At 58.4% G+C, this 57211-nt stretch carries 59 protein-coding genes, 2 pseudogenes and 1 riboswitch (1 of these 62 cut by a window edge); of the genes and pseudogenes, 5 read left to right on the forward strand and 56 right to left on the reverse strand.

Annotation, left to right across the window (positions count from 1 at the left end; genetic code table 11):
- The 55 genes and pseudogenes from BUB44_RS03195 to BUB44_RS03460 form a co-directional block, all read right to left on the reverse strand.
- Window positions 1-199, reverse strand: a pseudogene (locus tag BUB44_RS03195) (IS110 family transposase); the annotation flags it as partial.
- Between the two features lie 560 nt (window positions 200-759).
- Window positions 760-2325, reverse strand: coding sequence for a S8 family peptidase (locus BUB44_RS03200; RefSeq protein WP_131821573.1), 1566 nt, complete (start codon window positions 2323-2325; stop codon window positions 760-762).
- A 355-nt stretch (window positions 2326-2680) separates the two neighbouring features.
- Window positions 2681-3679, reverse strand: coding sequence for an AAA family ATPase (locus BUB44_RS03205; protein WP_073163170.1), 999 nt, complete (start codon window positions 3677-3679; stop codon window positions 2681-2683).
- Window positions 3680-3692: 13 nt separating this feature from the next.
- Entirely contained in the window at window positions 3693-3998 is a 306-nt protein-coding gene (locus BUB44_RS16090; RefSeq protein WP_207545615.1) for a DUF1848 family protein, read from the reverse strand.
- Between the two features lie 158 nt (window positions 3999-4156).
- A complete protein-coding gene (locus BUB44_RS03215; RefSeq protein WP_073163173.1) occupies window positions 4157-5308 on the reverse strand; it encodes a hypothetical protein in 1152 nt (383 codons plus the stop codon).
- A gap of 139 nt (window positions 5309-5447) precedes the next feature.
- Window positions 5448-6629 carry a glycosyltransferase family 4 protein gene (locus BUB44_RS03220; RefSeq protein WP_083543061.1) on the reverse strand — a complete coding sequence of 394 codons (1182 nt, stop codon included), beginning with the start codon at window positions 6627-6629 and terminating at the stop codon, window positions 5448-5450.
- Window positions 6630-6650: 21 nt separating this feature from the next.
- Window positions 6651-10004, reverse strand: a complete 3354-nt coding sequence (locus BUB44_RS03225) for a VPA1262 family protein (protein WP_073163174.1) — start codon at window positions 10002-10004, stop codon at window positions 6651-6653.
- Window positions 10005-10032: 28 nt separating this feature from the next.
- Window positions 10033-11181 carry a glycosyltransferase gene (locus BUB44_RS03230; RefSeq protein WP_278247928.1) on the reverse strand — a complete coding sequence of 383 codons (1149 nt, stop codon included), beginning with the start codon at window positions 11179-11181 and terminating at the stop codon, window positions 10033-10035.
- Window positions 11169-12611 carry an O-antigen polymerase gene (locus tag BUB44_RS03235; RefSeq protein WP_073163178.1) on the reverse strand — a complete coding sequence of 481 codons (1443 nt, stop codon included), beginning with the start codon at window positions 12609-12611 and terminating at the stop codon, window positions 11169-11171. Before BUB44_RS03235 ends, BUB44_RS03230 begins: the two co-directional genes overlap by 13 nt.
- On the reverse strand, window positions 12608-13726 hold the full coding sequence (locus BUB44_RS03240) for a glycosyltransferase (protein ID WP_073163180.1): 1119 nt from the start codon (window positions 13724-13726) through the stop codon (window positions 12608-12610). Before BUB44_RS03240 ends, BUB44_RS03235 begins: the two co-directional genes overlap by 4 nt.
- Window positions 13719-14177 carry an acyl-CoA synthetase family protein gene (locus BUB44_RS14945; protein ID WP_083543063.1) on the reverse strand — a complete coding sequence of 153 codons (459 nt, stop codon included), beginning with the start codon at window positions 14175-14177 and terminating at the stop codon, window positions 13719-13721. The genes BUB44_RS03240 and BUB44_RS14945 overlap by 8 nt, the downstream gene beginning before the upstream one ends.
- Entirely contained in the window at window positions 14177-15112 is a 936-nt protein-coding gene (locus tag BUB44_RS14950; protein WP_083543064.1) for a phenylacetate--CoA ligase family protein, read from the reverse strand. Before BUB44_RS14950 ends, BUB44_RS14945 begins: the two co-directional genes overlap by 1 nt.
- 197 nt (window positions 15113-15309) lie before the next feature.
- Window positions 15310-16272 carry an NAD-dependent epimerase/dehydratase family protein gene (locus tag BUB44_RS03250; protein WP_073163181.1) on the reverse strand — a complete coding sequence of 321 codons (963 nt, stop codon included), beginning with the start codon at window positions 16270-16272 and terminating at the stop codon, window positions 15310-15312.
- Window positions 16269-17651, reverse strand: coding sequence for a UDP-glucose dehydrogenase family protein (locus tag BUB44_RS03255; RefSeq protein WP_083543065.1), 1383 nt, complete (start codon window positions 17649-17651; stop codon window positions 16269-16271). The genes BUB44_RS03250 and BUB44_RS03255 overlap by 4 nt, the downstream gene beginning before the upstream one ends.
- A gap of 114 nt (window positions 17652-17765) precedes the next feature.
- Window positions 17766-18638 (reverse strand): Wzz/FepE/Etk N-terminal domain-containing protein, encoded by an 873-nt coding sequence (locus tag BUB44_RS03260; RefSeq protein ID WP_083543066.1) that lies wholly within the window; start codon window positions 18636-18638, stop codon window positions 17766-17768.
- A 4-nt stretch (window positions 18639-18642) separates the two neighbouring features.
- A complete protein-coding gene (locus BUB44_RS03265) occupies window positions 18643-19419 on the reverse strand; it encodes a tetratricopeptide repeat protein (protein ID WP_165610998.1) in 777 nt (258 codons plus the stop codon).
- A gap of 155 nt (window positions 19420-19574) precedes the next feature.
- Complete coding sequence (locus tag BUB44_RS03270; protein ID WP_073163185.1) at window positions 19575-19763, reverse strand: pepsin/retropepsin-like aspartic protease family protein; 189 nt, start codon at window positions 19761-19763, stop codon at window positions 19575-19577.
- On the reverse strand, window positions 19750-20010 hold the full coding sequence (locus BUB44_RS03275) for a DUF5678 domain-containing protein (RefSeq protein WP_073163187.1): 261 nt from the start codon (window positions 20008-20010) through the stop codon (window positions 19750-19752). Before BUB44_RS03275 ends, BUB44_RS03270 begins: the two co-directional genes overlap by 14 nt.
- Window positions 20007-21578 (reverse strand): O-antigen ligase family protein, encoded by a 1572-nt coding sequence (locus BUB44_RS03280; protein ID WP_073163189.1) that lies wholly within the window; start codon window positions 21576-21578, stop codon window positions 20007-20009. Before BUB44_RS03280 ends, BUB44_RS03275 begins: the two co-directional genes overlap by 4 nt.
- 148 nt (window positions 21579-21726) lie before the next feature.
- On the reverse strand, window positions 21727-22968 hold the full coding sequence (gene fliY / locus BUB44_RS03285; protein WP_073163190.1) for a flagellar motor switch phosphatase FliY: 1242 nt from the start codon (window positions 22966-22968) through the stop codon (window positions 21727-21729).
- Window positions 22961-23953, reverse strand: a complete 993-nt coding sequence (fliM, locus tag BUB44_RS03290; protein ID WP_073163192.1) for a flagellar motor switch protein FliM — start codon at window positions 23951-23953, stop codon at window positions 22961-22963. The genes fliY and fliM overlap by 8 nt, the downstream gene beginning before the upstream one ends.
- Window positions 23954-23972: 19 nt before the next feature.
- Window positions 23973-24347, reverse strand: coding sequence for a response regulator (locus BUB44_RS03295; RefSeq protein WP_073163193.1), 375 nt, complete (start codon window positions 24345-24347; stop codon window positions 23973-23975).
- A 37-nt stretch (window positions 24348-24384) separates the two neighbouring features.
- On the reverse strand, window positions 24385-24996 hold the full coding sequence (locus BUB44_RS03300) for a chemotaxis protein CheC (RefSeq protein ID WP_073163195.1): 612 nt from the start codon (window positions 24994-24996) through the stop codon (window positions 24385-24387).
- On the reverse strand, window positions 24993-25781 hold the full coding sequence (locus tag BUB44_RS03305) for a CheR family methyltransferase (RefSeq protein WP_073163196.1): 789 nt from the start codon (window positions 25779-25781) through the stop codon (window positions 24993-24995). Before BUB44_RS03305 ends, BUB44_RS03300 begins: the two co-directional genes overlap by 4 nt.
- A 1-nt stretch (window position 25782) precedes the next feature.
- Entirely contained in the window at window positions 25783-26289 is a 507-nt protein-coding gene (locus BUB44_RS03310) for a chemotaxis protein CheD (protein WP_027357065.1), read from the reverse strand.
- Between the two features lie 62 nt (window positions 26290-26351).
- A complete protein-coding gene (gene flgG / locus BUB44_RS03315; protein ID WP_073163198.1) occupies window positions 26352-27152 on the reverse strand; it encodes a flagellar basal-body rod protein FlgG in 801 nt (266 codons plus the stop codon).
- Between the two features lie 59 nt (window positions 27153-27211).
- Entirely contained in the window at window positions 27212-27979 is a 768-nt protein-coding gene (locus BUB44_RS03320; protein ID WP_073163199.1) for a flagellar hook-basal body protein, read from the reverse strand.
- A gap of 108 nt (window positions 27980-28087) precedes the next feature.
- On the reverse strand, window positions 28088-28849 hold the full coding sequence (locus tag BUB44_RS03325; RefSeq protein WP_073163201.1) for a FliA/WhiG family RNA polymerase sigma factor: 762 nt from the start codon (window positions 28847-28849) through the stop codon (window positions 28088-28090).
- Between the two features lie 4 nt (window positions 28850-28853).
- Window positions 28854-29501, reverse strand: coding sequence for a flagellar brake protein (locus BUB44_RS03330; RefSeq protein WP_073163202.1), 648 nt, complete (start codon window positions 29499-29501; stop codon window positions 28854-28856).
- A 22-nt stretch (window positions 29502-29523) separates the two neighbouring features.
- A complete protein-coding gene (locus tag BUB44_RS03335) occupies window positions 29524-30441 on the reverse strand; it encodes a MinD/ParA family protein (protein WP_083543068.1) in 918 nt (305 codons plus the stop codon).
- Window positions 30416-31708, reverse strand: coding sequence for a flagellar biosynthesis GTPase FlhF (gene flhF, locus BUB44_RS03340; RefSeq protein ID WP_073163204.1), 1293 nt, complete (start codon window positions 31706-31708; stop codon window positions 30416-30418). Before flhF ends, BUB44_RS03335 begins: the two co-directional genes overlap by 26 nt.
- A complete protein-coding gene (gene flhA / locus BUB44_RS03345; RefSeq protein ID WP_073163206.1) occupies window positions 31705-33780 on the reverse strand; it encodes a flagellar biosynthesis protein FlhA in 2076 nt (691 codons plus the stop codon). Before flhA ends, flhF begins: the two co-directional genes overlap by 4 nt.
- 316 nt (window positions 33781-34096) lie before the next feature.
- Window positions 34097-35167: a flagellar biosynthesis protein FlhB gene (flhB, locus tag BUB44_RS03350; RefSeq protein WP_073163207.1), complete on the reverse strand. Its 1071-nt coding sequence runs from the start codon at window positions 35165-35167 to the stop codon at window positions 34097-34099.
- A 69-nt stretch (window positions 35168-35236) separates the two neighbouring features.
- Window positions 35237-36007 carry a flagellar biosynthetic protein FliR gene (gene fliR / locus BUB44_RS03355; protein WP_073163208.1) on the reverse strand — a complete coding sequence of 257 codons (771 nt, stop codon included), beginning with the start codon at window positions 36005-36007 and terminating at the stop codon, window positions 35237-35239.
- Between the two features lie 15 nt (window positions 36008-36022).
- Window positions 36023-36292, reverse strand: a complete 270-nt coding sequence (gene fliQ / locus BUB44_RS03360) for a flagellar biosynthesis protein FliQ (protein ID WP_027357075.1) — start codon at window positions 36290-36292, stop codon at window positions 36023-36025.
- 88 nt (window positions 36293-36380) lie between these two features.
- On the reverse strand, window positions 36381-37178 hold the full coding sequence (gene fliP / locus BUB44_RS03365) for a flagellar type III secretion system pore protein FliP (protein ID WP_073163211.1): 798 nt from the start codon (window positions 37176-37178) through the stop codon (window positions 36381-36383).
- Window positions 37156-37605: a flagellar biosynthetic protein FliO gene (gene fliO, locus BUB44_RS03370; RefSeq protein WP_073163213.1), complete on the reverse strand. Its 450-nt coding sequence runs from the start codon at window positions 37603-37605 to the stop codon at window positions 37156-37158. The genes fliP and fliO overlap by 23 nt, the downstream gene beginning before the upstream one ends.
- Window positions 37602-37982, reverse strand: coding sequence for a flagellar motor switch protein FliN (gene fliN / locus BUB44_RS03375; protein ID WP_073163214.1), 381 nt, complete (start codon window positions 37980-37982; stop codon window positions 37602-37604). The genes fliO and fliN overlap by 4 nt, the downstream gene beginning before the upstream one ends.
- Before the next feature lie 54 nt (window positions 37983-38036).
- Window positions 38037-38519 (reverse strand): flagellar basal body-associated FliL family protein, encoded by a 483-nt coding sequence (locus tag BUB44_RS03380; RefSeq protein ID WP_073163216.1) that lies wholly within the window; start codon window positions 38517-38519, stop codon window positions 38037-38039.
- A gap of 220 nt (window positions 38520-38739) precedes the next feature.
- Window positions 38740-39618, reverse strand: coding sequence for a flagellar hook-basal body protein (locus BUB44_RS03385; RefSeq protein ID WP_073163218.1), 879 nt, complete (start codon window positions 39616-39618; stop codon window positions 38740-38742).
- Window positions 39619-39725: 107 nt separating this feature from the next.
- On the reverse strand, window positions 39726-40550 hold the full coding sequence (locus BUB44_RS03390) for a flagellar hook-basal body protein (protein ID WP_073163220.1): 825 nt from the start codon (window positions 40548-40550) through the stop codon (window positions 39726-39728).
- 124 nt (window positions 40551-40674) lie between these two features.
- Entirely contained in the window at window positions 40675-41067 is a 393-nt protein-coding gene (locus tag BUB44_RS03395; RefSeq protein WP_073163222.1) for a TIGR02530 family flagellar biosynthesis protein, read from the reverse strand.
- Window positions 41068-41472 carry a flagellar hook assembly protein FlgD gene (locus tag BUB44_RS03400; protein ID WP_073163223.1) on the reverse strand — a complete coding sequence of 135 codons (405 nt, stop codon included), beginning with the start codon at window positions 41470-41472 and terminating at the stop codon, window positions 41068-41070.
- 14 nt (window positions 41473-41486) lie between these two features.
- Window positions 41487-42998, reverse strand: a complete 1512-nt coding sequence (locus BUB44_RS03405; protein WP_073163225.1) for a flagellar hook-length control protein FliK — start codon at window positions 42996-42998, stop codon at window positions 41487-41489.
- Between the two features lie 77 nt (window positions 42999-43075).
- Window positions 43076-43519, reverse strand: a complete 444-nt coding sequence (locus tag BUB44_RS03410) for a flagellar export protein FliJ (protein WP_073163226.1) — start codon at window positions 43517-43519, stop codon at window positions 43076-43078.
- Between the two features lie 100 nt (window positions 43520-43619).
- Window positions 43620-44942: a flagellar protein export ATPase FliI gene (gene fliI / locus BUB44_RS03415; protein ID WP_073163228.1), complete on the reverse strand. Its 1323-nt coding sequence runs from the start codon at window positions 44940-44942 to the stop codon at window positions 43620-43622.
- Window positions 44942-45820 (reverse strand): FliH/SctL family protein, encoded by an 879-nt coding sequence (locus BUB44_RS15205; protein WP_073163230.1) that lies wholly within the window; start codon window positions 45818-45820, stop codon window positions 44942-44944. Before BUB44_RS15205 ends, fliI begins: the two co-directional genes overlap by 1 nt.
- Window positions 45804-46817: a flagellar motor switch protein FliG gene (gene fliG / locus BUB44_RS03425; protein WP_073163231.1), complete on the reverse strand. Its 1014-nt coding sequence runs from the start codon at window positions 46815-46817 to the stop codon at window positions 45804-45806. Before fliG ends, BUB44_RS15205 begins: the two co-directional genes overlap by 17 nt.
- 10 nt (window positions 46818-46827) lie before the next feature.
- Window positions 46828-48348, reverse strand: coding sequence for a flagellar basal-body MS-ring/collar protein FliF (gene fliF, locus BUB44_RS03430; RefSeq protein ID WP_073163365.1), 1521 nt, complete (start codon window positions 48346-48348; stop codon window positions 46828-46830).
- 15 nt (window positions 48349-48363) lie between these two features.
- Window positions 48364-48663: a flagellar hook-basal body complex protein FliE gene (fliE, locus tag BUB44_RS03435; protein WP_073163233.1), complete on the reverse strand. Its 300-nt coding sequence runs from the start codon at window positions 48661-48663 to the stop codon at window positions 48364-48366.
- Window positions 48664-48718: 55 nt separating this feature from the next.
- Entirely contained in the window at window positions 48719-49165 is a 447-nt protein-coding gene (flgC, locus tag BUB44_RS03440) for a flagellar basal body rod protein FlgC (RefSeq protein ID WP_073163235.1), read from the reverse strand.
- A gap of 6 nt (window positions 49166-49171) precedes the next feature.
- The gene (flgB, locus tag BUB44_RS03445; protein ID WP_073163236.1) at window positions 49172-49573 is read right to left on the reverse strand and encodes a flagellar basal body rod protein FlgB; all 402 of its coding nucleotides are present in this window, start codon (window positions 49571-49573) and stop codon (window positions 49172-49174) included.
- Between the two features lie 222 nt (window positions 49574-49795).
- Window positions 49796-49884, reverse strand: a riboswitch (cyclic di-GMP riboswitch).
- A 261-nt stretch (window positions 49885-50145) separates the two neighbouring features.
- Window positions 50146-51381, reverse strand: a complete 1236-nt coding sequence (gene pseC, locus BUB44_RS03450) for a UDP-4-amino-4,6-dideoxy-N-acetyl-beta-L-altrosamine transaminase (RefSeq protein WP_073163238.1) — start codon at window positions 51379-51381, stop codon at window positions 50146-50148.
- A 114-nt stretch (window positions 51382-51495) separates the two neighbouring features.
- Window positions 51496-51915 (reverse strand): HEPN domain-containing protein, encoded by a 420-nt coding sequence (locus tag BUB44_RS03455; RefSeq protein ID WP_027357090.1) that lies wholly within the window; start codon window positions 51913-51915, stop codon window positions 51496-51498.
- The gene (locus tag BUB44_RS03460) at window positions 51912-52397 is read right to left on the reverse strand and encodes a nucleotidyltransferase family protein (protein ID WP_073163240.1); all 486 of its coding nucleotides are present in this window, start codon (window positions 52395-52397) and stop codon (window positions 51912-51914) included. Before BUB44_RS03460 ends, BUB44_RS03455 begins: the two co-directional genes overlap by 4 nt.
- A 260-nt stretch (window positions 52398-52657) precedes the next feature.
- Between BUB44_RS03460 and flgM the strand changes: the two genes are divergently transcribed.
- Entirely contained in the window at window positions 52658-52960 is a 303-nt protein-coding gene (gene flgM, locus BUB44_RS03470; protein ID WP_073163244.1) for a flagellar biosynthesis anti-sigma factor FlgM, read from the forward strand.
- 217 nt (window positions 52961-53177) lie between these two features.
- Here flgM and BUB44_RS03475 read toward each other — a convergent pair whose 3' ends face one another.
- Window positions 53178-53549 carry a flagellar protein FlaG gene (locus BUB44_RS03475; RefSeq protein ID WP_051618146.1) on the reverse strand — a complete coding sequence of 124 codons (372 nt, stop codon included), beginning with the start codon at window positions 53547-53549 and terminating at the stop codon, window positions 53178-53180.
- Window positions 53550-53717: 168 nt separating this feature from the next.
- Between BUB44_RS03475 and flgN the strand changes: the two genes are divergently transcribed.
- The 4 genes and pseudogenes from flgN to BUB44_RS03495 form a co-directional block, all read left to right on the forward strand.
- Window positions 53718-54221 carry a flagellar export chaperone FlgN gene (gene flgN / locus BUB44_RS03480; RefSeq protein WP_073163246.1) on the forward strand — a complete coding sequence of 168 codons (504 nt, stop codon included), beginning with the start codon at window positions 53718-53720 and terminating at the stop codon, window positions 54219-54221.
- A gap of 79 nt (window positions 54222-54300) precedes the next feature.
- Complete coding sequence (flgK, locus tag BUB44_RS03485) at window positions 54301-55854, forward strand: flagellar hook-associated protein FlgK (RefSeq protein ID WP_073163247.1); 1554 nt, start codon at window positions 54301-54303, stop codon at window positions 55852-55854.
- A gap of 98 nt (window positions 55855-55952) precedes the next feature.
- Window positions 55953-56912: a flagellar hook-associated protein FlgL gene (gene flgL, locus BUB44_RS03490; RefSeq protein WP_073163249.1), complete on the forward strand. Its 960-nt coding sequence runs from the start codon at window positions 55953-55955 to the stop codon at window positions 56910-56912.
- Between the two features lie 284 nt (window positions 56913-57196).
- Window positions 57197-57211: pseudogene (locus BUB44_RS03495) on the forward strand (Uma2 family endonuclease) (it continues 443 nt past the right edge of the window).

Raw genomic sequence — 57211 nt, forward strand, 5'->3', positions numbered from 1 at the left:
GTTTAAACTGGATCGTCCTGATTTGCTGGACTAGATCACCAATGCCGGATATGGTATTCTGGAATGGGAACGGCTTGTGCAGTCCCTCCCCCCGGAAATTGATCATTTGGGCGTAGTGGGTATGCTTGGCCACGTCTACACCCACAATTAAGGTTTCAGGTGTGATCATGGCAAGCTTCTGGGAAAGGGGATTGTACATCGCTGATCCCTCCTGGTATTGGTGGTTTTGGGTTTTGGCATTTACACCATACCAGGATTTTTTCTTTCCCTCAAGCCCCACTACTCCTGTTTACAGGAATGCTTAGTAAACCCAAACTTCCTGCTTTATTAAGCCAACTCTCTAAACCCTCACCCTTGCACGCAACATTTGCCGCACTTGTGAATAATATCTAACCTGTTGATTTGAGCAATCTTCAATAACAACCACCAGAGCATACGGTTCACGGTCAAAAATATCTTTGGCCCATGGTTCTACTGTTCTCGTGACCACGACAAAAATCTTATTTTCTCCCCACCTTGAATCAACCTGGGACAAATCCCAGGTGGCCGCCTGGACAGTTCCATTATTTCGAAACCTTGCCTTGGGGATAAAATCCCCCGCTTCCGGGATTGACTTTTCCCGTTCTTCTCGTGGAGTATACCGGAAAACGCGTACAACATTGTCCAAACTATTGTTTTTAACGACCCTAAAATTTATTGCACTTGCCTTATAGTTAATCCTGGTCCTGCGAACGAGCGGGGTGTGCGCCAGAGCAACTGTTATCCGCCGCAGCCTTCTCTCTGGCGGCCAAAGAAATCCTCCGGCAGAGGAATTTCATAGAAATGGTGGCTTTCCCCCTCTATTTCTTCTTGATTAATTAACGTTACTTTATTCTCAAAAGAATATACAACTTTTTCCCAGTCCGGCTTTCCGTAGCCAACAACGTTAAATATTTTCTCTAGATCGCCATTAAAAAGCTTTATTGTTGCTTCCGGGCACCTGGAATGAGCTACAATCAATGCCCGCAAAAGGTTGGGACCGGCATCAGGATATCGCCGCAGCAACAATCCGGCCAGGTACGCTATTTTAGGAGCTGCAAAACTGGTTCCCCGATCAACTTTAAACAAATTACCGGTAGCAAAATTATGCGCGGTACTTATTTCACCAAGCCCATCAGTTGGTCCGGCAACGTGATTACTAAGCCTGAGGTCTACCGAGAAATTCCCGCCATACTCCACCACCTCAGGTTTAATCGCTTTCCGGGGACCAGGTCCCGTTCGTGTGAAAGGCGACGGTTGATCACGACGGGCGATCGGTTGGTATCCCACATCATGAGGATGTCTTTGCCCCATACGTGGTTGCTCATATCTGGCTAAACTGCCCACGGTTAAAACATTTAAGGCCGGTGCGGGGTCAATTATCCGTGCTTCGGGAGAAAAAAGATAATCTGGGTATTCTGACCGCCAATCGACCGGAATAACGTCAGTACCCTCAAAATTTCCGGCTGAAACCACGAAAAGTACCTGGTATTCCCTGGCCAGGCTATCCAGTACCGTTGCCAGCCCCCGAACGTGACCGTCCAGGTATATTTTGCGTAAATCCCCAAAAGATAGGTTAAATATCCGGCAATTATAGTGTTCAACAAAATATTTAACTGCTGCAATAATGTGGTTCTCGACAAAGCCAGTATCATTCCGGTTAGCAGCATCTATAATCCGGCCACTAAAAATACGAAACTCTGGTATAAAGCGCCCCTCATTAAGGCACTTCTCAATATCTCCATACAAGGCAAGACCACAAACCATTGTACCATGACCGGACTCGTCTTGCGGCCCCAAACCAGGGAAGAAACTCTGAGCATCACCAATGGCCGATGCCAGCAAAGGATGCCCCGTTGCCACACCGCTGTCGAGGACGACAACACCAGGAGCACCATCCGGCGGGGAAGGAATTTCCGGCAAATCTCTTAAAGACATATGCACCAAGCTTACAGACAATTGATAACGGGGTGGAAGGTCCACAAGACGAACATCACGATGCAACAGGATTGCCTGAAGTGACTCCCTGGTAACTTTTAACCTGTACATGACGATATTTTCCTGGTTAACGCGGTCTATTTTCACTATGTTTTTCTTAGTACACCAGTTTTCGAAATAATTGAGCATTTGTTCCCGCCGCGGCCCCCTCTCCAGAGGCCAAAGTTCTACATCTACAATAAACGGCTCCTCTTCCGGGATACCCTCCTGGCGCAGTGCCGGTCCCTGGCGATCTTCGGGCGTCCAGCCTTCAATCCCTTTTACGGCAAAAATTATATCTTTTCTGGTGGGTACCTCGCCACGCGACATTTGTGCCAGCCTTCTTCTGAACTCATCCAGACCTTCTTGAGAAGCAAAAAGAACTACCAGTTCGCTCCCTTCCTGGCTGACTACCCGAAGGCCTTCAATGCTTTCCAGGTCGTCAGGTTGAATTCCAACCGCTTTAATTTTTAACAGGAGATTGGGGTCAAATCCCGGTTCTTGCTTATCTGCCGTTATGACAACCCTTTCCAGTTGCCGGGAAAGTTCCTGCGCATGAGCCCGCGGATCTGACGGGACGGTTACGTTACTTCTCCCCGGTCGAACGCGCCGGGGATTAACCGGCACCAGGCGTTGCAATCTCAAGTGGTTATATCGCTCCAACACAAACACCTCTTCACGGATCTTATAACCTCAATACAATATTCTGCCTTTCCTCCTCACGCTTGCGCGCTTCTTCTACCAGCTCCAGGGTGAGAAACTCCCTTCCTTTGAGAACCATTGTTTTAATAGCCCGGATCAGAATGCGCTCGATGTCGGCATGCGAAAAGCCCTTAAAATGATTGAGAAACGAACGGTCTTCCAGCGGCAGATCGTACCGGACACCCCTCAGTTTAACAATCAGCAACTGCCGAATCTGTTCTAAGTTAGGCCGCTCAAAAAACAGTACCTCATCAAATCTACGCCACAAAGCTTTGTCCAAAAGCCGCTCGTGGTTGGTAGCAGCAATTAAAATACTTTTTCCCCGGAAACCATCCATCATCTGCAAAAAAGAATTGACAACCCGCTTGAGTTCTCCATGTTCACCAAGATCATCCCTGGTCTTTCCAATCGCGTCAAATTCATCAAACAAAGCAACAAAGCAGCTTGCTTCCAAAAAATCAAATACTTTCCGAAGGTTGGCCGACGTTTCCCCCAGAAAGGAAGAAACTACCGCATCAAAACGGACAACCGCCAGTTCCAAACCCAATTCGGCGGCCAAAACTTCTGCCGCTAAAGTTTTCCCGCATCCCGGCGGCCCGCAAAACAAAAGGCGGGAAATGGGTTTTAGACCGTAACTGGCCAGCACTTCGGCACGGCTATTTTCAAGTAACACTTCTTCCAATATAGATTTGTTAACGTCAGAAAGAACTATGTCCTGCAGATACCGCACCGGCTCACGAACTGCAAGGAGCGGCAATCCCCTTTCCCGGTCTCTGGGAATATCATACAATACTCTCGGAAAACTTTTTCTACCCGGGTCCGAATGTTCTCCATAAAGAATACGCTCCAGATCATTAGCCAAAAGATGATGATTTTTTAAGCGCTCTTCCCGGATAACTTCTTCAGCCACCCGGCGAAACTCCTCCCCGCCGTCCCGGGCGCCAATTTTAATCAACTGCCTCAGCAGCCTGCCGCTGGTCATTTTACTTCACCCACTAGGTTATTTTTTCTCTATAAACAGTTCTATTAACATAATATTTTAATTCCATTCGTATTTTAATTCCATTCGGTCTTTCAAAGCCGTTATCTACCATAGAACCCCAATTCAAATAACCGCGAATTAATTGCCCGGATAGACGTTCGTTTCCCGGCCGTAGCGAGACCCGGACGGCCCGGCGGCTAAAGGGATTGCAGCTCACCGCCCACCCCTGGCGGACCTGTTGCCTGAACCTTTCCCCGTAAAAGGCGGGAATGTCGGTGCGCCGGCTGACCGAAACGATCCGGGGCTTATTGAACAGCACATTTTTTCTTCCATCAGGCAGCAATAACCCCTTGCGCTCGCCAGGCTTCAGAAAACATTTTTATCAAAAGTTGTCAGCAAAGCCTCGCTACAGGTGAATACCGCGAGTATTTTTCAACAAAAACCAACCAAAGATGCAGATTTATGATCGTGATATAATCATGCCGATAACCGGGGAGCCTCTAAGGTTATTTTCTTTACCCCAATCTGTTCAAATGCACGGTGCACGGCTATCGGCTTCCCCAATATTGCAATTAGCGTATGGAAAATACAAACCAATCCAGACGGAGCCCAGGGTTCGTGATCGCGAACGAATGACACAATTTTATCCAATTCCATCTTCGCCGCGTCCACTTTTACTGCCTCCCATTTATCTTTTACGCCTGAAGCACGGATGGCTAGCAGCTCATCCAACGTGAGTTGAATCCGGATAAATCCCAGCAGACCAAATTGGTAAAATTGAGTATCCAGGCCAAAGCTAAGAAACTTGGGCTTTTCCTTATAATCGCGCCCCAACGATATACCCAATTCCTCATAAAGGCCCCGGGCCGCTGCTTTAAAGAAATCAGGCGCCCCCGTTTCGTCATTGTCGAATGGACGTTGTAACCCCTCATTTACCGGCACATTCCAATACCCCGGCCGGGAAAAAGTACCTGGTGAACGTTGCGCGAAAACCATGTATTCATCACGGGTAATCACGGCAAGATTAATCCCGAAACTATGGGCAAGGAAACTTACCGGCTTCGACCAGGGGTCCAGATCTTTCAAATACTTGCTGCGCAATGTTACACCGGGCAAAGCATCATTTAACGGCCGATCTAAAACAGGAGAAGTGGCCAGAAAATTATAATAGTCGCTGGGACCGAAAATAAACTTTAATCTGCTCCGTTCATCACCGGGTTCGCGGTCAATAACAAAAGAATGAAGGTAATAACGGCTCCCATTCCACGCAGCGCGCAGGTGCGATGCGCTGGCCTGTCGTTGCTCCTCTTCAACGATCTTTCTCAGCTTCTCTACTTCCTCCGGTAATTCTACCCGCTCTTTCACATACCGGCATTCAAGATCACCAGGATCATATGCTTCCCCGTGCCCACCATCAATAACTATCCATGGCAACTTTTGTTTGCCCAGCATGAATTCTTCCCCAAAAACTGTCCGCTTCCGGACGAAAATCCGTGCCAAACGTTTAATCTTTCTCCAGGTAGACCTGAAAAAAGCTTTAATAGCTTCTTCAAAAACAAATGTTAAGATCGTTCCTATTAACGCACCTACAATATGCGGACGCAATAAAGCCCATATTTCCCCGAACATAGGCTAATCCCCTTTAGCCCGGCTTGCTACTCATCTATGCCAACATACACCAAATACAAAAAGAAAATGTCACTTGCTTTATAAGCATTCGTTGATCAGCTATCAGGGGGCACTTAACGAAGTTAATATCCGAATCCTCCTACTCCAGGTAGCGGTCATAGATAGCGGCCATCTCCGTCAGAACTTTCTCCAAGGAGTAGTCCTGGATCTTCTCCCGCCCGGCCGCACCCATGGAGGCCCGCTGTTCGGGATTGGAAACAAGCTTTTCTATGGCCGCAGCCAGACCATCCACATCGCCAAGCTCCACCAGCAACCCCGTTTTTCCGTGTTCCACCAGATCGCGGTTGCCACGCACATTGGTGGCCACCACCGGTTTGCCGGCGGCCATGGCCTCCATGATGCTTTTAGGTAGGCCTTCACGCTTGGAAACCAGGGTGACAATATCCGTTTCCCTGAGAATCTGGGGCACGTTCCTGCGGTAGCCCAAGAAATGAACCCTGGGTATCCGCTCTTGCTCCACCCTTTGTTGCAGGACAACCATTTTTTCCCCACTGCCTACCAACAATAAGTGACCATGACCGTACCTCCTTATAAACGCCCGCCAAGCGTCAAGGAGAAAGGCGTGGTTCTTATTTTCATTCAATTCCGCCACGCAGGTTATTACCACGTCGTCAGGGTCTATGCCCAGCGCAGCACGCACGCTCCCCTTCTCTGCAACCGGGGTAGAGAACTTGCTCAGATCCACCCCAACGCCGTGGACGTAAAAAAGGTTCTTTCCCGCCTCAAAACCTAGCCTTCGGGCGTTATCAAAGTCCTCACCATTCATCACAATCAGCCCGTCCGTCCAAGGGGCGGCCAGGCGCTCGGCATTATAATAAATAAGCCAGTTGCGACGCGGGGCGCCTTTATAAAAATGAAAGCCATGGGCCGTGTATAAAACGGGCCCCTGGTAAGTGGTCTTGGCTAAATACCGTCCCAGGAAAGCGGCCACCGGGGTATGGACGTGGATGAGGTCGAAGCGATGCTCCTTTAACAAAGCTCGCAGCTGGCGGTAGGCCAATACGTTAGCGGAGCCGTAAGGGGAACGGGTAAAGGGAACCTCCCAACAGGTCACCCCCTCTGCCTCTACATCCTCCTTGTGCCCTTCGGCGGAAGAAGCCGCCGCGTAAACCTCATAGCCCTTCTCCTGCAACAGCTTCATAAAAGGGATGTGAAAGGCAGCCAGGTGAGTATAGACAGAAGCGATAAACAATACTTTGCCGTTTCCCTGGCAGGGGTAGTTGTCCCTCTCCTTTTCTATTTGTGGCTTACAAGCCGCCATTCACCCCATACCCCTTTCGCTTCAGACACCTTCCGAACGAATCCTTAACACTTTTGACCGCATAGAACTTAATATCTCCCTATCCTGATCAGGTGCCTTGTCAGCCAGGCTCCCTAATGCATCAGCGATCCAGTCCAGCTTGTGCCTTGCCTTCTCGCTCAACCAGAGTGCCAGAACCGGGGATTCCAGAACTTCGAAAACTTCCTTTTTCCGCTTTTCAAATAACTTATAGGTACTGAGATACATGACAAGCTTTCGGGGTAGGTGCACCCGCCGGTCCTCAACCAAGCACAAACACTTCTCACACAAATTATCAGCGCCAGCCTGGTCTGCCAGCCAACCCATCAGATACAATACCTCATCCAACAGAATTTCGTCCTGCGCCAGTTGCCAGACATGGGGGACAAGGTACTGCTCGAAACGGTTGACTATCTCGTTCAAGACCCATGTTTTCTCCTCGGCATCCCCCTGCCCGGAAACCTTATCCACAAGATAGGTCAGCCCTAAGAACAGCGACCATAACAACCGCAGGCTATCGGCATACCAATGACTATAGTCGGCGAACCGGTACAAAGGGTCGCGGTACTTCTTCCAAGGAAACCCATTTAGAAACTGCTTCACGTACCAGTCAGTCCAGCCCGTTCCGTACAGCTTACAGGTTACGTCGACCATGTTTTCTGTTTCCGGTTGGTCAAGGGAGTAGTTAAAATACAACTTTTCTCCTTTAAGTTTCTCAACCCATCTCTCCAAAACCTGCCGCCGCATAGAACCGGCCAGCCCGGGCCTTGTTGCGTCAAGTAAATCCGACAACAGGGCTGCCACTCCTTGTTTCAGGCCAGTCAAAAAGGGCAGTATTTCGTCGTCAGAGAGCACCGCCTGGTCAAGGAGCGTGGGTACCTCCGGAAGAAGGTTTTGCTGCTCCTCTATTCCTTGCATGGAAAGGTGTGTCAGGAATACTTTGACTTTCCACTCACCAGCAGCAGGTACGGCTTGCCACGCTTCCTGGGTACTCGCTGCCACAGGTCGGAAATTTAACAGATGAAACAGAATAAACCTGGTGGCCACCTTACTTTGGAAGTAGTCATTAGAAATCTCTTCCCAATGTAAAACGTGGAACAGGTGGGGCAGCAATACCCAATTGCGGTCCAGCTCCTCACAGTAGCGGTGCGGGTCAGCCTTTTGTAAATATTCGGCGTAAAACACCTTTTCCCGCAATAGGTGGTCAAATTCCCAGGGGTTCTGCCCCAAGCCCCAGCACTGTCTGTAGCTTTCCGGTTCCTCAGAGAAGTTTTCGTATACCGTTTTAAGCTGCGCCCATTGCAGCTCTTTTGCGTTGATACTATTCGAGATTTCTCTTCTCAAATTTTCAAGGAATCTCTGTAAATAGGCGACCGCACGCTCACTTCTTACTATAACATCTTCTGCCGTAAAACCGGCCCCACAGTAAATCCAGTGCGCCAGACAACTAAACAATGCGTCAACCTTGTCACCGTCCGGGTTTTCTGCCGCAAATAACTGCTTGGTATAATCCCTTATTTGGGAGAAAACCTCCTCACGCTTGTCCTCTCTGACCCGCCAGCTTGCCGCTTCGCCGCTGGTTTCAAGGTACCCCAGCTCAATTATTTGCCGCAGAGCGTCCCGCGCATCTGCACCTGATACAGGGAAAAAGCACAGGATATCTTCCCACCCGGGAAACGCTCGAAGATTGCCGGGAAGCGCCTCTGGCTTCTCCTCCTGGCTTTGCCTTTTAACCCCCTCGGCATCCCATAATACCACACTGCGTGCTTCCTCCCTGCCGGGAACATTTCCCGCGCGCAGCCCCTCTACATATTCTTCAACTTTTTCTAAGACATCCGCCGGCAGCTCCACCATCACGGCTGGATATCTTCGGGATTGGGAGTTGAAGGAGTTACCCAGTATCCACCCCTCTATCCCACCCTTAGTCTCAAGCAGCAAAAACCGGTCATGGAACTGCTGTTCAGTGGCCTGTTCATTCTGCACATTAATTACTTTAAGGTTAGGGGGCAGTAAGCTTATATTCTGCCGCAGGACCTGCCGCATGCCTTCAGGGCTAACCGCTTTTTCACTATCACTGACCTGCTTGTCTACTAGACTGGTAATTACTTCCACCGGAAGGGAAAGGTTTTGCAGCCTGGGCAGGATGCGCGCAGCGGCACCTGTATCGAAGTAAGGATCGACGAATGTTGCCTTTTTAACCTCGGGGCGACTAAGTAAGGACTGCAAGTACTCAAAGAACATTACCTCCCCATCCTGCGAACCCACAAAAAAGCGGCTTCGTGACGATTGAGGAAATAACGCGGCCAGTGTGCTTCGAAAAAGCTCACCTTCCGCCACCCAGGGATCAAAAGGGTATCCCCCGGTATTAATCACCTGCCTGAAGGTAGTTGTAACGCTTTCCGCACGGTCGCGGTATTTTTGCGGCAGCTTTTCCGACCACGGGTCTTTAATATATCTTACGCCTGTGAGCAGTTTTAGGTCGAAATGCAAGGATCGGATTAAATATGAGTGAGAATAATGGAGTAACTTTCCCTGACCTGACCATACCTTCACTGCCAGGGAAGTTATCGGTTCTGCGCCTTCGCAGGTAACAACATCTCCGGCACGCTGGAGCTGTTTTAGTTCGTCCGCCAGCAAAGTTTGCGCATGGCTGCGCCCGTTATAAAGAGAAACATTCACCCACAGCGGCAGGCTTTTCTCCAACGTTTCGTCAGCCCATATTTTAACGCCACGCGATACCGGTTGTTGCTGCCACCACTTATCGGGGTGCGTTCGCATGTCCTTGATTAACTCTACATGCAGGCCAAAAGGCTCCAGCAGGCAACCGGCATCAAGATTGTCGTAAATTTCCAGATTGCCAAAACGGTCACTATCCTCACTTAATAGCTTGACGCCAGTACTCCCGGCAACCCAGTCTTCCAGCTTGCGCAAGGCATCTTTAACTTTGTCCCTCTCCATATTTCCGGGAGGAAAAAGGCGCTCCAAATAAGAGGTTTTTCCCAGAGCATAGTAAATCCTGCCCCGGGCAGTGCGGTAGGTCAGAGACTTTAACCCCGTAACATGCTCCTGGCGCCCCGCCAAATAGATGGCCGGGCGCAATTCCCACCTGGGGACAACTATTTGCTGGTCTTTAACCTCAATCTTCCCTGTAGAAAGCGTTTTTTCAATAAACTGGCCCAGGAATTCACCGTTGAGAATGCACCATAAACACAGCAATTCCCAGGACCTGGTGTCATTTATCTTCCGCTGGTACCAGGCAATAGGTTCGTCCTCCCCCACGTCAATAGCAAAACCGTAAACCAAAGCGTGAAAGTTATCAGATTTGCGGTGGAAAACATAAAGGTTAAGGGCATACATTGTTATTCACCCTCACCGGGTAACGTATTTACTTTTCGGCTACTTTCCCAAGGCCCTTTTTACCCAGCAATTCCATGTAAAGCGCCTCCCACTGGTCGACGACTCGGTCCAGGGAGTAATTTTCTTCTATGTACCTGCGCCCAAACTCGCCCATCCGCTGCCTTTCTTCCAGAGACAGGTCCATCAAGTGCAGCATGGCCCGAGCCAGGGCTTCGAGGTCTTCGGGGGGAACAAGGAAGCCGCTCTGTTCGTCCAAAACAACTTCCCGGTTCCCGCCCACGTCGGTAGCCACTATAGGAAGCCCCGTAGCTGCTGCCTCCAGAAGTACCATGGGCATCCCCTCCCAGGCTGATGACATGACGTAGGCGTCCGCGGCGTTCATAAGTTCAGGTACGTCCTTACGCACCCCGAGGAAATGCACCTTTTCTCTAAGGCCAAGCTGATTTGCAAGCTGCTCAGCCTCCTCCCTTAGCGAGCCCTGCCCAGCGATAAGCAGCACCGTGTCTCCGCGCTCCCGCAGGACCCTGGCAAAGGCCCGTAACATGTTGGGGTAATCCTTTGCCCCTTCAATGCGCCCTACCGCAAGCCACGCGAACGCGCTGCCAAGCCCTAACTCGTGCCGGAGACGCGCACCAGCCTCTGGATTAGGGCGGAAGTGGTCCGTGTCTACCCCGTTGGGGATGAAGCGTATCTTGTGTCGAGGTACGGCCCCTACCCGCACATAGCGCTCGAGGCCCGCTTGGCTCACCTGGGTCGTAAGGTCGCAGAAAAAATCGGTGAGCCGGTAAGCCCATTCCCGGTGACGACCACCTTCGTTAATGTTGTGCGCAGTGCATACCAGTACCGGAACTCTGGCCAGAGGCCGGGCTAGGCGTGCGAGAAGGTTGGCATGAACCATATGGCTGTGAACTACCTGCGGCCGATCACGTCGGAGAATACTCGCGAGCCGGAATAGCGCCCGTGGGTCCGGCACGCCGCGGCGCATGTTAAGGGTGGCCAGCGGAATGCCCGCCGCCTCCAATTCCTCCGCAAAAGCCTGGGGCGGGAGCATGGAGACAACCCGTACCCCCCAACCCCGTGCCCTGAGGCGGGTCGCTAGGCGCACCAACTGGGTTTCCGCGCCGCCGTAGGCGAGGCCGGTCGTGAGAAATAAGAGTCTTCCATTCAAATACAACACCCTTTCGCCGGGCGATAATACTTAATCATCGAGTTAATCACGATATATGAACCAACGCCTACTAAAGCTAATAACGACGGCCAAAATAAAGGCATCTCAAGACTGCTCCGGTGAAATGTTATTGCCTCTGGCAGCAAGGTCAGATAGAGGATGGTAAATGCCAGAGACCTCGAACGCGACCTCATCTTTTCCAGCCAACCCATAGCCAGTGCTATTAAGAAATAAACAACAGGAACTCCGAGTGTACCAAAGTTGACGTATGCTTCCAGGATACTGGAATAGGCAGTTCCAGCAATTGTACCGCGTTGTGCCCAGTCCGAGAAGAAAGTATCTCTAAACTCGTAGACGATTGACTGAGGTTTATCCGGCCAAATAAAGCGAGGAATTGGAATTGTCAGGCCTATTAGGTATGTTTCCCCCCACCTAAGCTCAGCCATGCCGGACAAAACATAGGTATTGAAGTTACCAAATGGGGCACCAAACTCATTGTTTGCTGGATTAAGGCTCGTAGCCCAGAACTCAGGTTTGGACATACGCATCGTCAATGCACTCAATTCTCCCGTTGCTAATGCATGTCCGATCTGGGCCCTGCTACCATACATAAATCCCATAATCAAGTAAAGTGTCAAAGCAATGGCGAACCACTTAGAGTTTATTCTTTTAATAGGCGAAAAGAAGGAATAGCTAATAATAAGAACAACTAGCAACGATAAGAGTGAACCTCTCCTGCCTAGCACCAGCAATATTAGAATCTCAGGTGAAGCTAATGCTAACCATAAGACGATGAGGTGGAGACGGCGCATTCTTACTGTTGCTGTTACGTTTTTAGCGGATAAACAAAGCCCAAGAAATGTGGTAGCAAGTAACGTAATCTCGACCGAAGGGAGTGTCCCGGTCTGGTCGGAAACAGCGCTTTGGTATGCAGCCTTACCAGCAAGTAAAACACCAATTCCCCCGACACGAAATAAATTCACTATTTCCATGAGAGAAGCAATTCCAGCGAATGCACACGCTATTACAAGCAAAGCCCTTTCATTCCAGCGAGGCATTTGATTTTCTACGTTAATCCTGGTGATTTTCACGCTAGCCGAAACTACCAGGCCAACCGACATCGCTATAATCGCTAGTGAATAGTGGAAGAGAAAGTTATCAACCAAATAGGGAGTTGGAAAAACATTAGGAAGACCTTCTCCATAATAAGCTGCGATAGGACCAGTTAGTCCATAGAGAGCCGAGAAAGTAAGGAAGATCACGGTAAAGTTAGTATAATAACCGGTTAGTCTACGCCCCAAGAAAATGAGCAGAATACTTGCGATGGTGGAAAATATTATCGCTATACCAGTAGTTTGCCAAGCTAAAAAAAATGTGGCTAGTCCACCCAATATGGCGACAAGCAAACCAAGAAGAAGCCCGTTCTGAGTTAGTTTCATCTGCTGACCCCCAGAACCTCTAGATATCGGCTGCATACTTCATTAGCTGTAAAAGGTTGAGTAGCCTTTTTCGTTGGGATATTTTCTCTTTCCAACGTGAGATTTTTTCTGATAGCTTCGGCCAATTCCTCATGCTCTCCGACCGGTACTAGTTTCCCATACCTGCCTCCGGCTAATATTTCGTAAGGGCCGCTGGGGCAGTCGGTAGATACGACAGGTGTACCTAAGGCCAAAGCTTGGATAAGTACGTTCGGTAAGCCCTCCCATCTAGATGAAAGCACAAAAACTGCCGCCCGCCTCATGTACTTGAAGGGATTACCCACAAATCCAGGCATATCTACGTGCTGCATTTGGCCCAGTTCCTGCACCAAAGCTTCAAGCTCAGGTCGTTTCTCGCCTTCTCCCAGAATGACCAAACGAGCTCGGCGTTCCTTTCGAACAAGCGCAAAGGCGCGGATAAGCGTAGCGAAGTCTTTCTGCTCGGTTAGACGCCCCACCCCCAGAATAACCGGAGGTTCTCCAGGGGCAAACCAGGGATGGTCGACGGGCTCTTCTGCCTTTTTAAAAAGCTCCTCAGTGACGACGGGGTTGTAAATGACCCTGACCTTTTCTGCGGGGAGCCCCACGGTGCGAATAAGATCCTCCGTAACACCTTTGGATACTGCAACTACAGCATCAGCCCAGGGATAAAAGCGGCGCATTAAAAAGGGCATAAGTCGTCCCCGTAAACTCGAAGCATTCGCAGAGCATAAGCTCACCGTATTAGCTTCACGCACCACAACCCTGGTCGGCACCCCAGCTAAGCGCTTAGCCCAAAGGGCGATGATGTTTGCATGGTTTAGCGTGGAGAGCATAGCCGCAGGCTTTTCCTGCCTCAAATAGCGCACCAGACCAGGCAAAGCCAGTAATACACGGGACGCTCCTAAGTCAACTACCCGCACTCCTGCGGGAACTTCCGAAAGGTAAGGTCCCTCGGCTTTAGCAAGGACCAGATCCACATCCAGGCCCCGCTCAGCAAATCCCCGGGCCAGGTTTACCATGACCCGCTCGGCTCCACCGCCGCGGAGGGAAGGGAGGAAGAGGGCAAGGCGATCTGATGTCAAACATTCACGCATCGCGGGTCACCTTTGAGATAATGTACCGATATTTTCCAGAGCCAGAAGGCGGTATATCCTCCACCAGCTCCACATCAAGACGGCATTCCTGGCCCATAACCAGCTTCACTTTTGTTTCAAGCTCTTGTCTATATCCTCTTAAAAGCCATCTCTCAGCTTCATCGCGTGGAACAGCAGGCGCCACCAGCAGGCGTATCCAGTTGTAGTCCTCCTGGATGAACTGGAACTTTCGTATCGCAGGACTGTGCAGCATAACACCTACCAGATGGATGAAATACTCGGGCGAAACAACACCTCTGTCCGCTCTAACAAAGACATCCGTCAGGCGCCCTACGACTTCGCTTAAGCAAGGCCAGTGCCGGCTGCAATTGCACCCCCCCTCGGCAAACACAGCCATGTCGCCTATCCGGTAGCGAATGAGGGGCATAGCAAAATTTGTAAGGGAAGTCACTAAACCTCACCCACTTCTCCGGGAGCGCAAGGCTGTCCATCGGGTTTCACGATTTCGAGATAATGGGTTAATGGGTTTACGTGAAGCCCCTGGTGAGCCTCACACTCACAGGCCATGTCGCCAACTTCCCGCGACCCGTAGCGGTTGAACACGGGAGCCATGAAAACTCGCTCAATTACTTCGCGTATATGTGGATACAGTGTTCCGGCTGAGGTCATTATCGCACGTGGAGTGTGCACCTTAAGCCCTTCGCGCTCTATAAATTTAGCGAGTTCGTAAATACTTTCAACGTAAGCCAATATCTGAACCGGCCGGACAGCGTTGATGCGCTGAACATACGTTTGCATATCTGCCTCAGTCATGCGAAAGGTGTTCAACCAATGCTCATTACGAAGCCAACGCCCAATGCGGGTTCGCAATGTCTCATTGCCCACCAACAAATCGCGTTCGGAGCCCCATAGCACAATCTTGGGCATGCCAACAGAATATCCTGTCCATTTGTCAAACAGCATTTTTCCAGCTTGCGCCCACTGATGGTAGTCGCTGTCTTGAATGAACCGTACAGGTTCGCCAGTAGAACCGCCGGAGGTATTGTAGAACCATTTCCGTCTTGGCAAATCTTCCGATCTCAATTCATCAAATCGCTCCCGAATGATTTCTTTTGTTAAAAAAGGTAAGGTCTGGGAGAACTTGAACACAGCACTTTTGGGCAGACCTCTTGTCCATCCATGTTCTTTCAACAGCGTTCGGTAATACGGAACATTCTCATACGCATGAGTCAGCAATCGGTGCAACCGCTCCTGCTGCAGTTCATATATCTGTTTTTTCGGTAAACGCTCTGCTCTTCGAAGCTCCTGCAAATGTGAAAACTCATCACCTCGCCCCGAAGTGTTTAACCACACTTTGTACAGCCAACCCCGAACTCTATTGACCATTGCCTTGCCTCCTAGTCTGATCGCTACATCTGGCAGCCCACAAGATAACGTCTGTGCGCCCCGTTCGCAGACCTCTCATGCTCGTGGGTAATAGATCTGCCCAATTGATTGTCCAACGAGGTCAACCGGATAACGGAGCATTCGGTGAGCCAGCAAGAATAACCCACCCGCATGACTACCGAAGAACGTAGCCACCATCAACTGGGGCAGTCAATGGATTCCATAAGCCAGATAGCAAAACACTTTAAGCCTTCAGGAAACGGTACGCACGGCCTGTAGCATAGCAATCTCCCCGCCTTCTCCAAATCCGCCCACGTCTGTGGCACGTCTCCGGGCTGGGGGGGCTGGAAGTCGAGCCGGGCCTTTACTTCCAGCACTTCTTCCAGTGCCCGGACCATCTCCAGCAGGCTCACTGTTTTGTTATTACCCACGTTAATGATCTCGTACTGGCTTTCAGTGTAGTCCATGGCTGCCCGCATTCCCTGTATCACATCGTCTATGTAAGTGTAGTCCCTCCGGCTTGTGCCGTCCCCGTAGATGGGGATAGGCTCGCCCTTCAGCATCTTCCGGGCGAACTTGTGGATGGCCAGGTCGGGCCGCTGTCGCGGGCCATAGACGGTGAATAAGCGTAAGGCGATGAATCGGATGCCGTACAGGTGGCTGTAGACGTGCCCCAGGAGTTCCCCTGCCACCTTGGTGGCTGCGTAGGGGCTTATGGGCATGAGCACGCAGTCGTCCTCCCGCCAGGGCACGTTGGGGTTCACCCCGTAAACGCTGGACGAAGAGGCAAATACGAACTGTTTTACTCCCCATTCCCTGGCCAACTCCAGCAGGTTCTGCGTGCCGCGGACGTTCACTTCCTGGTAGCAGATAGGATCGCGTATGGAAGGACGGACACCGGCCTTAGCTGCCAGGTGAACTATCACATCGTACTCCCCGGAGAGGCGCTGCCGGAGAGTCTCCATATCCCTTATGTCGGCTTCAACCAGGGTATAGTTGCTGTATTCCAGGTGGGGCGCTATGTTCCTGCACTTGATACCGGGGTCGTAGAAGGGATCGAAGTTATCTACGACCGTGACCCGCCAGCCTTCGGATAAAAGGCGGTCTACCAGGTGGCTGCCTATAAAGCCGGCCCCTCCTGTTACTAAAGCTGATTTCACCGGCCCACCCCCAGGTAGGTCCATCCCGCTCGCCTGGCTTGTTCAGGGTCAAACAGGTTGCGCCCGTCCACCAGCACCGGAGTACGCATCATTCCGGCCAGGCGGGCCAGGTCAAGGTGCCGGTACTCGGGCCATTCTGTGGCCAGCACCAGGGCTTCGGCCCCCGAGGCCAAAGTGTAAGGATCCTGGAAAAACTCCACTTCTAATCCTTCTAATGCCCGCCGCGCGTTGTCCAAGGCTACCGGGTCATGCACCCGCACGTGGGCGCCGCGATCAATCAGTATTCGGACCAAATCCATGGATGGAGATTCCCGTATATCGTCGGTTCCCGGTTTAAAAGACAAACCCAATACCCCCACCACGCGGCCCCGCACTCCTTTCAGGGCTTCCTGCAGTTTTTCTACCACCCGGAGGCGCTGGCGGAAGTTAATCTCCCGGGCAGCGGCCACAATCGGCAAGTCGTAGTCGTACTCCTGCCCCATGGCCAAAAGGGCGGCGGTATCCTTGGGAAAACAACTTCCTCCCCAGCCCAGTCCCGCGGCCAGAAAACGCAGCCCAATCCGCGGGTCCAGGCCGATGCCCCTGCTTACCTCGGTCACGTCGGCCCCCACTTTCTCGCACAGCCCGGCAATTTCGTTGATGAAGCTGATCTTAAGGGCCAAAAAGGCGTTGGCCGCATATTTAATCATCTCGGCGCTGGTGGGATCGGTGGTAATCAGCGGGGGCAGGGCATAACCTTCGGGCCGGGGCAGAAAAGGAGGCGGGTCAAAGGTCTGCTCCAGGATGGGCCGGTAGAGCCGCCGCAGCATTTCCACCCCCGCGGCCTCCCGCGCACCCACCACGATGCGGTCGGGATAAAAGGTATCATAAAGGGCCATGCCTTCTCGAAGAAACTCAGGGTTGGAAACTACGTACGCGGTTACCTCTTTCGCGAGACCACGCTCGTTCAGCACCCGGTTTACCACATAAGCCACCCGGCGATTAGTACCAACAGGCACAGTAGATTTAACCACAAGGATGTAATTGCGCCCAGGCAACAAGCTCGCGGCAACCTCACGGGCCGCTGCTTCCACAAACTGGGTATCAGCCTCCCCATTGGCTTTGGAGGGGGTACCCACTGCAATTAAGATAACATGGGCTTCGGCCACTGCTTCGGCAGTAGAGTGAGTAAAAAACAGGCGGTCTTGAGCCAGCGCCAGAAGAGTTTCGAGCCCCTGCTCACGAATTGGGCTTTTGCCGGAACGCAAAAGCTTTATTTTAGACACATCTTTATCCACTCCGGTGACCTGGTGCCCTAAATAGGCCAGGGCAGTTCCGGTAGCTAAACCTACATAGCCGGTGCCAATCATGGCCACTTTTAGGGGTTTAAATCCGTCCACAAGAAAAACTCTCCCTAATTAGTTTCTAGTCGAATGGCATTTGGTCATACAATTTTACCAGGTTCCAATAATTACGACGTTTAGGTATATGTCCCTCGCTGAACCAGGAGCATTTTACAATTTCTGGCTGTTCTGTGCCGATATACCCTCACGCTTGGACAGGTCCAGTGGATTCCGCTGGAAATACTCGAGTATAAAAGCCAGAAATACTCCCACCATTAACCCCAGCATCCCGGCCAGGGCTACATTAAGTTTTTTATTTGGCTTAACCGGGTAAACCGGTTCCCGGGCACCGCGGATAACCTGCACGTCTTTCAACCCGTTGATTTCCTTCTGCAGAGCCAGGTAGCGGTCCAGAAGCTCGATACGCTGGGACTCTTCGCTCTGGAGGTACTCCAGGGTGCGGGAGCGGCGCAGGTCCTTTTCCACCGGCGAAATACCCGTGGTGGATTCGATGGCACTTAAAACTTCCCGTGTCTTTTTGATGTCCGCTTCAACCGAGGACAGGCGGGTTCTCACCGCATCCAGCTGGCCGGCCAGCAGTTGCCTGTACTGCTGGTACGAAGCACTGCTCCGCTCTTTGAACAGCTCAACCATTTTTTCCACTATGGCCCTGCCTTCGGAACGGTTGGTGGTCTGTATGGAAATCTTAAGAAAGTTTGTGTCATTAACCGGCTCCACCTTGATGGTTTGCTTAAAACTCCTGAATTTTTCCCTGGGAACGTCGAGCTTTAAAGCAGATATGACGTTAAGCAACAATTCATCGCTGAGCAGGATTTCCCTGGCCGAAGCCTGGCTGGTATAGGTGGGATCGGGAAAAGCACCCAGCGCAATGATTGTGCTCACTTCATATGTCGGCGGGATTATAAAGCTGACTGCCGCCGCGGCTAAAACAGCGAGCAGGAATATACCCAGGATAAGCTTCCGCCTTTTCCACAGGATAAGGATTAGATCCCTCAGATCCAGTTCTTCTTCCAAGTGTTTCATCCTCCTAAAATGTGGGAACTGCCTTCAACTGCTGGAAAGCCGCTTCCAAACTTTTATTTATCTGCCCGGCTTCCTTGAGCAGCTTTTGAGCTTCCTCCTTTTGGCCCTGCTTTTCTTTAACCAGGGCCAGCCAGAGGGATGCTTCGCCCTTCAACCGGTCGTCCTGCATGGCGGCCTGCAGGCTTTTCTCCGAACCCGGCAGGTCGCCCAGCAGGTAGCAGGCCTGCCCCAAGCCCAGGTGCACCCCGGGGGTAACGGAGAGCATGGGGGCATCCACCCAGAGTTTCTTCTCCTCTTCCCCCAGCCCGGCCACCCGGGCCCGGATCATCTCCGGCACCTGCAGGGCTTCTTCCAGGTGCTGTCGGGCGGCGTCTTTATTCCCCGCCTGCAGCTCGCCCCTGCCGGCGGCAGCGCAGGTGGTGGCCAGGGTTTCGTACCAGGCGATCTGGTACGGGGCCAGTTCCACCGCCCGGCGGGCGGATTCCACCGCCTCCCGGTACCTGCCGGCGGCCAGCAAGGCCTGCGCCAGGTCGGCCTGACAGCCGGCGCTGTAGCGGCTCAGGGCCGCGGCCCGGCGGGCCTCCTCCAGGGCCTGCCGGGGTTGACCCGTGCCCAGGTAGATGCGCATGAGGACGGTGTGATAGTCGGCGTTAAAAGGGTTGCGGGCGGCTGCCTGCTGCATGGCGGCCAGGCCCTGCCGGACGTTTCCCTGCTGCAGGTATCCGGTTGCCTGGGTGGCATAGCTGTTGGCCGAGGCCAGGAAGAAGGCAAAAAGGAACACTATGGCGCCGGCAGCGGAGGCTGCGGCCAGGGCTACGGGTTTCGGGGGGTGAACTCCACTTTTTTTTGCTGGTTGAACTTTATTGCCTGGAACTTGAGCAATATCTTTAGCAACTATACTAATTGTTTTTTTGTGTCTTGCTTTTTTGCCCAATTTTAGTCACTGTCCTTACCATCTGCTACTTCCCAATTAGCCAAAAATGCAGGTTCACCGATTCTATCAATGTAATCATCTGGCAAAACGATATAACCCTCAAATCCAGTATCTATATAGGCACGAACCTTTTCTTTATAATTACCAACTGCAAAAAACAAGTCAATATAGGGGTATTCATAGGTAGGCACTTATAATCCTCCATTTACCTATGGCTTTAAAGCCGATTTTGTAAAAAGCGAAGCGGCCGGGGCCAAACTTTTCTATTGCTTTTTGTGCAGCTTGAACATCATTGGAATCAACTATAATCTGCCCATCCTCAGAAATGGCAATGTATTTTCCTTTGTGCTCCTTTTCCAAATGCCGCCCATATTTTTCGTAGAGTTGTGCATTCCTTTTTACTATTTCCTCCGGGTTATAACGAAAAGACATCATCATTCACCTTCCCCGCTTATTTCCCTGTTTCGATTATACCCCAAAACCCTGACGCAAGCAAAAAGAGTCCATAACGCCAGTGTGAGGGCGGACAGGGACAGGTCGAAGTCGATGGCCGCGTGCAGGCCGGTGGCCAGGGTCCCGGCGGTTATGGCCCAGGCCATCCCCCGGCGGGTACTGCCGGCGGGCGCGCTCCAGTACGCCCGGTGGGCGGCCCACAGGAAGGAGGCCCAGATGCCCAGCATCACCAGCAGACCCACCAGGCCGGTCTCCACGGCCACCTGGAAGTAGTGACTGTGCACCTCGTTGGAGTTGTACAGGTAGCCCTGGTAGGCCCGGTAGGCCTCTTCCCAGCCGCCGCCTCCCCAGCCCAGGAAGGGGCGGTCTTTAATCATGGCCAGGGCGTCTTTAACAAAGTAAGCGCGTTCAAAGGCATTGCGCAGGTAGGTGAAGCTGGTTACCTTTTCCATGGCCCCGGGGTGTGCGGCCAGCACCGCCGCACCTGCCACCAGGCAGGCCAGGATCACGGAGGCCAGGGCCAGGCTCACCTTTCTTTTATCCCCCAGCCACGGGGATAGATAGCGTTTTTCAACCAGGCCCCATGCCCACTGCCCGGCCAGCACCAGGACCAGCCCGCCGGAAAACCAGAGCCAGGCCGCACCCGCCTGTTTGGCCGCGGCCGCGGCGATAAACTTATGGGAAACGAGATAGCCCAGCCCGCCCACATACAGAGCGTGGAGCAGCACGGGCAGCCGCTTCTGCCAGTGCAGACCGATCAGGTAGAGCAGGAACACCGCCCCGGTAATGAGCAGGCCGCCGCGGGACCTGGTGCCGAAGAGCACGGCCAGGATGATGAAGTTGGCCGCGGCGTAAAAATACCCGAAGGGCCGGCACTCCAGCAGGCGCCGGGGCAGGGCCTGGCGCAGCACCCGGTCGGTGATGCTTTCACCCACGGTGGAAAAGCCGTGGTGCGCCCAGAAGAACAGCCCGGCAAAGCCCGCCAGGGCCAGGTAGCTGGCCAGGGCGTTGGGATACTGAAATGAAGAATAAATGCGCCCGTTGAGAAAACCATCCTTTATGTAAACCAGGCCGGTGGCCGTGAAGAGACCGGCCAATGCCACCCCGGCGGCAGCCAGGTAGATAACCTGCAGCAGCCGGCGGGCGTCTTCCTCCCGCTGCACCACCTGAACGGCCACCCAGTAGGCCAGGAAATAGAGGATGTTCTTCACAATTTCATCCACGGCCAGGCCGTAGTTGACCGCGCCGAAGGCGGCCATGACGTACACCAGAGGCAGGGCCAGGGTGAAGTAGTCCAGCGGGTGGGTTAAAAAGCTGTAATCCCGCCGCCCGTGCTTCCAGAGCCAGGTAAACCAGAAGATAACCGCCGCGCCCATCAGGGCCATTTCCTGCTCCGGGGGGAAGAAAAGCCCCCGGAAAAAGGGCGGGAAAAAGAGCAGCGCCGCCAGCCCCCAGAAGGCAACCTGGTAGGTCCAGGGGCGGGCAGCCGCCACTGCTGCATTCAGTTCCATTGGACGGGTTGAGCGGCTGATCGAAGCAGTTTTTCCGGCCATGGGCTTACTCCTCGTTAGCGAATAATTTCAATGGTACTGTAAAGGCACAAATTACAACATTCTACAAAAATTCCTTATTTCCTCCTCTGGTCCGCAAACAATTTCCAACCCTTCCTCAGGCCGGCATGGCTGCATCCGGCCGGGATAATTAACGCCTTCCCAGCTGTTCCACCCGTTCTTCCGGGCTGATGATGCTGGTGATGCGCACGCCGAAGTTTTCATTGACCACCACCACTTCCCCCCGGGCTACCAGGGTGCCGTTGACCAGCACCTCCACCGGCTCGTCCACCAGGGAGGAAAGCTCCACGATGGCCCCCGGAGTCAGGCCCAGCACTTCTTTAATCGGCCGCCGGGTGCGCCCCAGGACCACACTGACTTTCAGGGGGATGTCCAGCAGCAGCTCCAGCTTGCGCTGTTCCTCCTCGCTCAAGGTGCCCGGAGCACGCCTGTCGCCGTTCCCGGACGGCGCTCCCGCGGCCGCGGCCGGGGTAGTTTTCATCCGGGCAGACTCCGGCGGGGACTCCGGTTCCGGAACGGCCGCCTGCGGGGCGGGGGCGGCAGCCTGGGCCGCCAGCTGTTCCAGGAGCATGGCCGCCTCTTCTTTGGCCGTCTCCATGCTCATGATCTGCATAATTTCCGTATCCACCAGCTCCCCGATGGTCATCTTGAAGGAGACCACCACAATGGGGTCTCCGGTGGGCAGCCGGTAGCCCGTCCCCTCCTCCGAAACCTCCAGCACCGTGGTTTGGGGCGGGGAAATGTTGATGGTCCGGCGGAAAATGGTGGCCAGGGAGGTGGAGGCCGAGCCGATCATCTGGTTCATGGCCTCCGACGCGGCGGAAAGCTCCAGTTCGGAGATTTGTTCCGCCACGTTGGTACCATCCCCGCCCATCATCAGGTCGGCCATGACCATGGCATCCTTCAGCTGGATGATGAGCACGTTGAAACCCTTCAGGCCTTCTTTAAATTCCACCTGGATGATGACGTAGGGCACCTTGAAGGAGGAAAAAAATTCCTCCTGGCTGCAGGTCAGCACCCGGGGACTGGTAATGGTCACCTTCTGGTTCAGCAGTTCCGAAAGGGTGGTGGCGGCCGACCCCATGGAAATATTGCCAATTTCCCCCAGGGCGTCCCTTTCTTCGGGGGTCAGGTCCACCGCCGGCCGGCAGCCCGCGGAGGAGGAGCGGCTCCCCGGCGCCGGCTCACCGGCCGGTTCCACGGCCGGCTGCTCCGGCCCTCCGCCGCCGTCAGCCCGGCCCTCCGGGGACAGCGCAGCTGCGGCTGCCACCTCGCCCTCCGCATTGCCCGCCTCCGGTGCCGTTTCCCCGGCCGCGGCCTTTAACAGGGCGTCTATTTCCTCCTGGCTCAGAAAATTGTTGCCGTCATTCACCGTTCATATCCTCCCCGCTCAGCGATACCACCTGCACCGCCAGGTTCTGCCCTACCCGCCCGGCCTGCACGCCGAACTTCCGCTCCCCCTCCACGTACAGGTCCAGGTCCTCATTCAGATGGCGGTTTAACACCAGCACGTCGCCCTCCTGCAGCTGCAGCAACTCGTGCACGGTGATTTCCGCTTCCCCCAGGACCACCTGCAGTTCCACCCGGGAAAATCCCAGCCAGTGGCTCAGCCGCTCCAGATCCTCCGGGCGGGGGCCGCCCGCCTGGCGGCTGAACTGCTGGCGCACAGAAAGACGGGAGATCACCGGCTCCATCAGCAGGTAGGGCAGGCAGAGGTTGATAAAGCCCCGCTCCTCATCGTTGATGGACACGGAAAAGGTAATGAGGGCCACCACCTCGTTGGGCGAATAAAGCTGCTGCATCCGGGGGTTGGACTCGATGTTTTCCACCCGGGGCTCCACGGTGTAAAAATCGTGCCAGGCCTGGGCCAGGTGCTCCAGAATGCGCTCCACCAGCCGTCTGGCCACGGTTACTTCGATATCCGTCAGTTCCCTGATCTGGTCAGACGAGGTGCCCGGTCCTCCAAAAAGCAGGTCCAGCATCGGGAAAATCACCTGGGTGTTGATCTCCAGCAGGGCCGGACCCTCCAGTGGCTTTAAGCCGAAGACGGCCAGGGCCGTGGGGCTGGGAATGGAGCGGATAAACTCCTCATATATCATTTGTCCCACCGAGGCCATTTCCACGTTAATTGCCGCCCTGAGATAACCGGAAAGAAAGCTGGACAGCAGCCGGGCAAAATGCTGGTGCATCATTTCCAGGGTCCGCAGGTGCTCCTTGGAAAACTTGTTGGGCCGGCGAAAATCGTAGGGCTTGATCAAAGGGGCCGCCGTTTTTTGAGCTTCCTCCAGGCTCAGTTCGCCGGATGTGAGGGCCGCCAGGAGGGAATCTATTTCCCCCTGGCTCAGGACATCCTGCATTCGACGCGCCTCCTCCTACCTACCTGCGGGAGCGGGCCAGTACCCGCTCAATGGCCTGCAGGAGCCTCTCCTGCTGGAAGGGCTTGACGATAAAGTCCCTGGCCCCGGCCTGAATGGCATCCATAACCATGGCCTGCTGGCCCATGGCGCTGACCATGACAATGCTGGCCTGGGGATCAATGGCTTTAATGGCCTTCACCGCTTCGATCCCGTCCATATCGGGCATGGTGATGTCCATGGTCACAATGTCCGGTTTGAGCTCGGCGTATTTTTCCACGGCCTGCTTGCCGTTTTCCGCCTCGCCCACCACTTCATAGCCGCTTTTGGTCACGATATTCTTGATCATCATCCGCATGAAGGCGGCATCATCAACCACCAGGATCCTTTTACCCATCCCGTTTCCCCCTCGCATGTACTGAAAAAGCTCCATCTTATAAACCGAGGGCAGCCATTAAACGTTCAATGGCCCCCGGCTCGGTGAGCAGGAAAAAGTGCCCTTTGATCAACGTTTCATCTTCCTGGAACAGCTCCGTTTCTATAACCAGCACCTGTTCTTCCACCCTGCCGGCAGCCACCATCAAGGAGGTCAGCACCGCCCCCAGCATATCGAAGGCAAACAGGGGCACGGTGGTGATCATGTTCAAACCGGTCATCATGCTGATGGCGCTGACAAAGGAACCGGTGAGCACATTGCCGATCTCCTTTATCGCCGACCGGGCCATCTCGTCCAGCTCACCGGTGGTCCCCACCGGCAGCCCCAGGAGCATGTCCACAAGGCGGAGGGTACTCTCCCCGTCAAAAATGTACAGCACTATTCCCGGCGCGTCCCCCAGCACCCGCAGGCTCACGCAGCCCACCAGCTCCTCGTACCCGCCCACCAGCTCGATCATCTCCTCGAAGGGCAGGAAACTGCTGCGGGGCACGCGCATGTTCACCCGGCGGTTGATTAACTGGGCCAGGGAGGTCACCGCGTTGCCCAGCCCGATGTTACTGATTTCCCTGAGGGCGTCCAGTTCCACCGGCGAAAGGTTCCTGTAGCTCAAAAGTTATCCCCCTTTGCAGCCCGCCTGCGGTAAAAGCAGGTGCGTATCTTTTCCAGGTCCAGTTCCCGGTAATTGAAGATCATCTCGCTCCCGCCAATAAACAGCACCCCGCCCGGGGCCAGCGCCCGGGCCAGTTTATCGTTGAGCCTGTCCTGGGCCTCCCGGGTAAAGTAGATGGTCACGTTACGGCACAGGATGAGGTCGTAACCCCGGCCAAAGGAATCGTTCAGGAGATCCTGGCGGCGGAAATTCACCCGCCGGCGCAGTTTCTCATCGATGACGTAAAAATTGCCCTCCCGGGTGAAGAACCGGGCCAGCCGCTGCGGGCTGACGTTGCGCACGGCCTCGGGAGGATACCGGCCTTCCCTTGCCCTGGCCAGGATATTCTGGTCTATGTCCGTTCCCTCCAGGTGATGCAGGTGCCCCGGGGTGAGCTCCTCCAGAATGATGGCCACCGAGTACGGCTCGGCGCCCGCGGCACAGCCGGCGCTCCATATTTTCAGCGTCCTCTTTTCTTTCAGGAGGCCGGGCAGGATGATGCTTTCCAGCTCCCGGAACCTTTCCGGGTCCCGAAAAAACTCCGATACGTTGATGGTCAGGTAGTCCACAAAGGACCGGTAAGCGGCGGGGTCGCCCACCAGCTTTTGAAACAGGGCTCCATAATCAGGAAGCTGGCGCCGCACCAGGTAGGCATCCAGCCGCCTTCTGAGCTGGGTTTCCTTGTAGCTGTTCAGGTCCAGGTGAAAATGCCGGCGCATCATTTCTTTAAAACTGGCAAAATCCACTTCAGATCACCTTCAGCTTGCTCCCCAGCATGCGGATGCTCACCTGACCGTTGCTGGTGTCGAAAATCATGGTCCTCCCCCGGTTACCTCCTACTTCTTCAGCCAGGATGGGAATACCTGCTTCCCTTAACATTGCCCGGGCCTTTTCCACGTTGCGCTGGCCGATGTTCAGGATCATCTTGCTGTCCAGGCCCGAAAACATCTGGGCGCCCCCCACCAGCTTGGCCTGCAGGCGGCTCAGATGGGCCCCGTTTTTTTTCATTTCGTCGATCAGCAGGGGAATGCCCAGGTCGGCAAACTTGGCCGGCTTGGTCACGTTGTTAAACTGGGTGCTGTCCGGAAGCATCAGGTGCAGGAGCCCGCCCAGCTTGAGCGCCGGGTCATAAAGGCTTACCCCCACACAGGAACCCAGGCCCAGGGTAATCAGCCGGGCCGGCTCCCTGCCGATTTTATAATCGGCAATGCCCACCTGTATCTCCACAGGTCTATCAAACTTGGCCGGCTCCATTCCATTCCTCCTTCTAGGCTGCCTGCCGTTCTTATTCAATCATCCCGGAACAGGCAGCGACATCACTTGCGCAGGTTGTTGGCCATGCCCCACATTTCGTCGGCGGTGCCGACCACCCGCAGGCTCAGCTGGTAGGCCCGCTGGGCTTCCACCAGGGCAGTCATCTCCACCGTCAGGTCGCTGTTGGAAGCCTCCAGGCAGCCCGGGATCAGAGCACCCGTGCCGCCGTTCCCCGGCTGGAATTCCACCGCCCCGCCGCTGGCCGCCGTGGCCAGGTAGAGGTTCTCTCCCCGGGCGGCGAGTCCCGCCGGGTTGGTGAAGGAGTAAAGGGTCAGCCGGCCAGCTTCCTCTTCCTGCCGGTCACTGTTTATAATCGTCACCCTCCCGTCGGAATGAAGGGTTACGGAACGGTATCCGTCAGGCAAAACAATTTCCGGGTCCAGGGGGTAGCCCTGTTCGGTCACCAGGCGCCCACCGGAATCCACGGTAAATCTGCCGTTCCTGGTGTAGGCGTATTCCCCCCCGGGCAGGCGCACCCGGAAAAAGCCGCCGCCCTGGATGGCCGCGTCCAGGGGCTGTCCGGTGCGGATCAGGCTGCCGGGCCGGAAGTCCCGGGTGACTGCGGCCACCCGCACACCGCTTCCTTCCGGAGGCGTGGGGCCGGGATTGGGTGCCCCCGGCAAAACCTGCCTTTCGGCGGGTATGCCCTCCCGCCCCATTTCCTGGTAGAGCAGGTCGGCAAAGCTTACTTCCTGCCTCTTGTAGCCGGAAGTGTTGATATTGGCCAGGTTGCTGGCACAGGTATCCAGGCGGAGCTGCTGGGCGTAAAGCCCCGCGGCTCCGGTGGACAGGGCCCGCAGCATGGGATCACCTCGTTTAAAGAGATTTCAATGTCAGCAGGGACGGGGCGCGCCGTTTAAAGTTAGCGCAGCGCTCCCACCCGGTTGACCGCCAGGTCCAGGAGCTGGTCCTGGGCCTGCAGGATGCGCTGGTTGGCCTCATAGGAGCGCGCGGCGCTGACCAGCTGCACCATGGAGGCGGCAGGGTCCACATTGGACCCTTCCAGAAAACCCTGGCGGACTTCAGGGCTGGCCGCCGGCCGGGCGCTGCCGGCGGGAGCCGCAAAGTAGTTATCCCCGGTTTTGGTCAGCAGGTTCAGGTCGGCAAACCGGACTATGCGCAGGCGGCCCACCGTTCCCTGCCCGGGCCGGATTATTTCTCCCCCGGCGGTGACCTGGAAATCATCAGTCCCCACCCGCACCGGGCCGGCTTCCCCCAGCACCCGGTTGCCGCGGGAGTCCACCAGGTAGCCCTCGCCGTCCACGCCCAGGTTGCCGTCCCGGGTGTAAAGTTCTCCCTGCGGGGTCTGCACTGCCAGGAAAGCGCCGGGATCGGTCAGGGCCAGGTGGGTGCTCCTGCCCGTGGGCTGGAGAGCGCCGGGGGAAAAATTGGTCACCACCCGGGCAACGGCTGCGCCCTGGTTGGTTGTGCCCACGTAGCGCCAGCCGGGGCCGGTTCTGAAAGTCCCCTCCTGCTGCTCCACCAGCAGCAGTTCGGGGAAAGGCTTCTGCACAACATTATCGGCCTTGAAGCCGCTGGTGGAGGCGTTGGCCAGGTTGGCTGCCAGCACGTCCAGCCGGGCCTGCTGGACGCCCAGGCCGGTGGCGGCGGTATAAAGACCACGGATCACGTCGGGTTCCCCCCTCTTGAGAAATTCGGCTTCGGTAACTCGCCGGGCGCGGCGTTATCTCCGGACCGCCCCCGGAGGTTACCGGAGCACCCGCCCGCGCATAACTTTTCAAGCCCGCCCGGCCAGCTTCTGGCGCAGGCGGTTGATGGCCCGGCTGTGCAGCTGGCACACCCTGGACTCGGAAACATCCAGGACAGCCCCGATTTCCTTTAAGGTCAGGCCCTCCTGGTAATACAGGGCCAGCACCAGCTGGTCTTTCTCCGGCAGGCTGGCCACCGCCCGGGCCAGAAGCTCCCTGTTCTCTTCTTCCGTTACGTGCTCCAGGGGATCGGGGCTGGTTTCGTCGGGGAGCAGGTCCCCCAGCCGGACCGGCTCGCCGTTGCCCGCGGCCACCATTTCATCCAGGGAGAGGGTATGCAGGCGGCAGAGCTGGTTGTCCAGGTAGCGCACCTCGGACCGGGAAAGGCCCATTTCCTCCGCCAGCGCGTCCACGGGCACCTTTTCCTGGTAGTGGTTCTCCAGTTTCTCCCGGGCGGCCCTGAGCTGCTGGACCCTGCGCCAGAGGGTGCGGGGCATCCAGTTAGCCCGGCGCAGCTCGTCCAGCATGGCTCCCCGCACCCGGGTGGTGGCGTAGGCTTCAAAATTGTGCCCCAGGTCCGGGTCGAACTTGTCGATGGCCTCGATCAGCCCGAAGATACCGCAGCTCTCCAGGTCTTCCTGGCTCAGGCACGACGGCAGCCTGACGGCCAGCCGGCCGGCCAGGTACTTAACCAGCCAGAGGTAGGAAAGGATGAGCCGGTGGCGGATCTCCGGGCTTCTTGTCCGCTTGAATTCCTGCCAGAGTTTTTCCCTGTCGGCAGCGTTATCCACGTTCTCACTTCCTGGTAAGCCGGGCCTGGCGGGCCATGCACTGGAAAATATAGCGCATGATCAAATCCTGCTGGGCGGTGGTGATATCCACAAATTCCAGGGCCGCATGGTATTTTGATTTTTCCTTCTCCATCAGCCGCAGCACCCGGCCGCGGAGCTCCATCTTCCGGGCCCCCTGCTGCAGGGGCAGGTTAAACATAAGCAGCACTTCCCGGCCGGGCGGGAGCGGCTCGTCCACGGCCAGGAGCATTCCCCCGCCGCTGATATCCACCGTATAGGCCTTTTTATAAGCAGCCTGGTGCCCGCCTTCCTCCGGCAGCCGGACGTAATGGACTTCCAGGAGGGTTTTCAGGCGCACGTGCCGGCGCTGCTGCACCCGCCGGCACTCACCGGTGGGAACCAGGCGGTAGAGGGGTACCTCTTTTCCAATCCGACCCAGGCAGCGGGCGGGGAAAACAAAGCTGGCCGACTCATCAAAAAAGCGCACGCTCACCCGGTCCCCCGGGCCCAGGATGAGGACGTTCCCCCGCAGGCGGGGCAGCAAAACGTGCAGCTCACGCCCGCTGATATCCTGAACGGCGGAGGCGTACCAGTCCCCTTCCCCCTCCCTCGCCACCTCGATCTTCTGGTTGATGGTGAGCTGGTCAAACAAAATCCGTACCTCCCGTAAACTTTCACTGGCGGTTGAACAGCCTGGCCAGGCGCTGCACGAAACCCCGCAGGCCCGGCCGGGACTGGTCCTCCCGGGACATGCCGCCGGCAAGAAAGCGGGCCATGGCGGCCACACTCCTGGCGGGCCGGGAGCGGGGCTCTGCCAGGTAAAAAGGCCTCTGCTCCCGCACTGCCCGGTGCACCACCCGGTCCTCGGGAATGGCTCCCAGGTAGACCACCGGCAGGTTCAGAAAGCGGCCGGCCACCATCTCCAGCCGGCGGGCCGTGTCCAGGGCCTCCTGCTCGCTGCCGGCCCGGTTGACCGCCAGCAGCACCTGCCGGTGCAGGTTGAAGCGGGCCAGCACCTTGATCAGGCTGTAGCCGTCGGTAAGGGAAGTGGGCTCGGGGGTGACGACCACGATCACTTCCCCGGCGGCAGCCAGGAAGCCCAGCACGTTCCGGGAAAGCCCCGCCCCCGTATCGACGAGCACGAAGTCGGCCAGCCCGTCCAGGAGAGCCATGGACGAAAGCAGCCTCTGCCAGTGTGCCCGGTCCAGATTGGCCAGCTCCAGGAAACCCGAGCCGCCGGATATCAGCTGCACCCCGCCCGGGGCGGGCACCAGCACTTCCCGGATGTCCCGGCCCCGGTAGAGGCAGTCGTAGAGGGTGCAGGGGGGAGTCAGCCCCAGGAGCACTTCCACGTTGGCCAGGCCCAGGTCGGCGTCCAGGATGATCACCCGCTGTTCCAGCGCGGCCAGGGCCAGGCCCAGGTTGACCGCCAGGTTGCTCTTGCCCACCCCGCCCTTGCCACTGGTAACGGCGATGACCCGGGCGGCAGCGGCCCGCGGTTCTTCCGCCGGCGGCACCGCTCCTTCCGGGAAACTGCCGGGCACGCGGCCGAAGATGCGCCCGCCCTTAAATCCGGAGGAGCGCCCCCGCATCTTCTTCGACCCCCTCCAGGAGGAGGGCGGCCAGGCGCCGGGGAGTCAGGCCGGCGATGTCGTCGGGGACGTTCTGCCCGCCGGTGACGTAGCTTACCGGCCGGCGCATCTGGTGGACCAGGTTCAACACCCCTCCCCGGGTTTGCGTTTCATCCAGCTTGGTGAAGATGAACTCCGAGTACCCCACCCGGTCGAATTCCCGGGCCATATGCAGGAGGTCCCGGTTGCGGGTGGTGGCGCTCAGGACCAGGTAGACCCGGCGGGACGGCGGCAGGGCATCCACAAAACCTTTCAACTTGAGCAACTGGCCGGCATTGCGGCAGGAGATCCCCTCCGTATCGATGAAAACGGTCTCCTTGTCCTGGTGGGCCTCCACCGCCGAGGCCAGTTCGGCGGGGGTCATCACCACTTCCACCGGCACGCCAATGGTCTGACCGTAAAACTTCAGCTCCTCCACCGCCCCGAAGCGGTGGCTGTACACGGCAACCAGCGCTATCCTTTTGCGCTCGAAAAGTGCCTGCCTGGCGGCCAGCTTGGCCAGGGTGGTGGTTTTCCCCGCCCCGGTGGGGCCGATGAAAACCCGGATCTTCCCGTTCCGATCATCACGGCTGGAGTAGGCCTCCTCCACCAGGGAAACCACCCGTCCCTTCAGCTGCAGGAGCAGGAAGTCCTCGTCCTCCCCGGCGGGGGTGCCGGGCTCCAGGCCGTCCAGGAGCATTTCCACCACCCCTTCCAGCACTTCCATATCCAGCAGGCGCCGCCGCCATTTTTCCCGAACGTCCCCGTCCATCATGGCTTCCTCCTGTCGTTTCAGAATGGCCCGGAAGGAGGGAAAATCACCCCGTTCCCGGCCGGCAGGCGGGCCCGCATCAGGGACGGGCCCGCTGCCGCCGGTGGACAGTGCCCCGGCCGGGCCGGGTGCAGGCGGCACCCGCCCCTCCGGCCCCGGCATTTCTTCCCTGCGTGTGCGCCGGACCTGCGGGGCCGGTGCCGGCGAGGGGGTGCCCGCGGCCGCCGTGCCGCCCTCCCTGGAAGCGGGGGGCTGCGGCCCGGCGGCCGGCCCCGGCGGCAGTTCCGCTGCCGGGGGCGCGGCGGGCAGTTCGTCCAGGGCCGCGGTCACCTCCAGCTGGGGCGGCCGGAAGAAGTCCAGCAGGTGTTTTCGGGGCAGGCGGTAGCTGGAAATGATGACCGCCTCGGGCCCCATATCCTCCCGGATCAGGCGCATGGCCTCCTGCATTTCCCTGACAATATACTTCTTGATCTTCACTCCGCACTCACCGTCCCCACTACTTCCACTTCGATGCCCGGCGCCACTTCGTTCAAGGACAGCACGGTCACCGCCGGCAGGCTGCGTTCAATCAACCTGCGGAAGGGCAGCCTTACGCGGGGCGAGCAGAGCACCACCGGGATCTGCCCTTTGAGGCTCAGCTTCTCGGCCTGCTCCCGGAGCTTTTCCAGGATCTTGCGGGCCAGCCCGGGCTCCAGCACCGGGTAGGCCCCGAGCTGGGTCTGCTGGATGGAGTCCGTGATGGCCTGCTCCAGCCGGGGGTGCAGGGTGAGCACGGCCAGCTTGTTCTCCGGGGTCAGGTACAGCCGGGTGATGGTGCGGGAAAGGCGGCTGCGCACGTGCTCGGTGAGAAAATCGCTGTCCCGGTTCAGGCGGGCCCCGTCGGCCAGGGCCTCGCAGATGCTCACCAGGTCCCTGAGGGGCACCCTTTCCCGCAGGAGATTCTGCAGCACCTTCTGCACCTCGCCCAGGGTCAGCAGGTCGGGAACCAGCTCCTCCACCACCGCCGGGTCCTTTTCCTTAATGACCTCCAGCAGTTCCTTCACTTCCTGTCGGCCCAGCAGCTCATGGGCGTGGGCCTTAATGAATTCCGTCAGGTGGGTGACCATAACGGTGGAGGGATCCACCACCGTCAGCCCGGCCAGCTCCAGCCTCTCCTTTTCCCCGGCCGGCACCCACCAGGCCGGCAGGCCGAAGGTGGGCTCGGTGGTGGGTATGCCCGGAATACCGGTGGCCTGCCCCGTGGGGTCCATCACCAGGTAATGGCCGGGCAGCAGTTCCCCCCGGGCAGCCTCCTCGCCCCGGATTTTAAAGACGTAGGCGTTGGGCGACAGCTGCAGGTTATCCCGGATGCGGATGGGCCGCACGTAAATTCCCAGTTCCACGGCGCACTGCCGGCGCACCGCCGCCAGCCGGTGCAGCAGGTCCCCGCCCTGGGACTCGTCGGTGAGGGGGATGAGGTTGTAGCCGATTTCTATCTGCAGGGGGTCCACCTGGAAGTACGTGGCCACGTTTTCCGGCTCCCGGCGGATCTCCTGCGCCTGCTGCCTGGCCCGGGCCTCCTGCCGCCGCACCTCCTCCCTTTGCTTTTCCTGCACCAGGCTCCTGCCGGCGATAAAGCTGGCCCCCGCCAGCAGAAGGAAGAGGATGTTGGGCATGGCCGGGATGCAACCCAGGACGAAGAGGATTCCCGCCACCAGGTAGAGGATGCGGGGGAAGCCGGTGAACTGCCGGGAGATGTCCTTCCCGAAGCTGGCGTCCGACGTGGCCCTGGTCACCAGGATGCCGGCGGCGGTGGAGATGAGCACCGAGGGCACCTGGGTCACCAGACCGTCCCCGATGGTGAGCACGGTAAAGGTGCGCAGGGCTTCGGAGACGGGCATGCCCATCTGCAGGGTGCCGATGGCGATGCCCCCCAGGATGTTGACCAGGGTGATGATGATGCCGGCAATGGCGTCCCCCCGCACGAACTTGCTGGCCCCGTCCATGGCGCCGTAAAAGTCAGCCTCCCGCTGCAGCCTCTTCCGCCTTTCCCTGGCCTCCGCCTCGGTAATCAGCCCCGCGTTGAAGTCGGCGTCAATGCTCATCTGCTTGCCGGGCATGGCATCCAGGGTGAAGCGCGCGGCCACCTCGGCCACCCGGCCCGCCCCGCTGGTGATCACCACGAACTGGATCACGGTGATGATGATGAAAACGATGAATCCCACCACGTAGTTGCCCCCGGCCACAAAGTGCCCGAAGGCGTCGATGACGTTGCCCGCGTAGCCCTGCCCCAGGATCAGCCGGGTGGAGGAGATGTTCAGGGCCAGCCGGTAGAGGGTGGTCACCAGCAGCAGGGCCGGGAAGACGGAAAACTGCAGGGGCTCGGTGGTGAACATGGTGATGAGCAGGATCACCAGCCCCAGGGTGATGCTGATGGAAAGCAGCACGTCCAGGACCCGGGGGGGCATGGGGATGATGATCATCAGCACGATGCCCACGATCAGGCCGGCGATGAGCAGGTCGTTGTTGCGTTTCAGTTGTGACCTCAGGGTTGTGCCGGGTGCGGGCACGGTTTGTCCCTCCTGTAAATGTTCGGTGAACCCGGTTGGGTGCGGCGCCGTCCTCGCTCACTCCAGTGCTTCGCGTAAGATGCGCACCGTGGTTCGCTTCGGGCCGGCTCTGGCTCTCTGTGGATTACCATCGGCACTGTTGCCTCACGACCATAATTAAACTGCCCGATGTGTTACTAACAGGTGTTCTTCCCTTTGCTTTCGTTTGGCGTCCTCGAGAGCCGGGCCGGCGGCCTCGCTTCGCCGGGTGCTGTGACCGGCGCTCCGCAAGTCGTTCGCTTCGGGCAACGCGGCACCGTGCCATGGTAGTGATTTTTTACACCGGCCGTTTTTTCAGGCGGTAGACCAGGGCCAGGATCTGGGCTACGGCCTGGTAGAGTTCCACCGGGATTTCCTGCCCGATTTCCACCTGGTGGTAAAGGGTCCGGGCCACTTCGGGGTTATGTATGACCGGCACATTATGCTCGGCGGCCAGCTCCCGGATGCGGCGGGCCAGGTCCCCGGCTCCCTTGGCCACCACCCGGGGGGCGGGCATTTCCCTTTCGTCGTAGCGCAGGGCCACCGCCAGGTGGGTGGGGTTGGTGATGACCACCGTGGCCCGGGGCACTTCCTGGCGGATGCGGTTGAGCAGGATCTGCCGCTGGCGCCGCCTCTGCCAGCTTTTTACGGTGGGGTCCCCTTCGGTCTGTTTGAGCTCATCCTTTACTTCCTGCCTGGTCATGCGCAGGCCCCGCAGGTACTCCCAGCGCTGGTAGAACAGGTCGAGCACCGCCAGGAGTAAAAAGGTGCCGCCCGCCGCCGCGGCTGCCGCCAGCATAACCCCGGCCACCGTGTCGAAGGCCGCCCGGGGTGAACGATGAAAGACCAGCAGCAGCTCCGGCAGGTACGCCTTCACCACCAGGTAGCTGACCCCCGCCACCACCGCCACTTTAAGGATGCTCTTACCCAGTTCCACCAGAGTGCGCAGGCTGAAGATGCGGGAGAGGCCGCTGACGGGATTGATCCGCTCCAGGTTGGGTTTGACCACCTCCGGGGCGAAGATAAAACCTGTCTGCAGCAGGTGCACCGCCAGGGCCGCACCGGTTAGCGTCAGCATAAGCGGCGTGCACATCCACAGTGCCCCGCGGCCGGCATCGAAGATCACCCGGGGCAGGCTTTCGGGCGACAGGTCGAAGGTCAGGCAGTGGCTGAAATACCAGGTGAGCTCTTTCTGCCAGCTTTCCATGGCCGGGCCCTTCAAAAGGTAGGCCAGGGTGACGGCCGCCATGAGCACCACCGCCGCAGCAAAGTCCCGGCTCCTGGGCACCTGACCCCTGCGCCTGGCCTCCTGCAGCCGCCGCGGGGTCGGGGCTTCGGTTTTCTGCTGGGCGCCCCCGCCGTGGGCCAATCTCCATCCCCTCTTCCCAATAAGTTAATAAATCAGGTGCCTGGCACGCAATTTATTAACTTATTTCAATCACCCGGAAAGCCCGCGGATCACTGTGTACAGGTCCTGCTCCATCATGCGGACCAGGGCCCGGAAGACCACCCCGAAAAGCGGCACCATGATGCTCAAGGTGAGAATGCCCAGGGCGATCTTCAGCGGAAAGCCCAGCATGAAAATGTTCATTTCCGGGGCGGTGCGGCCCAGAAGCCCCAGGCAGAGGTCGATAATCAGCACCACCGCCACCACGGGAGCGGCGATCTGCACGCCCAGGGCCACCATGCGGGCGAATATCCGCACCACGGCCAGGGTGGTGACCCCGTCCAGGGAGGCACCGGCCAGGGGCACCAGCTCGTAACTCCTGGCCAGGGCGGCAATGAGCACGTGGTGCCCGTCCAGGATGAAGAAGAGCACCATGCCCAGGAGGTACAGGAAGCGGGAGCTGAGGGTGGACTGATGCCCCATGGCCGGGTCAAAAAAGCTGGCCATGAAAAAGCCCATCTGAATGTCCATGATCTGCCCCGCCACAGCCAGGCTCTGGAAGACCAGGCCGGCCACGAAGCCCAGCACCAGGCCCACCCCGGCCTCTTCCGCCGCCGCCAGGGCAAACCCCACAAGGCCCCCGGGAAAATCCGGCTCCACTCCCGGCACCAGGGGGTAGAGCACCACGGCCAACACCAGGGCCGTGAAGGCTTTCAAAGACCGGGGTACGTTGAGAAAGAAAAACAGGGGACCCGCAACCAGAAAGGCGCTGGCCCGGATGAAGATTAAAATAAAGGTTGCCGCCGCTCCGTAGTTAAGCAATTCCGCTCTCTCCCCCTACCCTGTGAGATTGGGCAGGTGCTGGAACAGCCGCGTGGTGTAACTGGTCATCAGGCGGACCAGCCACGGCGCGGTGATGGCCAGGGCCAGAAATACGGCCACGATCTTGGGCACAAAGGTCAGGGACTGCTCCTGCACCTGGGTGACAGCCTGGAGGATGCTGATCACCAGCCCCACCAGCAGCGATACGGCCAGGGTGGGCAGGGAGAGGAGCAGGATCATCACCAGGGCTTCCCGGGCGATCTGGGTGACAAGGGTATCGGTCACGGCTTTTCCCCCTCTGCCGGCGGCTTACGGCCGTTCTGTTTTTACGAATGGTGTCCGGCCGGCGGGAGCCCCCGCCGTCCGGGCGCACCTAATGGAAACTTTCCACCAGGGACCGGACCACCAGGTACCAGCCGTCCACCATCACGAAGAGCAGCAGCTTGAAGGGCAGCGAGATCATTACCGGGGGCAGCATGAACATGCCCATGGACATCAGGGCGCTGGCCACCACCATGTCAATAACCAGGAAGGGCACGTACAGCAGAAACCCCATCTGAAAGGCGGTTTTCAGCTCGCTGATCACAAAGGCCGGGATGACCACCGTAATGGGCAGGTCATCCGCATTCCGGGGCCGGGGCATTTTGGCCAGGCTGACGAACAGGGCCAGGTCCTTCTCCCGGGTCTGCTTGAGCATGAACGCCTTCAGCGGTTTGGCCGCAGCCTCAAAGGCCTGCTCCTGGGTCAACTGGTTGTTTAAATAGGGCTGCAGGGCCTCCCGGTTGATTTCCTGGAAGGTAGGGGTCATCACAAAAAACGTCAGGAACAGGGCCAGGCCGATGATCACCTGGTTGGGCGGCGTCTGCTGGATGCCCAGGGCCCCCCGCAGGATGGACAGGACCACCACAATGCGGGTAAAGCTGGTGACCATAACCAGCAGGCCCGGGGCCAGGGCCAGCACCGTGAGCAGGACCAGCAGTTTGACGCTGTCCACCACCTGAGCCGGTTCGTCCGTGGGGGTGATCCGCAGATCGATGCCCGGCAGGGGCTGCGCCCCGGCTGCCGCCGGGGCGGCGATAAGGGCCAGCAGGAACACCGGGACCGCCAGGCGGCGGAACCACAAATGGTCTTTCCAGATTTTGCGGTTATCATTCTCCAGCACTGCGCTCATCTTTTTGCCCATCCAGATAGCTTTGATGCTGCTTTGCAGAAGTTTCCGGTGGTCCGTCACCGGCGAGCCTTTTCTTCAACCGGTCGAGGGCCGCGGACAGTTCCCGCTGGAAGGAGGCCGGCCCTGATCTTTTCCCGGCGGGTGTATCGGGAAAAGGCAGCCCTTCCGGCAGGTGGTCGAATTCCTGCAGCAGGGTCACATTGTTCTCCTGGTGGACCAGGAGGTAGTAGCGCCGGCCCACCTGCACGAGGGTGAGGGCGGCCTTCGGCCCCAGGGGCAGTTGCTCGATCACGCGCATGTAACGGCCCCGGTTGAAGGCCAGGTGCCGGCCGAGGCCGTAGCGCACGGCCAGGTAGGCCAGGGCGGCCACCAGGAGCAGGCTCAGCACCAGCTGCACCGCGGCCCGGAACAGGTCGGCGTCGCTCACTGCTTTTCCCCGCCTCTTTTCACCCTGCCCGGCTCCCGGATGCTCTCAATGCGGACGCCGAAATTGCCGCCCAGGACCACCACTTCTCCCCGGGCCAGAGGCTGGTCGTTGATCAGCACTTCCACCGCGTCACCCGCCGGGCGGTTCAGCTCGACCACGGAACCCTCGGCAAGCCGCAGTATATCCCGCACTTTCATGGTGGTGCTCCCCAACTCCACCGTCAGGGTCACCTTGACGTCGTCCAGGTAATCGAGGGGTACTTTCAGGCGGTCCGCTCCCGGGGGCGCGGTCAGGGGAGGGAAGCTCACCCTTTTCACCGCCGGCTGCCGCCCCTCCATCCGCTCAACCATTTCTCTGATTTCTTCTTCGCTGATCACAGGCACCGCCTGCTTTCCTTGAAAATTCAGCCTCCGCCATGCGGAGCGCCGGGCTTACTGCACCAGAAAATCGGTAAAGTAGAGCTGCTCCACCTTTCCGTGCAGGAGCTGGCTGTTGATCCGGTCGAGAATTTCTTTTTTGATGGCCTCCTGGTTTTTCACCGGGAGCACCTCATCCGCCGTCTTGCTGCGCAGGATGGTCAGCACCGCCTCGGTGAGCATGGGCTGCTTGGCCTTGACCTCCTCGACCAGCTTTTTATCGGCAGGATACTCCAGCACCACCTGCACCCGCAGGTAGCGGCCGGGACCCTCGCCGGCCAGGTTGATTACCCTGGACCCCAGGTCCAGGGTCTCCATGGGGCGCTCCTTAGGCGTGGCCTGCACCGGCCCGGCCAGGGGGCCGAAAAACCACAGGGCGCCGAAGGTGAGCCCGCCGCCGATGATGACGGCCAGGAGCAGCAGGAAAATGGTGCGGCCGCGGCCGCCCCGTTTTTTCTCGCCTTCTCCGCCGGTTTGTTTTTTTCTGCTGACAGGCATCTGGGAACACCCTTTTTGCGGCTGCCGGCTCTTAATTATGAGTGCCGGCAGCCGGAATTTTTGGCGGCGGCACCCGGCAACGGCCTGCTGAAGCTGTGCGGCTTAATGGGGTCATAACCGGAGCCGCCGGTGGTTCCATGGGTGGCGGTCGCCCTTCACCGCTCATATGCCCCCGGGATGACCGCCACCCGTGCCATGTAAATATTTTACAATACATCTACTACCGCTTCAGGTTGATCAGTTCCTCCAGCATGGTATCGGAGACGGTAATAATCCGGGCGCTGGCCTGGTAGCCGCGCTGGGTGGTGATCATATTGGTGAACTCGTCGGTCAGATCCACGTTGGACATCTCCAGGTAGCCGGAGTTGATTTCACTGGACATCTTAGTATTATCCAGTAGGTTCGCTGATCCACTTGCATCTGTTACGTCAAAATAGTTTTGACCTACTTTTTTAAGGCCTTCCGGATTAGGGAATGTGAAAAGGGCAACATAGGCATTCGTAGGTGTATTTGAACCGATTTTAATTTTTAACTGGTTTCCTGCGGTATCATATGCAGTTATTTTACCATCTTTCCCTATACTTATTGAGCCAACCACAGCAGCATTTTCTTTTGAATCGACAAATTGTATACTTCCAGGATCAATCCAAGTAGGGGGGGTTGCATCATAATTACCTATTCCTACCAATAGATTGCCATTACTATCGACCATAAACCCATTTTGATCAATGTAGAAAATACCGTTTCTTGTATAGACGCTCTTGCCACTCGTATCTGTTACTTGAAAGAACCCATTCCCTTGAATGGCCAGGTCCAGGGTGCGTCCGGTTCCCTGCAACGCGCCCTGGCCCATATTGGTGCCTATTCCTGCTACAATAACACCAGTGCCAACCTGAGACGGGTTGATTGAGCCTGCTCCTGAGGTGCCTCCCGTCGGAGCGCTGGGTGACTTGATCATTTGATAGACCATATCCTGGAAATTAGCCCGCTGGCTTTTAAAACCCACGGTGTTCACGTTGGATATATTGTTGCCGATGACGTCCATGCGGATCTGGTGGTTTTTCATGCCGGCGACGCCGGCGAAAAGAGAGCGGATCATTTTTCTCCCTCCGGTTTAAGGGTAACCGTTTAATATCAATGACCTTTCTAACAGTTACAGCGGTAGAACTATCACGCCATATTAGGGGGTCCCATTTAACTTCAGCTTTAGCGCTTCAGCTCGATGGTTTCCCGGAGCACCTCGTCGGAGGTGGTGAAGACCCTGGCGCTGGCCTCATACCCCCGCTGGGTGACGATCAAGCTGCCCAGTTCCGTGGCCAGGTCAACATTGGACATCTCCAGGCAGCCGGATTCGATGGTGCCCAGGCCGTCCTTGCCCGGCGTTCCGTCCAGCCTCTCTCCGGCAGGATTTTCTTCACCACCGTTCCCCGAAGCATTATTGTCGGTATACAGGTTGCCTCCCACCCTGGTCAGGCCGTTGGGGTTGGGGAAGCTGAACAGGCCGATTTGTTTATCATCGCTGGCGGTGCTGCCGTCGCTGTAGGTGACGGAAATTTTCCCCATGTTTGAAACATTTATGGCAGCAATAGGTTTGGATACATCCAGTTGTATCTCGCTTCCGCTCTCGTCCACCAGCCTGAGGCCGCTGGAATTGACCAGGTAGCCTTCCTTATCCACTGAAAATGAGCCTTCCCTGGTATAGTAAATTTTGTCCTCTCCGCTTTCATCGCCTGCTTTTACCCCGAAAAAACCGTTCCCGTTGATGGCCAGGTCCAGCGACCGGCCGGTTGGCACAAGCGGCCCCTGGTTGAAGTTGTTGAGCACAGCGGCCAGCATTACGCCCGTTCCCATCTGGGAAGGGTTGCTCTGGGCCGTGCCGGCGCGTATGGTTTGATAAAGGGTATCCTGAAAACTGGCCTGGGCCGCTTTGTACCCCGGGGTGTTTATGTTGGCGATGTTGTTGGCCAGAATGTCCATGCGCGTGCGGTGGCTGAGCATACCGGCCAGGCTGGTATATATGGACTGGATCATTTTTCTTCTCACCTCACGTATATCTACGGTTATTCCAACCACTTTTCCGACTTCCGACGACTGACTTCTATTCAGCGCCGCCTCCGTCGTTCAGCGGCTGCGCGGCCTCCTTGCGGTCCGGCCGTTACTCGACAATTATTGCCCCGTCAATATTGGTGAAAACGCGCCCCGCCCCGGAGCGGCGGTCCAGGGCCGTCACCACCGTGCGGTTCTCCACACTGGTTACCAGGGCCAGGTCGTGGTAGATAACCAGTGAATTCCTCACCCCCTTGCCGGCGGCCAGGCTCACTGCCCGGCTGATTTTTTCCATGTCGGCTTCCTTCAGGGTGATGTTGCGCTCCCGCAGGCGCTTTTCGGCGTGGGCCGATAATTTCAGCGGGACCGCGCCCATTTCCCGGCGCAGCACTTCTTTAAAAGAGCCTGACCGGGACGCCCCGTCCTGCCTTTCAGGCCGGCCTTCCCTGGAAACCGGGAGGACCAGCGGTTCGGGCAATATTCCCTGCATCCTGATATTCATTTAACCCCGGATCTCCTTTACCATATCGTAGTCGTAGGGAGTGCCGTTGACCACCAGCTTGAGGCCGTTATCGTCGACAACAAGCTTTTCCACCGTTCCCTCAACCTCACCGCCGTCCTCCCCCGCCACCGTCACCTGCCTGCCCACCAGGCCGGCGGAAAGGGAGAGTTCCTCCATCTTCAACAGAAGTTCCATGTTTTTGTTGAGGTTCATAATTTGTTCCAGGGCGGTAATCTGCGTCATCTGGGTCATGAACTGGTCCTGGTCCATGGGGCTCATGGGGTTCTGGTAGCGCAACTGGGCCACCAGGATCTGCAGAAAAGCGTCCTTGTCCAGTTCCTTTTTGACCGGCTGGAGTTTGTCCTGGGGGTTATAGTAGATACTGTTCGCCGCAGTTACCTCCATCTTACATCCCACCTTCACACGAAAAAGTTGATCCCGCCCGGCAACGGATCTGCCGGCTGTTCCTGCCCGGTACTGCCCCCCGGCTCCCCGCCGGGACCGCTGTACTGCCGCCCGTAATTATATCCCGGCTGCTGGTAATCACTCCGGGGCGGGAGACCGCCCTCATGTCCCACCGACACCGAAGCGCTCTGCAGGTGCAGGTTCTGGGCGGCCAGGGCCTCGCGCAGCTGGGGCAGGGCACTTTCAATGGCGTCCCCGGCGGCGGCGTTACTTGCGAGGAAGTGGGCGCTCACATCCCCCTGCCGGTAGACCAGGCGGACCACAACCTCGCCCAGGTGCTCCGGCTCAAGTTTGAACCAGAGGTGGGTCTGCCCCTCGGTATGCCGTGCCACGGTCTGCCGCAACACCCGGCCGATTAAAACCGGCATTTGCAGCGGACTTATAGTCTCCTGCTGTACTACCGTACCGGCCGGGTTTAGGGATGTCGCGGCCGTCCTGCTCCCACCGCTGCCGGCCGGCTGGTGCAGCGCCGTACTATGGTCCGGAGTGCCGGCGCCGCCATGACGGTTGATAGCGGAAAAATTCATCCCGGCCTGCGGGGTTTCCCCGCCACCCCGCTTCTCCGGAGACCCCACCTGTTCCCGGGCTTCAACCGGCTTCGCACTCCCGGAAGCTGCTTCTACCGGTACGCGCGCATCCTTAAAAACAGGTCCGCTGCCGTTAACGGATGAATCGGTTTCCCCGGAATTCCCTTTCGGGGAAACGTCGTAAAGCACCCCCGGCTGTCTGACTTCCGGCTGCTGGCTGTCCACCGCCCTGCTGCCCGGACCGGGTTCGAGAATTCCCGAGCCTCTCAGCAACTGAAGAATCCTTTCCTTCAGGAAGGCATCATAAGATTGAGTCTCATCCTGCAGCAATTCCGGCAGGCCCGGCCCCTTAAGCTCCACAACGTCGGCATCCCTATGCTGCCCGGCCGGGCCGTCCCCGCGGCCGGCTTCCGGCGGCGGTGCGGGCGGATTTACCACCGCCTCCAGGAGCCGGCCCCACGGTGCAGCGGCGGCAGGGCTGTTCCCCTCCCCGCCCCCCGCATCAGCACCTGCCGGTACAGTCGCAGGCATTTTATTCTCCATCATACCGCAGAAGTTCAGCAGGGCCGCCAGAAGGACCTCCTTCCTGCCGGTGAACTGCTCTCTGTCCCCGCCTTCTTCAAGCTCGCCCGGCCCCTCAAGGTTGCAGGCCGGCGGCAGCAGGGGTTCCATAATACCAGCATCCCCGGGGGGTGAAAGGGGCAGCTTTTCCGCAGGAACGGTCTGGAAAACGCCGGCCAGCGTCCCCGGGGTGCCGGCCTCTCCCGGATTCCAGACCGGGTTGCCGCCGCCCGGGTCCGGGGTGACCGGCCCTTCCCCGGCTATGCCCAGCAGCTGCATAAGCAGGGCAAGAAACGCGCCGGAGGCGGGTGTGCCGGCAGCAGTGCCGCCCTGGGAACATGGTCTTTCCGGTGCTGCGGAAACCGCGTTGATCTCCATGACTCCTCACCTCCTTTACCGGGACTCCGCCATTTATCCGGAGCCGCCACCTTCCTCCCGCCGGAGCAGGCCGGCGGCTACCGGTTCCCCTCCCGGCACCAGAACATCCGCAGCCCCTGCTCATCCGTCTCCTTCTGCTCGGCCCGGTTTTCCTCCCGGATGTGGTTCTGGAGCTGTTTTTCCTTCAGCGTCTCCAGGATCATCCTCTGGCGCCGGGCTTCAAAGGCCTCCACCCGGCAGCGCATGAGCCTTTCGCTGGCCCTTTCCACTTCCTCCCGGCAGCGGTCCCGTTCGCCGGCCAGCCGCTCCCGCCAGAGCACCAGGTGAAGCTCGGTCTCGGGCCGCAGCGGCCCCGGGCCGCCGCCGGCAAGGCTCTCTTCCAGCAGGCCGGTGGCCCTGTGCAGTTCCTCCACCCGGGCCAGGTACTCCCGCCTGGCCCGGGAGTGGGCCAGGATGGCCTGTTCCTCCTTTTTCTCCCTGAACTGCAGTACCGGCTGGAGATGAAAACGGAACTTGCGCATCTGCAGTCACTCCCTGGCATGGTAATCCGGCCTGCCCCTGCAGGCCTTTCGCCTACCGCTCCTGGACGGCCGACCTCCCGCCGCAGGTGAGCCGGCCGCATTAACCGGGGTCGGGCAGGGCCTTTACCGCCTCTTCAAAGCTGCTGTGCTCGTGCATGTCCTGACGCAAAAACCGCATCAAATCCGGGTACACCCTGACCGCCGCGTCCACCCGGGGGTTGGAGCCGGCCACGTAGGCGCCGATGTTGATCAGATCCTCCGCCTGGCGGTAGGCGGCCAGCAGGTCCCGCAGCCGGCTGGCCCGGGCCAGGTGCTCCGCGCTCACCAGCTCCGGCATCACCCGGCTCACGCTCTGCAGCACATCGATGGCCGGGTAGTGGTTCCGGGCGGCCAGCTCCCGGGTCAGCACAATGTGGCCGTCCAGGATGCCCCGCACGGCATCGGTAATGGGCTCGTTCAGGTCGTCCCCCTCCACCAGCACGGTGTAAAAAGCGGTGATGGACCCCACCGCCCCCATGCCGGACCGCTCCAGCAGCCGGGGCAGCAGGGCAAAAACCGAGGGGGTGTAGCCCCGGGTGGCCGGGGGCTCGCCGATGGCCAGGCCCACCTCCCGCTGGGCCATGGCAAAGCGGGTGACCGAATCCATGAGCAGGAGCACGTCTTTGCCCCGGTCGCGGAAATACTCGGCGATGGCGCTGGCCAGAAAGGCGGCCTTCACCCGCACCAGGGCCGGCCGGTCGGAGGTGGCGGCCACCACCACCGAGCGGGCCAGGCCCCCGGGGCCCAGGTCCCCTTCAATGAAGTCCCGCACCTCCCGGCCCCGCTCCCCCACCAGGGCGATGACGTTTACATCGGCGCTGCTGTAGCGGGCCACCATGCCCAGAAGGGTACTCTTGCCCACCCCGCTGCCAGCAAAAATACCCAGGCGCTGCCCGCGGCCGCAGGTGAGGAAGGCATCGATGGCCCGCACCCCGGTGGAAAAAACCTGCGCGATGCGCTGCCTGGACAGGGGGCTGGGGGGAGAGCTGTCCACAGGCACGTAAGACTGGTCGGGGGAGGACAGCTCCCGCCCGTCCATGGGCCGGCCCAGCCCGTCCAGCACCCGCCCCAGGAGGTGGTCCCCCACCGCCACCATCAGGCCCCGGCCCCGGGGGACCACGCTGCAGCCGGGGTAAATGCCCCGCAGTTCCCCCAGGGGCATGAGCAGGGTAACGTCTTCCCGGAAGCCCACCACCTCGGCCACCACCGGGGCTTCGCCGGGCACGTGGATATCGCAGATCTCACCGATGCGGGCGGCAATCCCACGTGCCTCCACGGTCAGGCCGATTACCCGCACCACCTGCCCGGTGGGGCGCAGCAGTCTGGCCGCCCGCACCCGGCGGCGCCAGCGTTCCAGGTCGATTTGGGGTAAGGACGCCTGCATTATCCCACCTGCCGATCCTGCCCGCTCTCACTCACCCCGGCGGATGCCGGGAACTGCAAGGGTTCAGCGGTCCCGCCGCGGTCTCCTGCCCTCTCCCGCCCGGCGACCTGCAGCCCCGCTTCCCTCAATACTTCCTCCAGGGCCCGCCAGCGGGCTTCAAGGGTGGCGTCCACCCTGCCGTCGCCCGATTCAATGCGGCACCCGCCGGGCTCTACGGACGGATCGCCGATGACGTGCAGGGCCGTACCGGGGGGCAGGACGGGGAGCAGCTGCTCCCGGCTGTCCTCCACCAGCTTTTTCTGCCCCGGGTTTACATAAATGACCACCTGCTCCCTGATGCGGACCGCATCCAGGGCTTCCCGCACAATGTTCAGCACCACGGCGGGGTCGACGGTCAGCTGGGCGGCCACAATTTTTTCGGCCATCTCCCGGGCCAGGGCCACCAGCTCCCCTTCCAGGTTCTCCAGGGCGGCCCGGCGGATTTCTTCAGCCTGCCGCAGCACCTGTAGGGCTTCTTCCCTCAGGGCCCGGGCCCCGGCCGCGGCTTCTTCCATGGCCCGGCGGTGGCCCTCCCGGTAGCCCTCCTCCCACCCCTCCCGCAGGCCCTCCTCCCGGGCCCGGGCGGCGGCCTCCCGGGCCAGCTCCTCCGCCTCCTGCCGCGCCTTTGCCAGGATGCCTTCGGCCTCCCTTTTCGCTTCAGCCAGGATCTTTTCGCCCTCGGCCCGGGCTTTCTCCTCAGCCGCCCGCCCCTGACCGTTGCCGTTACCTTCTCCGTGCCCCTCCAGGGGCAGCACGGGGAAATGGTAGCGGGGAGCCAAAAGGACGGGGTCCTCACCGCGGGAAACAAATCCCCGGATGATCCTAAATGATGATGGCATCCTCCCCACCCCGCGCGATGATGATTTCGCCCGTCTCGTCCAGGCGGCGGATGATCTGCACTATGCGCTGCTGGGCCTCTTCCACATCCCGCAGGCGCACCGGCCCCATAAACTGAATTTCCTCCCGCAGCATCTCGGCCGCCCGCCGGGACATGTTCTTGAAAATGCGCTCGTTGACTTCCTCGTTGGCCCCCCGCATGGCCCTGGCCAGGTCCTTGGTATCCACTTCCCGCAGCACCCGCTGGATGGCCGTGTCGTGGAGCTTGACGATGTCCTCGAACACAAACATCATCTTGCGCACCTCGTCGGCCAGTTCGGGGTCGGATACTTCCAGCTCCTCCAGGATGGTTTTTTCGGTGCTGCGGTCCACCCGGTTCAAAATGTTGACCAGGGTTTTCACGCCGCCCACCGCCTGCTCCTGCTGGACCACCATGGAGAGCTTCCTCTCCAGCACGCCCTCCACTTCTTTGATTACCTCGGGGGGCGTGCGGTCGATCATCGCCACCCTCCGGGCCACATCGCTCTGCTTCTCCGGAGGCAGGGAAGAAAGGATGAGGGCCGCCTGCTCCGGAACCAGGTGGGTGATGATCAGGGCAATGGTCTGGGGGTGCTCGTCCCGGATGAAGTTGAGCAGGTGTTTGGGGTCGGTCCGGCGCAGGTTGCTGAAGGGAACCTTCTGTATGGCCACCGTTACCTTGTTGAGGATTTCCTCGGCCCGCTGGGGGCCCAGGGCCTTCTCCAGCACCTCCCGGGCGTACTTGTAGCCGCCCCGCATCAGGTATTCCCTGGCCCTGTTCATTTCCAGGAACTCCTCCAGCACCACCTGCTGCACTTCCCTGGGCACGCTTTCCATCATGGAAATCTGCTGGGTGATCATTTCAATTTCATCATCGGGGAAGTGCTTCAGGACTTTGGCGGACAGTTCTGCCCCCAGGGCTATCAGCACGATAGCCGCCTTCTGAACGCCGGTAAGCTTTTCGGTAAACCGCCCGTTCATACTGCCGCACCTACTCCTTGAGCCACAACTTTAAAATTTCGGCCACCTCGGCGGGCCTTTCCCGGGCCATTTCCCGGATCCGCTGCGTTCTGCCGGGCTGCTCCGCGGGCTGCTCCGGCCCGGGCTCGTACGCGGCGGCCACGGGGGCCTGCGGCACCTCTTCCTCCATTTCCTCCACGTACCTCCGCCGCCGGCGGCGGATGAACAGGATCAGGAGGAGCAGGAGACCCAGCCCGGCCGCTCCCGCTGCCGCGGGCCAGTATTTTTTCAGCACAGCCGGCATAACCGGGGCCGGCGGTCCTTCCTCCCGGAACTGGTCCAGGTAGGAGGTGTCGAAGGGCATGGCCGAAACGTTGATCTGGTCCCCCCGGTTCTGCTGCAGGCCCACCGCCGCCGCCACCATGTCCTGGACCTGCTGCAGCTGGGGCGCGCTGTAGTTGCCGTTTAAAACCACGGCCACCGAAAGCCGGCGCAGGGTCCCCGGTGCGGCCACCAGGGTCTGCTGCTGGCTGCCCAGCTGGTAGTTTGTGGTGGTCTGCCGCTTCTGGTACTGGGAGTTACCGCCGGTAAGAGCGGGAATGCTGCTTCCCGTCTGGGAACTGTCAGTGCCCCCTGGCCCGACGGCGCCCGTTCCCGAGCCGCTTTCGTTAACGGTCTGCTGGCTTAAAACCTGCCCCGGCTGCACGGTGGTGGTGGTGGTCTGGCGCTGGTCGAAGTCCAGATCAGCGGTAACCATGGCCACCGCCTTGTTCGGCCCCAGGATTCTGGTCAGCATCTGCTGGATGCGGGTTTCCAGTTCCTTTTCGTACTGCCGGCGCACCTGGTACTGGTCCAGGGACAGGCGGGTCAGCCTGGCCCGCTCGTCGGACAGGGCCAGCTCGTCGCTCAGGACGTTGCCTTCCATGTCGATGATGTGTACATTTTCCGGCTTCAACCCCTGCACGCTGCCCACCACCAGGTCCATGATGCCCTTCACCTGCTCGGGCTTGAGCTCGCTTTTGAGCTTCAAAGCTATGGAGGCGGAAGGCTCAACCTGCTCGTCCAGGAAGAGGCTTTCCCGGGGCAGCACCAGGTGCACCCGGGCCTGCTCCACCTCCTCCAGGCTGGTGATGGTGCGGCGCAGTTCCTCCTGCAGCGCCCGCTGGTAGTTGACCTGCTGTTCAAAATCGGTAACGCCAAACTTTTGCTGGTCGAAAAGCTCCCACCCGGCCCCCGTATCGGCCAGCACCCCCTTGCTGGCCAGCTCTATTCTCACGCTGGGAACCTGATCTTCCGGCACGGCAATGGTTTTACCCTGATCCTCCAGCCGGTAGGGAACCTTCATATTTTTCAGTTCTTCGGCGATTTTACCCGCCTGAGCGGGCTCCAGGTCGGTGAAGAGGGGGGCATATGCCGGCCGGGTGATAAGCACAGCCAGGTAAATCACCGTGGCTAACAGCCCGGCCGCGGCAGCCACCAGGAGGACCTGCCGGGGCCGGGGCAGCGCCTGCCACCGCTCCTTGACGGGGGCCAGGATCTGTCTGGGGTCCATCAACTGCACAGCTCCTTAAACCTGCATGCGCGATATTTCCTGGTAGGCTTCTACAATTTTATTGCGGACCTCCACGGCCAGGGTCATCATGATCCGGGCTTCCTCCATGGCGATGGTCACCTGGTGCAGGTCCTGCACCCGTCCGGTGAGGAAGTCCAGGCCCACCCGGTCGGCCCGCACCTGGGCGTTGTTCACCTCTTCCAGGGCCCGCAAAAGGGCACGGCCGAAGTCGCCGGCACCAGCGGCAGCATCCTGTTTAGAGGGACGGGCCGCCGCAGGCTCAGGGGAAAGAAAGGAAACGGGTAAAACCTGCATTCTGAGGAGTTCTCCTTTCGTCAGCAGCATGAATGGATAAGCCTGTGCTTGAAGATCAGCTCCTGCCTATTTCCAGGGCCCGCAGGGCCATGTCCTTGGCTGCGTTCAAAACCGTGACGTTGGCCTCGTAGGCCCGGGTGGCGGCAATCATGCTGACCATTTCGCTGGCTATGTTGATGTTGGGATAGGCTACGTACCCCGTCCGGGGGTCGGCCAGGGGGTGGGAGGGCTCGTATGCCAGCCGGGGCGGGGAGGGATCTTCCACCACCGCCGCCACGCTTACTCCGGCGGCATCGAGGGAGGGCTGGCCGGGCGGGGAGTCCAGAGCCCGGCGCAGCTTTTCGGCAAAGACGGGGACTTTCCGCCGGTAGGGCGGGTTCAGGGGATCGTTGGGCCGCCCCGCCGTCTGCAGGTTGGCAATATTGTTGGCCGTAATATCCAGCCACAGCCTGGAAGCTGTTAAGCCGGAAGCACTAATGCCGAATACATCTAATAGAGGCACCGTCTGTTACCTCCCCCGGATGACGTATGTCAAAAGGGACAGGCGGTCGCCCAGCGCCCGGGCGGCAGCCTGGTACGTCAGGGTGTTGACGGCCAGGTTCACCATCTCCTGGTCAATGTCCACGTTATTGCCGTTGTAACCCATGGTGGTGCCCTCCTCCTTCACCACCGTGGGTTCCACCCGGGCCAGCGGTACCGGGGCCCCGAAATGCCGGGGGTCGCTGGTGACCAGCGGCAGGGCGTCCTCCCCCAGCGCCCGCCGCAGTTCCTCCGTAAAGCTGACGGAGGATTTTTTAAATCCCGGCGTGTTCACATTGGCCACGTTGTGGGCAATCACCCTCTGCGCCAGCGCCGATGCGTCCAGCTGCTTCTGCAGCGCCACTATAATGGGGCTGCCGAAAAGATCCATAAACCGCCACCTCGCTTTTCCGTAAGCGCTTTAAAAATTTCTGTCTTCTGGCCGCTCCCACCCCCATAATCAAAAGCGCCATTTCTGTATTAGCTCTGTAGAAGAGTATAAGGGTAATGATTTTGCTTCCAGTTTCAGGCAAATTTTTCTAACTGGAAGGGGTTATTTATTTTTCTTAAAGCACCAAAAAACCGGCACCGGGGCCGGGAAGCAGTACTGCATTGTCGCAGCCCGGCTGCCGTGGCGGGAAGCCCGCTGTAGGCCCGCAGCTTTGCGCCCTTCCCTTTCGGTGAAGTTTGCCCCTGGACAATGTGCGATAAAAAGTGTGAAAAAGGGATTATTAACTTGTCATTGGGTTAAAAACGTTCCCTTGTAGGTGATATCAAAGCAATGTAATTATGTGGCAAGTTTTTGGTAACTAAGTGGTAATTTATTTGACACGTTTTCCCAAACTCCTCCTGTAAAGAGAAAAAAATACGTTAAAAATACATAAAAAATTGCTCCTCTTTGCGCTTTTTGGCACAAAGCAGGGAGCAACTGCTACCTTTAGTCGAAGAATGTCGATTATGGTTTTATTTGCGCGCCCAGGCCATAACCCGGCGCACGGCCGTGATGACGTCCTGCACATCATTGTCGCTCATGGCCGGGAAAAGGGGCAGGGTGATGGCCCGCTCGTAAAATTCTTCCGCCCGCAGGCAGTAAAACCCGGAAAGGCTGCAGTTGTCCGGGTCCCCCAGCCAGCGGTAGTAAGGGTGGCGGTAGACGGGCAGGTAGTGGACGTTCACCCCGATATTTTCCGCCCGCAGGGCTTCAAACACCTGGCGCCGGTCGTATTTCAGAAGCTCCAGCTTTAATGCCAGCACGTAAAGGTGCCAGGAAGAGCGGCCGTAAGGCGCCTGGTAGGGGATTTCCACCCCGGGAAGTTCGGCAAAGGCTTCGTTATAGGTGCGGGCAATTTCGCGCCTGCGCTCCACAAAGCGGTCCAGCTTGCGCAGCTGGCTCAACCCCAGGGCGGCCTGGATATCGGTGAGGCGGTAGTTGAAGCCCACGTCCAGCATTTCGTAGTACCAGGGACCGTGGTCCTCCACCATGAACTCCCGGTCCCTGGTGATGCCGTGGTTGCGGAAGAGCAGCAGCCAGTGGTACAGCTCGTCGGAATCGGTGGTCACCATCCCCCCTTCCCCGGTGGTGATGTGCTTCACCGGGTGAAAGCTGAAAACGGTCATGTCGCTGAGGCAGCCCACGGGCTGCCCTTTATATTCCGCCCCCAGGGCGTGGCAGGCATCTTCAATAACCACGAGGTTGTGCTTTTCAGCCAGGGCGTGAATGGCGTCCAGATCGCAGGGCTGGCCGGTGAAATGCACGGGAATGATGGCCTTTGTCTGCGGGGTGATCTTTTTTTCTATTTCCGCCGGGTCGATATTGTATGTACGCGGGTCTATATCCGCAAAGACGGGTTTGGCCCCCAGGTAGAGGGCACAGTTGGCGCTGGCCACGAAGGTGATGGGGCTGGTGATCACTTCATCCCCCCTGCCCACGCCGGCGGCAAAGCAGGCCGCGTGCAGGGCCGCCGTCCCGCTGGAGAAGGCCACGGCATAACGGGCCCCCACCCGGGCGGCAAACTGCTTTTCGAATTCGGCCAGGACGGGGCCGGTGGTCAGCCAGTCACCCCGCAGCACCCGGGTGACGGCTTCGATGTCGTCCACTTCAAGCCAGTGCCGGGCATAGGGAAGATAGGTTTCCCGCACGGGCCTACCCCCGGCAATGGCGGGTGTTTGCAGTTCAGGCTGATCGGTATGGGTTTTCATAGGCAGGAAATAACTCCTTTGATCTAGTTTTTTGGGCAAGCCGGATCCAGAGCTCAATAAATTCTGCTGGCGAGGCAGTAATGGACGCCGCGATACCTCCAGGTATCCCCCGCATTAATTTTCCTGCGGCCTGATTAACAGGGCTGCCACCTGCACGGTAAAGCGGGCGTCGTCCATGGCCCTGGCCGCATCTTCCCGCGTATACTCTTCCGTGGGTATGAAGTCCACATCGCCGTAGAAGGCAAACTCCCGCTCTTTTCGCAGCCACCTGGATATTTGGGCCAGCCTTTGCGCTTCCCGGCTGACTTCGGGCGGCAGGCGGTCCTGGAACTCCACCAGCAAATAGCCCACATCGTGCTGTTTGGGTGGGTCCACTCCAATCCAGCGCAGCATACCTTTCAGGGCCAGCTCCACGATCTCCTGGGCCTCGCGGATTACGTCGGAATATGCTTCTTCTCCGAAGAGAACGGGCAGTATCTTCAACCTTTTGGTGGCTTTGAGCAAGTAACTCTGGGCCAGGGTGGTGCTGGTCAAATTTCGATCACCTCACCCGGCTTATAATCCTTCTTGAGCACCCAGTACCAGGCGCCGCCGCGGTATATTTTCTGCGCCCCCAATTGCTGCAGCCTTTCCCGCAGGCGGGCCAGGTAGCGGGCCAGAAAATTTCCCCGGTCGTATAGAATTTTCACGTCGTCAACCATATCCAGAAACAGCAGGCTGCCCTGCAGCACTTCCTCTTTTCCCTTGATTACAGGGGACAGGTCCGGCACTATATGGGTGAACCGGGATGATTCCTGCTGCATTTTCTCTTCCACCCCGGCAAATTCAGCCATTCTCTTCATCCGGCCCCGCGGCAGGTCTTCGGCCACCAGCAGCAGGTCGATGTCCGAATCCGGCCGGGGCGTGCCGCGGGCTACCGAACCGAAAACGGCTAAAGACACCAAACGGGAGCCGTAAACCTCCTTTACGGCCGGCACCAGCAGTTCAAGGGCCTGTTCAAATTCCCGGCGGTACATGATATCACCCTGCCAGCATACGGATTGATGATCAAATTTTTCATTATCGTATCATACGGTGGGGGTAAACTTCAAGGAAAAGGAGCATCCGCCCGGGTCCACAGTTGCCCCAAATGCAGCCAGCGGGAATCTCTGCAAAGCAGATGTTTTACCGGCCGCCGGGCCGGAAACCCCTTCCGGGTGCTAAAGAAACCCGGCACCGCTGCCGAAGAAAATAATAGAGGCCATCTTCGGATATGAATGCAAAGGAGCAGAAGGCGATGAGGATAAATTTTAATCCCGGCCAGGTGGCAGATATTTACTTCAAACGTCTTAAAACAACCGGCAAAGAAGGAAAAAAGGAGGGCGTGGCCGCCAGCCACCTGCAGAAAGACGCGGTGGAGATCTCCGACCGGGCCCGGGAGCTCCAGCTCTACCGGGCGCGCTTGAAGGAGCTGCCCGAAACGAGGGAGGAACTGGTGGTAGCGGTTAAAAAGCGGCTGGCGGAAGGCACCTACCGCATTGACGCCGAAAAGGTGGCCGCGGGCATCATCGAAGAGCACCGGCTGGACAGGCGGGTGTGATGTCCCGGGAGGAGAGGGTGCTTACGGACGGATGCCGCCCCCGGCACCGGCTGCCGGCCTACCGCGGTCAGCACCAGGGCTGAAGGGGAACATGGCGTTCATCAAGGCCGCCGGCTTTGGGCCGGCGGTTTGTCTTTCCGGGAGCCGTTTTCAATCCCGGCGCGCACGGCGGCAGCCACGCACCCCTCTTTTTTTGCCGCTTCCGGCAGGACCGGCACTAAATAAACCTGTCCAGGATCAGGCCCAGCATCCTCTTCACGCTGGCCACGATCTTCAGGGTCCACTCCGGGGGGATCTCCCGGATCACTTCCTGCGTTTCGGCATTGATCACCCTGACCATGATCTCCCCGCTTTCCTCGTGCAGGACAAAACGCAGCTCCGTGCGGTAGAGTTCCATGGTTCCGTTGATCCGGCTGACGGCATCCCGCACCTCCTGGATGGTGGGCCTGCTTTCCTCTTCTTTTTCTTCCGGAAACAGGGCCTCCCTCTCCGCCTGCTCCCCGGGGCGGGCGGCGTCATTCCGGAGCGCTGCGGGCAGCCCCGCCAGGGAGAAAAGATCCGGCCTGCCGGCTGGGTCTACCTTGCTCATTTTCACCCTGCCTTTCCATGAATTAAGAGTCGCTACTTCTTAATTCGTCAGCCGGAGGAAGAAATTAAGGAGCCCATAATTTTTTTGTCGCCGGGAAAAGCTCAAGGATGCGCTTCCCCTGCCGAAACAAGGTGTTAGGAAAATGTTTTTGACAGGACGGGGACGGCTATGGACGAGCAGACAAATCAGATCCACCAGCTGGTGGCTATACTTGAAGACGAGCTGGCGGAACTGGAAAAAATGATGGCAGCGGCCCGGAGGCAAAACGACGCCCTGCGCCGGAACGACGGAGAAAAGCTGCTCGAGGCTACGGGGGAGCTGGAGCTCCTGGCGCGGGCGCTGAAAGCGCTGCAGGCAGCCCGCAGCGAAGTGCAGGCACGGGTCGGGCGGGACTGCGGCCTGCCCCCGGGGACACCTCTGGCGGAGGTGGCTGCCGCCCTGCCTTTAGTGCCGGTCGCCCGGCAGGCAGCGCACCTGGCGGCCGGGCTGCGGGAGAAGGCCCGGGAGCTGGCGGAACTGATCCGGCTCAACAACCTGCTGGCCCAAAACGGCCTGCGCTTCTGCAGCCTCCTGTTGAGGGCCGTGGACCCGTCCCGCACCCGGACGTACCTTCCCGACGGCGCCGTAAGCAAGGACGGCGCAAACCCGCCCCTGCTGGATAAATCCGTCTGAACCCGCAGATGGCGGCGGGGCCCTCCCTCCCCCACCGCCTTCTATAAAATAAAATTCGATAAAAAAGAGGAGTGTTATTATGCCCGGAACCTTTTTCGGCCTGGAAATAGCCCGGCGGGGACTGCAGGTTCACCGCACGGCCATGGACATAACCGGCCACAACGTGGCCAACGCCAGCACGCCCGGTTACACCCGCCAGGAGGCGGTTATTACCGCCACCGGCCCCTACGCCAACCCGACACTGGGCAGCAGGCTGCTCCCCGGGCAGCTGGGCACCGGCGTGGAAGCGACCATGGTCCGGCGCATCAAAAACGAGTACCTGGACACACAGGCCCGGGACAGCATCTCCTCCCGGGATTTCTGGCAGGTTCAGGAAGACCTGTTCGCCCGCATTGAGGCGGTGTTTGCCGAACCCGGAGCCAGCGGCATCGCCAGCACCTTGACTAAATTTTTCAACACCTGGCAGGACCTGAACAACACCCCCCAGGACCCCGGCGTCAAGGCCGCCGTGGCCGAGACGGGCGACGAACTGGCCACCATGATGCGGGAGGCCTACCAGCAGCTGGGGGATATTGCGGAGAGTATTTTAAAAATCGAGCAAGACGGAAGCAGCATAAACGTTACCGGAGGCCAGCTTAAAGACCAGGTGGACACGGTGAACGAGATCCTGCGCCAGATCCGGGAACTGACGGAAGCCATCAAGCGGGTCTACGCCCAGGGCAACCAGCCCAACGACCTGCTGGACAAACGGGACCTGCTCCTGGACCGGCTGGCGGAATACGGGCCGGTGAGCGTCACCCACCTCACCGAGGGGGGCAGGCCGACGGGGGAAATTGCTTTGACCTTCTTCGGTGAGGATGTGAGAGCTGCGGGCGTCACGGTGGAGCTGGTACCGGAAGTTGAAACACCTCCGGGAGAAATAAAAGAGGTAAAACTGCGGATTGGCAGTGAAGAAGTTTTCCTGACCAACTACCCGGCGAACCTGCCGAAGGCGGGCAGCCTGGCAGGGCTGGAGGAAACCCGCGCGAGGATCGACGGGTACACCGATGAGGCCGACAATAAAGTAGAGGGATACAGAGACAAACTGGAGAACCTGGCCGGGGCCCTGAAGGATACCATCTACCAGGCCCTCAACCACGGCCATGACGACGTACCCAATAATGATATTCCTGACAAAATAGACTTTTTCACAGGTTCGCTGGCCGGGGGCAACTTTGCCGTAGACCCGGATATTATGAAAGATCCCACCAAAATCGACGGTACCAACGCTCTCTACGTGGCCAGGCTGGCGACCATTGGGATGGACGGCACGAAGGACTTCGAGTTGGGGAAAGGCGCCAGCGGTAACCCGGTTAAAGTAGACCTGGCCAACCTGGGCGGGGCCACGTTCAGTGAATACTTCCACGCCCTGCTGGCGGATATAGGCGCCCGCTCCGGCAGCGCATCGGACATGGCCGGAAGCCGGCGCGCCGTCGCCGAGCAGGTGGAGTCCCTGCGCCAGTCCGTGTCCGGGGTCAACCTGGACGAAGAACTTTCCCGGCTGATCCAGTACCAGTACGGCTACCAGGCCAGCGCCCGGGTGCTGGCTACCATCAACGAAATGCTGGACTACCTGATCAACAGGACCGGCTAAGTAGGATTAACAGAACGTTTTACAGGCATGAAAAGGTCGTGTTGTCAGACGCCAGGAATAACGGCAAAAGATAAATCCCTGATGCGGAGGGAAAAACAATGCGCATTACCCACATGCTGGTCGCCCGGCGCACACAGAACTACATCCAGGAGGCCATGCAGAGGCTGGCCCGCACCCAGGAGCAGATGTCCACCGGCCGCAGGGTCCTGCGCCTGAGCGACGATCCGCCGGCTTTAAGCCAGCTCCTCAACGTGCGTGCGGCGGTGGAGCGGAACCAGCAGTACGCGCGGAACATCACCGACGGCCTGAGCTACCTGGACGGGGCCGACACCGCCCTGGGCACGGCGGGCGAGCTGATTCAGAAGGCCCTGGAATACGCCATCCAGGGCGCCAACGGCACCCTGGAGAAGAACGATATGGCCGCCATCGGCGAGCAGATAGACAAGATGATCGACGAGCTGGTGGATATAGCCAACACCACCGTGGGCGGCAAATATATCTTTGCCGGCACGAAAAACGACCGGCCGCCGTTCAAGCGGGAGGTCGACAATGGGGTTGACAAAATATATTACCAGGGCAACCTGGAGCGCGTTTCCCGGGAGATCCTGGACCAGGCGAACTACCCCATCGACGTGCCGGCGGTGACACTTGTCGATAATAACTCGAATACCCTGGGTGGTGTTTTCGGGGAGGTACAGTCTTCCAATAACGGGTATGAAGTGGTTGGCGGTGTTTTCCAGATTCTGCTGGCTTTAAGAAACAGTTTGAAGGCAGCGGACGCTTCTGGGGTGAACGATTCTATCGGTGCGCTGAATACCCAGCTCGACCATCTCCTGCGCTACCGGGTGCAGGTGGGAGCCCGCACCAGCCACTTCGAGTCGGTGCGCAGCCAGCTCCAGGACCAGGAGGTTCGCCTCACCCAGGTGCTGAGCAACCTGGAGGACGCCGACGTAGCCCGGGTGGCTGTGGACCTCTCCCGCCAGCAGCTCGCCTACCAGGCGGCCCTGGCGGCGGGGGCAAAAATACTGGAAACCTCCCTGCTGGACTACCTGCGCTAACAAATTTTACAGGGCAGCACACGCATGCGAAAAAGAAGCTGGAAGCCTACCACATCTTCCAGCTTTTTTCTTCCGCAAACAGCGGCCGGCTGTTATGCTTTTCAATTTTCTGGTATAATAGTGCCTGAGGACAGAAACATTGAAAGATTTGCCTTTGCCGGGAAAATGCAGGTGGTATTCTTATGCAGGAAATAATAGTTAAATCCGACAAATGGTATACCTATGATGATTATTTACAGTTAGACGATAAGTACGAGTATGAAGTTATCGGGGGAAAGCTGTTCATGACGCCAAAGCCG

This window comes from Desulfofundulus australicus DSM 11792, from assembly GCF_900129285.1.
Lineage (GTDB): Bacteria > Bacillota > Desulfotomaculia > Desulfotomaculales > Desulfovirgulaceae > Desulfofundulus > Desulfofundulus australicus.

Excerpts from the sequence above, each read along its gene's own strand:
- fliM (WP_073163192.1), bottom strand. The coding sequence starts at position 23,953 with ATGCAGGATGTCCTGAGCCAGGGGGAAATAGATTCCCTCCTGGCGGCC.
- flgK (WP_073163247.1), top strand. The coding sequence starts at position 54,301 with ATGCCCGGAACCTTTTTCGGCCTGGAAATAGCCCGGCGGGGACTGCAG.
- fliP (WP_073163211.1), bottom strand. The coding sequence starts at position 37,178 with ATGAGCGCAGTGCTGGAGAATGATAACCGCAAAATCTGGAAAGACCAT.
- BUB44_RS03385 (WP_073163218.1), bottom strand. The coding sequence starts at position 39,618 with ATGATCCGCTCTCTTTTCGCCGGCGTCGCCGGCATGAAAAACCACCAG.
- BUB44_RS03260 (WP_083543066.1), bottom strand. The coding sequence starts at position 18,638 with ATGAAACACTTGGAAGAAGAACTGGATCTGAGGGATCTAATCCTTATC.
- fliF (WP_073163365.1), bottom strand. The coding sequence starts at position 48,348 with ATGGACCCCAGACAGATCCTGGCCCCCGTCAAGGAGCGGTGGCAGGCG.
- flgB (WP_073163236.1), bottom strand. The coding sequence starts at position 49,573 with ATGGATCTTTTCGGCAGCCCCATTATAGTGGCGCTGCAGAAGCAGCTG.
- BUB44_RS15205 (WP_073163230.1), bottom strand. The coding sequence starts at position 45,820 with ATGCCATCATCATTTAGGATCATCCGGGGATTTGTTTCCCGCGGTGAG.
- BUB44_RS03405 (WP_073163225.1), bottom strand. The coding sequence starts at position 42,998 with ATGGAGATCAACGCGGTTTCCGCAGCACCGGAAAGACCATGTTCCCAG.
- BUB44_RS03220 (WP_083543061.1), bottom strand. The coding sequence starts at position 6,629 with ATGGCGGCTTGTAAGCCACAAATAGAAAAGGAGAGGGACAACTACCCC.
- BUB44_RS03310 (WP_027357065.1), bottom strand. The coding sequence starts at position 26,289 with ATGGAGCCGGCCAAGTTTGATAGACCTGTGGAGATACAGGTGGGCATT.
- pseC (WP_073163238.1), bottom strand. The coding sequence starts at position 51,381 with ATGAAAACCCATACCGATCAGCCTGAACTGCAAACACCCGCCATTGCC.
- BUB44_RS03475 (WP_051618146.1), bottom strand. The coding sequence starts at position 53,549 with ATGAGCAAGGTAGACCCAGCCGGCAGGCCGGATCTTTTCTCCCTGGCG.
- BUB44_RS03460 (WP_073163240.1), bottom strand. The coding sequence starts at position 52,397 with ATGTACCGCCGGGAATTTGAACAGGCCCTTGAACTGCTGGTGCCGGCC.
- BUB44_RS03390 (WP_073163220.1), bottom strand. The coding sequence starts at position 40,550 with ATGATCCAGTCCATATATACCAGCCTGGCCGGTATGCTCAGCCACCGC.
- BUB44_RS03395 (WP_073163222.1), bottom strand. The coding sequence starts at position 41,067 with ATGAATATCAGGATGCAGGGAATATTGCCCGAACCGCTGGTCCTCCCG.
- BUB44_RS03225 (WP_073163174.1), bottom strand. The coding sequence starts at position 10,004 with ATGTATGCCCTTAACCTTTATGTTTTCCACCGCAAATCTGATAACTTT.
- BUB44_RS03240 (WP_073163180.1), bottom strand. The coding sequence starts at position 13,726 with ATGCGTGAATGTTTGACATCAGATCGCCTTGCCCTCTTCCTCCCTTCC.
- BUB44_RS03215 (WP_073163173.1), bottom strand. The coding sequence starts at position 5,308 with ATGTTCGGGGAAATATGGGCTTTATTGCGTCCGCATATTGTAGGTGCG.
- fliI (WP_073163228.1), bottom strand. The coding sequence starts at position 44,942 with ATGCAGGCGTCCTTACCCCAAATCGACCTGGAACGCTGGCGCCGCCGG.
- BUB44_RS03410 (WP_073163226.1), bottom strand. The coding sequence starts at position 43,519 with ATGCGCAAGTTCCGTTTTCATCTCCAGCCGGTACTGCAGTTCAGGGAG.
- BUB44_RS03280 (WP_073163189.1), bottom strand. The coding sequence starts at position 21,578 with ATGGCCGGAAAAACTGCTTCGATCAGCCGCTCAACCCGTCCAATGGAA.
- BUB44_RS03275 (WP_073163187.1), bottom strand. The coding sequence starts at position 20,010 with ATGATGATGTCTTTTCGTTATAACCCGGAGGAAATAGTAAAAAGGAAT.
- flgM (WP_073163244.1), top strand. The coding sequence starts at position 52,658 with ATGAGGATAAATTTTAATCCCGGCCAGGTGGCAGATATTTACTTCAAA.
- BUB44_RS03400 (WP_073163223.1), bottom strand. The coding sequence starts at position 41,472 with ATGGAGGTAACTGCGGCGAACAGTATCTACTATAACCCCCAGGACAAA.
- flgN (WP_073163246.1), top strand. The coding sequence starts at position 53,718 with ATGGACGAGCAGACAAATCAGATCCACCAGCTGGTGGCTATACTTGAA.
- BUB44_RS03235 (WP_073163178.1), bottom strand. The coding sequence starts at position 12,611 with ATGAAACTAACTCAGAACGGGCTTCTTCTTGGTTTGCTTGTCGCCATA.
- flgG (WP_073163198.1), bottom strand. The coding sequence starts at position 27,152 with ATGCTGCGGGCCCTGTCCACCGGAGCCGCGGGGCTTTACGCCCAGCAG.
- flgL (WP_073163249.1), top strand. The coding sequence starts at position 55,953 with ATGCGCATTACCCACATGCTGGTCGCCCGGCGCACACAGAACTACATC.
- BUB44_RS03380 (WP_073163216.1), bottom strand. The coding sequence starts at position 38,519 with ATGCCTGTCAGCAGAAAAAAACAAACCGGCGGAGAAGGCGAGAAAAAA.
- BUB44_RS14950 (WP_083543064.1), bottom strand. The coding sequence starts at position 15,112 with ATGGTCAATAGAGTTCGGGGTTGGCTGTACAAAGTGTGGTTAAACACT.
- fliG (WP_073163231.1), bottom strand. The coding sequence starts at position 46,817 with ATGAACGGGCGGTTTACCGAAAAGCTTACCGGCGTTCAGAAGGCGGCT.
- BUB44_RS03205 (WP_073163170.1), bottom strand. The coding sequence starts at position 3,679 with ATGACCAGCGGCAGGCTGCTGAGGCAGTTGATTAAAATTGGCGCCCGG.
- BUB44_RS03200 (WP_131821573.1), bottom strand. The coding sequence starts at position 2,325 with ATGTCGCGTGGCGAGGTACCCACCAGAAAAGATATAATTTTTGCCGTA.
- BUB44_RS03295 (WP_073163193.1), bottom strand. The coding sequence starts at position 24,347 with ATGGGTAAAAGGATCCTGGTGGTTGATGATGCCGCCTTCATGCGGATG.
- fliE (WP_073163233.1), bottom strand. The coding sequence starts at position 48,663 with ATGCAGGTTTTACCCGTTTCCTTTCTTTCCCCTGAGCCTGCGGCGGCC.
- BUB44_RS03335 (WP_083543068.1), bottom strand. The coding sequence starts at position 30,441 with ATGCGGGGGCGCTCCTCCGGATTTAAGGGCGGGCGCATCTTCGGCCGC.